This is a genomic window from Streptomyces sp. NPDC026673 (assembly GCF_040638135.1).
Lineage (GTDB): Bacteria > Actinomycetota > Actinomycetes > Streptomycetales > Streptomycetaceae > Actinacidiphila.
This window is the reverse complement of the sequence record NZ_JBEZXR010000059.1, coordinates 1-56894: the sequence shown is the minus strand read 5'-3', so window position 1 is coordinate 56894 and position 56894 is coordinate 1. Positions and strand designations below refer to the sequence as shown.

51 protein-coding genes and 2 pseudogenes are annotated in these 56894 nt (G+C 72.0%); 25 read left to right on the top strand and 28 right to left on the bottom strand.

All coding sequences use genetic code 11. From position 1 onward, the window contains the following. Positions 1-87: pseudogene (locus AB0F62_RS31155) on the bottom strand (acyltransferase); the annotation flags it as partial. A gap of 267 nt (positions 88-354) precedes the next feature. Here AB0F62_RS31155 and AB0F62_RS31150 point away from each other — a divergent pair. Further along, the gene (locus tag AB0F62_RS31150; RefSeq protein ID WP_361806738.1) at positions 355-828 is read left to right on the top strand and encodes a carboxymuconolactone decarboxylase family protein; all 474 of its coding nucleotides are present in this window, start codon (positions 355-357) and stop codon (positions 826-828) included. A 423-nt stretch (positions 829-1251) separates the two neighbouring features. On the opposite strand, the gene AB0F62_RS31145 is transcribed toward AB0F62_RS31150, so the two are convergent. Next, positions 1252-1830, bottom strand: coding sequence for a YceI family protein (locus AB0F62_RS31145; protein ID WP_361806735.1), 579 nt, complete (start codon positions 1828-1830; stop codon positions 1252-1254). 408 nt (positions 1831-2238) lie between these two features. On the opposite strand from AB0F62_RS31145, the gene AB0F62_RS31140 reads away from it, so the two are divergent. From AB0F62_RS31140 to AB0F62_RS31125, 4 genes are all read left to right on the top strand, one after another. Then, positions 2239-2862: a sigma-70 family RNA polymerase sigma factor gene (locus tag AB0F62_RS31140; protein ID WP_361806732.1), complete on the top strand. Its 624-nt coding sequence runs from the start codon at positions 2239-2241 to the stop codon at positions 2860-2862. Between the two features lie 191 nt (positions 2863-3053). After that, positions 3054-3953, top strand: coding sequence for an RNA polymerase subunit sigma (locus AB0F62_RS31135; RefSeq protein WP_361806729.1), 900 nt, complete (start codon positions 3054-3056; stop codon positions 3951-3953). A gap of 152 nt (positions 3954-4105) precedes the next feature. Then, entirely contained in the window at positions 4106-4372 is a 267-nt protein-coding gene (locus AB0F62_RS31130) for a WhiB family transcriptional regulator (protein WP_361806726.1), read from the top strand. A 171-nt stretch (positions 4373-4543) separates the two neighbouring features. Further along, positions 4544-4963, top strand: a complete 420-nt coding sequence (locus tag AB0F62_RS31125; RefSeq protein WP_361806723.1) for a universal stress protein — start codon at positions 4544-4546, stop codon at positions 4961-4963. Between the two features lie 142 nt (positions 4964-5105). Here the strand turns inward: AB0F62_RS31125 and AB0F62_RS31120 are convergent, their stop codons facing one another. After that, on the bottom strand, positions 5106-7349 hold the full coding sequence (locus AB0F62_RS31120) for a M4 family metallopeptidase (RefSeq protein ID WP_361806747.1): 2244 nt from the start codon (positions 7347-7349) through the stop codon (positions 5106-5108). A 669-nt stretch (positions 7350-8018) separates the two neighbouring features. Here AB0F62_RS31120 and AB0F62_RS31115 point away from each other — a divergent pair. The 4 genes from AB0F62_RS31115 to AB0F62_RS31100 all read left to right on the top strand — a co-directional run bounded on the left by AB0F62_RS31115 (position 8019) and on the right by AB0F62_RS31100 (position 10379). Next, positions 8019-8483, top strand: a complete 465-nt coding sequence (locus tag AB0F62_RS31115; RefSeq protein WP_361806720.1) for an Ohr family peroxiredoxin — start codon at positions 8019-8021, stop codon at positions 8481-8483. A gap of 223 nt (positions 8484-8706) precedes the next feature. After that, positions 8707-9456, top strand: coding sequence for an SDR family oxidoreductase (locus tag AB0F62_RS31110; protein ID WP_361806717.1), 750 nt, complete (start codon positions 8707-8709; stop codon positions 9454-9456). 120 nt (positions 9457-9576) lie between these two features. Further along, positions 9577-10173, top strand: coding sequence for a YceI family protein (locus AB0F62_RS31105; protein ID WP_361806714.1), 597 nt, complete (start codon positions 9577-9579; stop codon positions 10171-10173). Next, positions 10170-10379, top strand: a complete 210-nt coding sequence (locus tag AB0F62_RS31100) for a hypothetical protein (RefSeq protein WP_361806711.1) — start codon at positions 10170-10172, stop codon at positions 10377-10379. Before AB0F62_RS31105 ends, AB0F62_RS31100 begins: the two co-directional genes overlap by 4 nt. 96 nt (positions 10380-10475) lie before the next feature. Here AB0F62_RS31100 and AB0F62_RS31095 read toward each other — a convergent pair whose 3' ends face one another. The 6 genes from AB0F62_RS31095 to AB0F62_RS31070 form a co-directional block, all read right to left on the bottom strand. Beyond that, complete coding sequence (locus AB0F62_RS31095) at positions 10476-12857, bottom strand: excinuclease ABC subunit UvrA (RefSeq protein WP_361806708.1); 2382 nt, start codon at positions 12855-12857, stop codon at positions 10476-10478. 268 nt (positions 12858-13125) lie between these two features. Then, positions 13126-13536 (bottom strand): VOC family protein, encoded by a 411-nt coding sequence (locus tag AB0F62_RS31090; RefSeq protein WP_361806705.1) that lies wholly within the window; start codon positions 13534-13536, stop codon positions 13126-13128. 97 nt (positions 13537-13633) lie between these two features. Next, on the bottom strand, positions 13634-14206 hold the full coding sequence (locus AB0F62_RS31085; RefSeq protein WP_361806702.1) for a GNAT family protein: 573 nt from the start codon (positions 14204-14206) through the stop codon (positions 13634-13636). Positions 14207-14586: 380 nt separating this feature from the next. Further along, positions 14587-15435 (bottom strand): alpha/beta hydrolase, encoded by an 849-nt coding sequence (locus AB0F62_RS31080; protein WP_361806699.1) that lies wholly within the window; start codon positions 15433-15435, stop codon positions 14587-14589. 250 nt (positions 15436-15685) lie between these two features. Then, positions 15686-16636, bottom strand: a complete 951-nt coding sequence (locus tag AB0F62_RS31075) for an alpha/beta hydrolase (protein WP_361806696.1) — start codon at positions 16634-16636, stop codon at positions 15686-15688. A gap of 97 nt (positions 16637-16733) precedes the next feature. Beyond that, entirely contained in the window at positions 16734-18230 is a 1497-nt protein-coding gene (locus AB0F62_RS31070; protein ID WP_361806693.1) for a cytochrome b N-terminal domain-containing protein, read from the bottom strand. Positions 18231-18743: 513 nt separating this feature from the next. On the opposite strand from AB0F62_RS31070, the gene AB0F62_RS31065 reads away from it, so the two are divergent. Further along, positions 18744-19526 carry an RNA polymerase subunit sigma gene (locus AB0F62_RS31065; RefSeq protein ID WP_361806690.1) on the top strand — a complete coding sequence of 261 codons (783 nt, stop codon included), beginning with the start codon at positions 18744-18746 and terminating at the stop codon, positions 19524-19526. Between the two features lie 610 nt (positions 19527-20136). Next, positions 20137-20757 (top strand): annotated as a pseudogene (locus AB0F62_RS31060) (sigma-70 family RNA polymerase sigma factor); the annotation flags it as partial. A gap of 406 nt (positions 20758-21163) precedes the next feature. On the opposite strand, the gene AB0F62_RS31055 reads toward AB0F62_RS31060, so the two are convergent. Both AB0F62_RS31055 and AB0F62_RS31050 read right to left on the bottom strand, forming a co-directional pair. Next, complete coding sequence (locus tag AB0F62_RS31055) at positions 21164-21604, bottom strand: MarR family transcriptional regulator (protein ID WP_361806687.1); 441 nt, start codon at positions 21602-21604, stop codon at positions 21164-21166. A gap of 10 nt (positions 21605-21614) precedes the next feature. Beyond that, positions 21615-22970 (bottom strand): NAD(P)/FAD-dependent oxidoreductase, encoded by a 1356-nt coding sequence (locus AB0F62_RS31050; RefSeq protein ID WP_361806684.1) that lies wholly within the window; start codon positions 22968-22970, stop codon positions 21615-21617. Positions 22971-23324: 354 nt separating this feature from the next. Between AB0F62_RS31050 and AB0F62_RS31045 the strand changes: the two genes are divergently transcribed. Both AB0F62_RS31045 and AB0F62_RS31040 read left to right on the top strand, forming a co-directional pair. Next, a complete protein-coding gene (locus tag AB0F62_RS31045; protein WP_361806681.1) occupies positions 23325-23786 on the top strand; it encodes a hypothetical protein in 462 nt (153 codons plus the stop codon). A 179-nt stretch (positions 23787-23965) separates the two neighbouring features. Continuing rightward, the gene (locus tag AB0F62_RS31040; RefSeq protein WP_361806678.1) at positions 23966-24445 is read left to right on the top strand and encodes a cupin domain-containing protein; all 480 of its coding nucleotides are present in this window, start codon (positions 23966-23968) and stop codon (positions 24443-24445) included. A 72-nt stretch (positions 24446-24517) separates the two neighbouring features. Here the strand turns inward: AB0F62_RS31040 and AB0F62_RS31035 are convergent, their stop codons facing one another. After that, positions 24518-25393 carry an RNA polymerase sigma-70 factor gene (locus tag AB0F62_RS31035; RefSeq protein WP_361806675.1) on the bottom strand — a complete coding sequence of 292 codons (876 nt, stop codon included), beginning with the start codon at positions 25391-25393 and terminating at the stop codon, positions 24518-24520. 48 nt (positions 25394-25441) lie between these two features. Continuing rightward, positions 25442-26173 carry an SDR family oxidoreductase gene (locus AB0F62_RS31030; protein ID WP_361806672.1) on the bottom strand — a complete coding sequence of 244 codons (732 nt, stop codon included), beginning with the start codon at positions 26171-26173 and terminating at the stop codon, positions 25442-25444. 534 nt (positions 26174-26707) lie between these two features. On the opposite strand from AB0F62_RS31030, the gene AB0F62_RS31025 reads away from it, so the two are divergent. Both AB0F62_RS31025 and AB0F62_RS31020 read left to right on the top strand, forming a co-directional pair. After that, positions 26708-27205, top strand: a complete 498-nt coding sequence (locus tag AB0F62_RS31025; protein WP_361806669.1) for an Ohr family peroxiredoxin — start codon at positions 26708-26710, stop codon at positions 27203-27205. 468 nt (positions 27206-27673) lie between these two features. Next, positions 27674-28063 carry a hypothetical protein gene (locus AB0F62_RS31020; protein WP_361806666.1) on the top strand — a complete coding sequence of 130 codons (390 nt, stop codon included), beginning with the start codon at positions 27674-27676 and terminating at the stop codon, positions 28061-28063. 95 nt (positions 28064-28158) lie between these two features. Here AB0F62_RS31020 and AB0F62_RS31015 read toward each other — a convergent pair whose 3' ends face one another. From AB0F62_RS31015 to AB0F62_RS31005, 3 genes are all read right to left on the bottom strand, one after another. Then, positions 28159-28749: a hypothetical protein gene (locus tag AB0F62_RS31015; RefSeq protein ID WP_361806663.1), complete on the bottom strand. Its 591-nt coding sequence runs from the start codon at positions 28747-28749 to the stop codon at positions 28159-28161. Next, positions 28746-30170, bottom strand: coding sequence for a HAMP domain-containing sensor histidine kinase (locus AB0F62_RS31010; protein ID WP_361806744.1), 1425 nt, complete (start codon positions 30168-30170; stop codon positions 28746-28748). The genes AB0F62_RS31015 and AB0F62_RS31010 overlap by 4 nt, the downstream gene beginning before the upstream one ends. Before the next feature lie 203 nt (positions 30171-30373). Continuing rightward, positions 30374-31063, bottom strand: a complete 690-nt coding sequence (locus tag AB0F62_RS31005; RefSeq protein WP_361806660.1) for a response regulator transcription factor — start codon at positions 31061-31063, stop codon at positions 30374-30376. A gap of 190 nt (positions 31064-31253) precedes the next feature. Between AB0F62_RS31005 and AB0F62_RS31000 the strand changes: the two genes are divergently transcribed. Beyond that, entirely contained in the window at positions 31254-32138 is an 885-nt protein-coding gene (locus AB0F62_RS31000; protein WP_361806657.1) for a DUF3152 domain-containing protein, read from the top strand. 18 nt (positions 32139-32156) lie between these two features. On the opposite strand, the gene AB0F62_RS30995 is transcribed toward AB0F62_RS31000, so the two are convergent. The 5 genes from AB0F62_RS30995 to AB0F62_RS30975 all read right to left on the bottom strand — a co-directional run bounded on the left by AB0F62_RS30995 (position 32157) and on the right by AB0F62_RS30975 (position 35902). Then, complete coding sequence (locus tag AB0F62_RS30995) at positions 32157-32633, bottom strand: GNAT family N-acetyltransferase (protein ID WP_361806654.1); 477 nt, start codon at positions 32631-32633, stop codon at positions 32157-32159. A 257-nt stretch (positions 32634-32890) separates the two neighbouring features. Next, complete coding sequence (locus AB0F62_RS30990) at positions 32891-33271, bottom strand: helix-turn-helix domain-containing protein (RefSeq protein ID WP_361806651.1); 381 nt, start codon at positions 33269-33271, stop codon at positions 32891-32893. A 218-nt stretch (positions 33272-33489) separates the two neighbouring features. Next, positions 33490-34305 (bottom strand): hypothetical protein, encoded by an 816-nt coding sequence (locus tag AB0F62_RS30985; protein ID WP_361806648.1) that lies wholly within the window; start codon positions 34303-34305, stop codon positions 33490-33492. Beyond that, on the bottom strand, positions 34283-34816 hold the full coding sequence (locus AB0F62_RS30980) for a SigE family RNA polymerase sigma factor (protein ID WP_361806645.1): 534 nt from the start codon (positions 34814-34816) through the stop codon (positions 34283-34285). The genes AB0F62_RS30985 and AB0F62_RS30980 overlap by 23 nt, the downstream gene beginning before the upstream one ends. 534 nt (positions 34817-35350) lie before the next feature. Then, complete coding sequence (locus AB0F62_RS30975) at positions 35351-35902, bottom strand: YciI family protein (protein ID WP_361806741.1); 552 nt, start codon at positions 35900-35902, stop codon at positions 35351-35353. Between the two features lie 414 nt (positions 35903-36316). On the opposite strand from AB0F62_RS30975, the gene AB0F62_RS30970 reads away from it, so the two are divergent. Together AB0F62_RS30970 and AB0F62_RS30965 are read left to right on the top strand one after the other, a co-directional pair. Beyond that, positions 36317-37000: a hemerythrin domain-containing protein gene (locus AB0F62_RS30970; RefSeq protein ID WP_361806642.1), complete on the top strand. Its 684-nt coding sequence runs from the start codon at positions 36317-36319 to the stop codon at positions 36998-37000. A gap of 445 nt (positions 37001-37445) precedes the next feature. Beyond that, on the top strand, positions 37446-38450 hold the full coding sequence (locus tag AB0F62_RS30965) for a helix-turn-helix domain-containing protein (protein ID WP_361806638.1): 1005 nt from the start codon (positions 37446-37448) through the stop codon (positions 38448-38450). Here AB0F62_RS30965 and AB0F62_RS30960 read toward each other — a convergent pair whose 3' ends face one another. The 3 genes from AB0F62_RS30960 to AB0F62_RS30950 all read right to left on the bottom strand — a co-directional run bounded on the left by AB0F62_RS30960 (position 38451) and on the right by AB0F62_RS30950 (position 43182). Continuing rightward, the gene (locus AB0F62_RS30960; RefSeq protein ID WP_361806635.1) at positions 38451-39524 is read right to left on the bottom strand and encodes a PP2C family protein-serine/threonine phosphatase; all 1074 of its coding nucleotides are present in this window, start codon (positions 39522-39524) and stop codon (positions 38451-38453) included. A gap of 196 nt (positions 39525-39720) precedes the next feature. Continuing rightward, positions 39721-42513 carry an AAA family ATPase gene (locus tag AB0F62_RS30955; protein WP_361806632.1) on the bottom strand — a complete coding sequence of 931 codons (2793 nt, stop codon included), beginning with the start codon at positions 42511-42513 and terminating at the stop codon, positions 39721-39723. A 240-nt stretch (positions 42514-42753) separates the two neighbouring features. Further along, positions 42754-43182 carry a MerR family transcriptional regulator gene (locus AB0F62_RS30950; protein ID WP_361806629.1) on the bottom strand — a complete coding sequence of 143 codons (429 nt, stop codon included), beginning with the start codon at positions 43180-43182 and terminating at the stop codon, positions 42754-42756. A 181-nt stretch (positions 43183-43363) separates the two neighbouring features. Between AB0F62_RS30950 and AB0F62_RS30945 the strand changes: the two genes are divergently transcribed. After that, positions 43364-44320: an oxidoreductase gene (locus tag AB0F62_RS30945; protein ID WP_361806626.1), complete on the top strand. Its 957-nt coding sequence runs from the start codon at positions 43364-43366 to the stop codon at positions 44318-44320. A 24-nt stretch (positions 44321-44344) separates the two neighbouring features. Here the strand turns inward: AB0F62_RS30945 and AB0F62_RS30940 are convergent, their stop codons facing one another. Next, positions 44345-44659 (bottom strand): hypothetical protein, encoded by a 315-nt coding sequence (locus AB0F62_RS30940; protein ID WP_361806623.1) that lies wholly within the window; start codon positions 44657-44659, stop codon positions 44345-44347. Between the two features lie 464 nt (positions 44660-45123). Here AB0F62_RS30940 and AB0F62_RS30935 point away from each other — a divergent pair, with 464 nt between their 5' ends. Next, a complete protein-coding gene (locus tag AB0F62_RS30935) occupies positions 45124-45915 on the top strand; it encodes an alpha/beta hydrolase (RefSeq protein ID WP_361806620.1) in 792 nt (263 codons plus the stop codon). A gap of 116 nt (positions 45916-46031) precedes the next feature. On the opposite strand, the gene AB0F62_RS30930 is transcribed toward AB0F62_RS30935, so the two are convergent. Next, entirely contained in the window at positions 46032-47132 is a 1101-nt protein-coding gene (locus tag AB0F62_RS30930) for a PLP-dependent cysteine synthase family protein (protein WP_361806617.1), read from the bottom strand. Between the two features lie 517 nt (positions 47133-47649). Then, complete coding sequence (locus AB0F62_RS30925) at positions 47650-48009, bottom strand: metalloregulator ArsR/SmtB family transcription factor (protein WP_361806614.1); 360 nt, start codon at positions 48007-48009, stop codon at positions 47650-47652. A gap of 62 nt (positions 48010-48071) precedes the next feature. Here AB0F62_RS30925 and AB0F62_RS30920 point away from each other — a divergent pair, with 62 nt between their 5' ends. The 3 genes from AB0F62_RS30920 (at position 48072) to AB0F62_RS30910 (ending at position 53962) form a co-directional block, all read left to right on the top strand. After that, entirely contained in the window at positions 48072-49220 is a 1149-nt protein-coding gene (locus tag AB0F62_RS30920) for a cation diffusion facilitator family transporter (RefSeq protein WP_361806611.1), read from the top strand. Positions 49221-49780: 560 nt separating this feature from the next. Beyond that, positions 49781-50512, top strand: a complete 732-nt coding sequence (locus AB0F62_RS30915) for a hypothetical protein (RefSeq protein ID WP_361806608.1) — start codon at positions 49781-49783, stop codon at positions 50510-50512. Positions 50513-51427: 915 nt separating this feature from the next. Then, positions 51428-53962 (top strand): alkaline phosphatase D family protein, encoded by a 2535-nt coding sequence (locus tag AB0F62_RS30910; protein WP_361806605.1) that lies wholly within the window; start codon positions 51428-51430, stop codon positions 53960-53962. A gap of 56 nt (positions 53963-54018) precedes the next feature. On the opposite strand, the gene AB0F62_RS30905 is transcribed toward AB0F62_RS30910, so the two are convergent. Next, on the bottom strand, positions 54019-54756 hold the full coding sequence (locus AB0F62_RS30905; RefSeq protein WP_361806602.1) for an SDR family NAD(P)-dependent oxidoreductase: 738 nt from the start codon (positions 54754-54756) through the stop codon (positions 54019-54021). Positions 54757-54927: 171 nt separating this feature from the next. Between AB0F62_RS30905 and AB0F62_RS30900 the strand changes: the two genes are divergently transcribed. Beyond that, on the top strand, positions 54928-55569 hold the full coding sequence (locus AB0F62_RS30900) for a helix-turn-helix domain-containing protein (RefSeq protein WP_361806599.1): 642 nt from the start codon (positions 54928-54930) through the stop codon (positions 55567-55569). Positions 55570-56041: 472 nt separating this feature from the next. Further along, complete coding sequence (locus tag AB0F62_RS30895) at positions 56042-56794, top strand: SDR family oxidoreductase (RefSeq protein WP_361806596.1); 753 nt, start codon at positions 56042-56044, stop codon at positions 56792-56794. Positions 56795-56894: the final 100 nt, after the last annotated feature.

Genomic DNA, 56894 nt, shown 5'->3' with positions numbered 1-56894 from the left:
GCGCTCACCCTCGGCCTTGAGCCAGCGGGTGACGGTGCCCTCGGACACGCTCTCGCCGAGCGCCGGCAGGGTTACGGAAACCGCCATGGTTTCGGATGCTCCTAACTGTCCCGGGGCTTCTCGGCACGACGCGCACCTGGGCGTCCTGCTGCCCGTGGCCGGGTGACACCCCTAGGACCGGACCGTGTCCGGATATGTGACACCGCTCCGCACGCGCCGAGCGGGGTGGCACACCGAGGTCGCCCCGCGGGGCGAGTGACGCAGGTCTCAGCCGCACCTCTGTCACATCTCGCGCGGCTGTCCGGTCTGCCAGGTGGAATCACCAGCAGGCCAGAACCGTATGAGGAGATCACGATGGAACCCCGCCTCGACTACTTCAGCCACCCCCTCGCCGGGAAGATCCTCAAGCACATCAACTCGGCCACCAAGGTGGCGTCCGACGCGGCGGTGCCGGTCCTGACGCAGGAGCTGGTGAAGATCCGCGTCAGCCAGATCAACGGCTGCGGCTTCTGCACCGACATGCACACCAAGGACGCCGCCGCCGCCGGCGAGACCTCCCTCCGCCTCAACCTGGTCGCGGCCTGGCGCGAGGCCACGGTGTTCACCGACGCCGAGCGCGCCGCCATCGAGCTCGCGGAGCAGGCCACCCGCATCGCCGACGCGGCGGGCGGTGTCCCCGACGAGGTGTGGGCGAACGCCACCAAGTACTACGACGAGGACCAGCTCGTCGCGCTGGTCTCGCTCATCGCCATCATGAACACCTACAACCGGATCAACATCGCCATCCAGCAGCCCGCGGGCGGCTACCAGCCCGGCATGTTCGGCTGACCGAGGACTCCCGTCCCCCGGGACGGAGTCCGTCTCCGCGCCGTTCCCGGCGGCGCGGAGACGTCCGGCCTCGCCCTGTTCCCGTCGTCCCGCAGTGGACGACGGGAACAGGGCGAAGTCGTCGAGGGGTTCACGCAGGCGGCTGTCGCGCCGGCGGAGACGGGGAGGTCCCGGGACGGAGCAGCCCGGCCATCACTCCGCGACGGCCGGGCGAGTGCCACCCGGAAGCGGCGCGTGGGAAGGGTCGGCGGCAGTCGCCCGCTCGCTCGGGCCTCGGTTCCCCGGCGCGCACAAAGAGAAGTCGCAGTCGTGGGTCAGGCCGGCAGCAGGGGGGATGTCGGCGTGACCCACGGCTGCGACACCGTGTGACCCTAACACAGTGTTCCACTGTCCCTGTGGCGATGGCTCCGCGGTGCGGCAGCGTCAGATGGTCACCGGGGTCTCCTGCACGGCGCAGATGTCGAAATCGATCCTCACCCTGTCGCCGATCAGGACGTCACCGGACGTCCAGGTGAGCCCCCAGTCGGACCGGCACAGGGTGGCGCTCCCCTCGAAGCAAACGCGGGTCCTGCCGTCGGCGTCACGGGTGGCCCCGCTGAACTCGAGGTCCGTGACGATGGGCAGTGCCACGTTCCTGATCCTCAGGTCTCCCGACACGCGGAACCTGTCGCCTCCGGACGGCGTGATCCCGGTGGACTGGAAGACGATGAACGGGAAGGCGTCGGAGTCGAAGAAGTCCGGGCCGGTGACGAGGGCGTCCCGCTCGACGGCACCCGTGTCCAGGCTGCCCGTCCGGACGCGAACCGAGGCCCTGGATCGTGTGGGCCGCGCCCCGTCGAGTTCGAGCACTCCCTCGAAACGCCTGAACCCCCCTCGTACGGTCGTGACCATCGCACGCCGGACGGCGAAGCCGATCGCGCTGCACACGGGGTCGACGGTGTAGACCCCGGTCAGGGTGCTGCGCAGGTCGGCGCCGAGGAGGGGCGTCTTCTTGGGGTCCATGGCGGCTTTCCTGGTTGAGTGACGGCCGGCGCGGCGGATCCGGTGCACGAGTGTGCGTGCCCAAGCCGCGCCCGGGAGGGCGGCAGCAGCGATTTCGCCCACCTCATGGCAAGACCGGATAACCACTCCATATGTGACGAGCCGATGCGCCGGGCAGCCGGGGCACGGGCCTTTGTCACAGAAACGCGGCGGCTCCGGTCTCTCATGCTGATGACACAGGACCGAATCAACGTTCGGCGAACGCCGCACATGTGGCAGCCGGGACCGGGACGACACCCATAACGCACGGACTCCCCGATGCACTCCAGGTGTGCGTGCGGACAGCGGCAGCCACGGTGGCGGACCTCCACGCGACGGTCACACGACCGCGCCGCACGACCGCACAGACCTAGGAACGGAGAACGCACCGTGGGTCCCGACCCGTCCCCGCCGGCACACTCCTGCGACGACGCCCATGCGATCTTCACGCAACTCCGGCCGCGGCTCTTCGGCATCGCCTACCGAGTCCTGGGCAGTGCGGCGGACGCGGAGGACGTGGTGCGGGAGGTGTGGCTGCGCTGGCAGCGCACCGACCGGTCCGCGGTGCTGAACCCGTCGGCCCACCTGGCGAGCACGGCCACCCGGTTGGCCATCGATACCGCCCGGTCCGCACACGCGAACCGCCGGTCCTACATCGGCCCGTGGCTGCCCGAACCCATCGACACCGGCACGGATGCGGAGGCGGGGTCCCGGGAAGCGGAGACGGAGAGTCTGGAGTTGGCCCTGCTCCTTGCGCTGGAGAGGCTGACTCCCACCGAACGGGCGGCCTATGTGCTGCGTGAGGCGTTCGGCTATCCGTACCCCCAGATCGCCGAGATCCTGCAGCTCGGCCTCGGCGACGCGCACCAGATCGTACGCCGGGCCCGCGAGTACCTGCTGCTCGAGACGCGGGGAACGCCGGACCCGGCGGAACTGCGGCACCTGGTCGAATCACTTCACGGCAGCCGGCCCGAAGGGCTGCACCGCTACCTGGGAGGCCCCCCTCACCCTTGACGCCCTCGGCTTGACAGCCGGTCCGGGTACGCGTGGTCGGACGCGCGTACCCGGACCGCTCCCGATGAATCGGTGACGCGTCGATGCGCACCGCGACGGGCGACGCCCTCCCGTGGACGGCGAGCCGCCCGTCCGGCTCCGCGTCGACCGATATGAAGAACACGACGCTGCCGCACCCGAGGAGTCAACCGATGGATCACGCCTTCGCCGCCGAGCCGATCACCGAACTGGTCGACGAGCGCCGGCACCTGCTCGACGTCGCCCGCTGGCTTCTGGGCGACGGCAGCGAGGCAGAGCAGATCGTGGACGACACCTACGCCCGCTGGTACGAGCTCTCGGAGGCCGAACGCGCGGACATCCCGGAGCCCCTCCCCTGGCTGGTGAAAGTCCTGGGCGGCATGAGCGTGTCCCGTCTCATCCTGCTGGACCGTGAGATCAGGGCGGCCGCGTCGGGGCAGCCGGACGGCATGCCGCCGATCGTGTGGCCCGTTCACGACGACGCACCGGGGCGGCACAGCGGTCAGGTCCTGCTCTCCGCGCTGGACTCCCTCCCTCCGACCGCGCGTGCGGCGTTCGTGCTCAATGACGTCTTCGGCATGGCGCCCGGTACGGTCGCCGGCATCGTGGGCAGGTCGGAACTCGAGTGCGACCATCTCGCCGACAGCGCCCGGCGGTTCCTGCGCCGGAAGCGTTCGTACCCGACGAGCGCCGAGCAGCACGACGCCATGACACGTACGGTCCTGAAGGCGTGTCTCACGGAGGACGCCGCGCTCCTGGCCTCCCTGCTCTCCCCCGACGCCACCGCCTTCTTCGACGGCGGCGGCAAGATCCGAACGCTGGCGGAACCCGTCCACGGAAGCGGGCCGGTGGCCCACAGGTTGTCCACGCTGCTGGCCCGGCAGCCCGGGACGAAGCTGACGGCCCAGTCCGTCAACGGTCGCTGCGGCCTGGTGGTGCGCTACGGCAACCTGGTCGTCGGGGTCATCTCCTTCGACGTCCACCATGACCGGATCGTCCACGTCTGGGTGGTCCTCAACCCCGACAAGCTGCGCTCCTGGAACCGCACTCCCCATGCCCCCGGCGCTTCCTGATGCCCACGGGGGCCGATATCCGGTATCCGGCGTTCGGGGCGAATTGCGTCACGGATCCGGCGGTCGCGCGGTCTCCTATGCGAGACCTTGGCTCGTGCCGTTCAGCCGCTGCGCAGTGCCGGGGCGCCGGTTTCCCACACGAGGAGGTTTTCATGGATTGGCAGAAGGACGCGGCGTGCCTCGGGGAGGATCCGGAGCTCTTCTTCCCCATCGGCAACAGCGGCCCGGGGCAGCTTCAGGCGGAGGAGGCGAAATCCGTGTGCCGCCGGTGTCCGGTCATGGAGCGGTGTCTGGCATGGGCGGTGACGCTCGGCTCCGTCGAAGGGGTGTGGGGCGGCACGACGGAGGGCGAACGGCTCGCCATGAGACGGCGGGAGTACCGGGAGCGCTTCCAGAACAAGAGGAACGCGCTCATGTGATCCGGCGTGCGGCGCCTCCCGCGTCGCCGTGTTCCCTCACCCGTACCGCTTTCCCCTGAAAGGTTTCTCATGGCAGGCCATGGTTTCCCCGAACCTGTCGGCGACGGCCCTCTCCCGCGCTCGTCCGCCGCCAGGGAGCCGGCCGCCGGACGCGACAGCGATCACCGGACCGTGGACAAGTACGGTGTGCTCGTCGGCTACAGCGGCTCCGCGCCCAGCAGGCGGGCGCTCTCCTATGCGGCCGGGCTGGCGCGGCGGTCGGGCGCCGCGCTCATCATCGTGCACGTCGCCCGGCAGAACCCCGTGGCGTCGTTGCTCGGATACGAACCGCCGGGCATCGCGAAGGGCCCGCACGGCGGCGCTCACACCCTCGTACGTCAACTCGCCTGCGACGAGCATCTGTCGGGGCTGGCCTGGACCCTCGTCCGCCGCAGTGGTGTCATCGCGGAGGAGTTGGAGAAGGTCGGCCGCAGGTACAAGGCGAACGCCATCATCGTGGGCCGCACGCGCGGCACCCGGTCCGGGCTCATCCGGTCGATCTCCGACACCCTGGCCCGCCGCGCCCAGCGTCCGGTCATCGTCGTCCCCTGACCGGCGATCCGGCCGGCGGCCCCGCCACCGCGCCGGAAGGGACATCCCGCTCCGCCGTGGCGCCGCGGCCGCGCCCGGCCCCCGTGCGGCGCCCGAGGGCCGGGCACCGCACAGAGAGCCGTTGAGGGCGCCGGGAACCCGCTCAGAAGCCCAGGCTCCAGGTGTCGAGGTAGCCGGGGAGCACGATGAAGTTGCCGGGGGTGTTGTCCCTGACCCGCAGCTTCCAGGTGCCGTCGGCCGGGATCGCGGAGGCGTCCACGGTGAACGTCTGGTGGAGTTCCGGGATCGCGACGGGGCCCTGCGACCAGCCCTTCACCGGAATCACCCGGCCGTCCTCGCTGACCAGGTCGATCACGTAGAAGCCGACGTGGACGGCGTAGAGGTCGACGGTCACCTTGAGGTCGGCCGGGGCGTTGCCCTTGCGGCCGCTGACGGTGACCGGGCTCTCGATCACGGCCCAGTTGGGGATGTCGTACCGGTTGGGGTTGACGAAGGTGTCGCCGCCGGAGGCGAGGACGGTCCACTGGTAGCGGACCGTGCGGCAATTGCCCGCCGCGTCCCTGACGGTGATGGCGGGCCGGAACTCGCCGCCCTTCACCGGGATGCCGGAGACCAGGCCGGTCTTCGCGTTGATGGACAGACCGCGCGGAAGGCCCTTGGCGGAGTACCTCAGGGCGCCCGGACGGGAGCTCTGCGCCTGGATCTGCCAGGTGACCGACTGGCCGGTCGCCGTCCGCCGCGGGTTGGTGCTGTCGATCGCGAGGTGGCCGATGTAGCGGTATCCGACCTTCACGGCGGCCCAGGCGTTGCCGACCGCCTCGTACTTCTTGCTGCCCATCCCGTAGAGGTCGGCCGCGGCCCGGAGCGTGGCGGTGCGCGCACCGGCGTAGTCCGTCGTGCTGGTCATGTAGACGGTCAGCGCGCGGTACCAGATGTCCGTGGCCGACTCGCGGCCGATGCCGGCGACCTTCTTGCCGTCGAAGGTCGGGCTGTCGTAGCGGACGCCGTTGACCGTCTTCTTGCCGCTGCCCTCCGAGAGCAGGTAGAAGAAGTGGTTCGCCGGTCCCGAGCTCTGGTGCGGGTCGAGGTACTTGGTGTCCTTGGTCCAGTAGTCCTGCGACGCGCCGTAGCCCACGTCGTCCTTGGACGGCTGGTCCATGTAGCGCAGCGGCACGCCGGTGCCGTAGACGTCGACCTTCTCCGCGATCAGGTAGTCCGGCACGTCCTTGGGGCTGTTGGTGAAGAACTCCACCGCGGTGCCCATGATGTCGCTGGTGGCCTCGTTCAGGCCGCCGGACTCTCCGCTGTAGATCAGGTCCGCGGTGGCGGAGGTGATGCCGTGCGTCATCTCGTGGCCGGCGATGTCCAGGGCCGTCAGCGGCCGTGCGTTGCCCTCTCCGTCGCCGTAGTTCATGCAGAAGCAGTCGTCGTCCCAGTACGCGTTGACGTACCCGTCGCCGACGTGGACGTAGGAGCGCGCTCCGACTCCGTCGCCGGCGATGCCGTCGCGGCCGTAGCGGGAGTGGAAGAAGTCCCAGGTCTGCTGGGCGCCGTAGGCCGCGTCGACGGCGGCCGTCTGGCGGTTGGACGGCGTACCGTCGCCCCAGAGGTCGTCGTCGTCCGTCATGACCTGCCCGGTGTCGTGGTCGTACGCCGCGTTGCCGCCGCGCTCGGCGTCCACCAGCTCGAAGACGTCGCCGTCGCGGACCGTGCCGATGCTCACGCTGCCGTTGTGCTGGCCGGTCCCCGTACCGGAGTGGACCTGCTCCACGCTCGCGAGCCGCTTGCCCGTCTTCGCGTCGGTGACCACCTGCAGGCGGCTGGGGGTGCCGTCCTTCCGGACGCCGGTGACGACGGACTCCCAGGCCAGGGTCGGCTCGCCGGTCGCCATCCAGACCACCAGGCGCGGCGCCTTGTCGACCGCGGCCTTGCGGGTCTCCTCCCGGCCGGCGATGTCCAGGGCCGACGTACGCGCCTTCGCCGCCGTGAGGGCGGGCTTGGTCGTCGGCACCGTGAGCCTCGCACCGGACGCCCTGGTGACCGTACGGGTGCCGGTCCGCTCGTGCACCACGAGGTCGCCGCCGAGTACGGGAAGACCGGCGAAGGTGCGCTCGTAGCGCGTGTGGACCGTGCCGTCGGCGTCCTTGACGACGTCCCTCGGTATCAGCCTCTCCTCGTCGCCCAGCTTCAGCGCCCCGGCCGTGCCGGTACTCGCTTCGGCCGCGGCCTCGAGCAGCCGGCCGCGCTGCGCGGAGGAGAGCGCGACCGCCCGGGCACCGGACGCGGGCGACGCCGCGGTCCCCTGCGGCCTCTCCTGGGCGCCCGCGGCGGCGAGGGGCAGTACGGACGCGATGAGCGTGGCCATGGTGACGGTGGCCGTCGCCATGGCGCGTCTGCGCCCGGACGACCGGGATGCGGACGGCATGGATCGGGTGGAGCGGAAAGTGCTCGTCACTCCTGAGACTCCTTATGAGTGGCCGCGATGTGACGACGGTGGGTGCGTTGGCGGCGTCGATGCCGCCTCCTCCCCCGGAGGCGACCCGAACACTGCGCAGATGGTGTCAGCGGCCTTTCCCACTGTCACGAGTCCGGACATCAATGTCCGAAAATCGGTCAACCGTTTGCCACGGTGTTGCAATCCGCAGAGTGTGCGTCCGCCTGCGCCGTGAGGTCGCACGGGCGGTGCGCACGGTCGGTTCCGCGGGCGCGGCCGCCCGGACCGGATGTCCGCCGGGGTGGTGCGGTCGCCAACACGATGGGCACGGTGGAGCGGCGATTCCCGGCCACCTGCCGTCTGCGCCGATTTCCGCCGGTCGGCGAGGAATCGGGCTGCGGGCCGCACCTACCGCGGGTCGGTGCCCCCGAGTCGCGGGCCCGCTGTCACAAGGTGTGCTGCCGTCCGGTCAAAGTCATTGATCACGTATGGGAGCTTTTCCCGGGATGACGAAGGGCAGACGATGAAGACAGCGGTCACACGCGCCGCGCACACCTCCCCTCGTCGGTACGCCCCGGGCCGCGTTGCGTCGCCGCGCCCTCCCGCGGTCGGGGCGGCCTGGTGAGCGAGGACCCCCACGGCGCGCCCTTCTCCACCCTCTACAGCACGACCGTGACCGTCGACGGCGGTGAGGCCGGTCACGGGAGGGCCACCGGCAGGGCGCGTTCGGCCGACGGGGTACTGGACATCAGCCTGCGATTGCCCGCCGAACTGGGCGGAGACGGCGAGGGCAGCAACCCGGAGCAGCTCTTCGCGGCGGGGTTCGCGGCCTGCTTCCACGCCGCGCTCAGCCTGGTCGCCCGGCGGGCCGGAGTGAGTCCCGCGGCGATCTCGGTGGCGGCGACCGTCGCCATCGGCCGCGACCCCGCCGACGGCGGGTATCGGCTGCGTGCGGACCTGCTGGTCACATGGCCGGGGGTGGAGGCGGCGACCGCCGCCCCCCTCCTGGCGCAGGCCGACTCACTGTGTCCCTACGCCAGGATGGCGCGGCAGGGCGCACCGGCGACGATCAGGCTGGCCTCCTGAGCGCGGGGCCCGCCGGTGCCGGCACCTGACCCGGGTCGACGGCCCCTGCGCGGTGCGATCCCGCACGTCCGTACCCGGTCCCGCCCGGCCGGACGGCCGCCCGCTGTCACAAACCGAGCGGCTGCCCGGTCATCCCCGGTGAGAACGCATCGCACCCCGTGCCGGTGGGCGACTCACCGCCCTCCTGCGCGCCGCGCACGAGAACATCCGAGAGGACTCCGTTATGAAGGTCGTAGTGATCGGCGGAACCGGGCTGATCGGCTCGAAGGTCGTCGCCAAGCTCACCGAGCACGGGCACGAGGCTGTCGCCGCCTCGCCGAACACCGGGGTCAACACGCTGACGGGCGAGGGCCTCGCCGAAGCCCTGGAGGGCGCGCAGGTCGTGGTCGACGTCTCGAACTCGCCCTCCTGGGAGGACGAGGCCGTGATGAACTTCTTCCGGACCTGCACCTCCAACCTCCTGGACCTGGCGCCGAAGGCCGGTGTCCAGCACCACGTGGCCCTGTCCATCGTCGGCACCGACCGGCTCCCGAACAACGGCTACTTCCGTGCCAAGCTGGCCCAGGAAGAGCTGATCAAGGCGTCCGGCGTCCCGTACTCCATCGTCCACGCCACGCAGTTCTTCGAGTTCGTGAACGGGATCGCGGACTCGGCGACCGAGGGTGACACAGTGCGTGTCGCGCCCGTCAAGTTCCAGCCCATCTTCTCCGACGACGTGGCCGCCGCCGTGGCCCGTACCGCCGTCGGCACGCCCGTCAACGGCCTGGTGGAGATCGCCGGCCCCGACGTGTTCCAGTTCGACGAGCTGATCCGCGACGTGCTCGCCGCGCAGAACGACCCCCGCAAGGTCGTCGCGGACCCGCACGCCCAGTACTTCGGTTCCGAGCTCGAGGACTCCTCCCTCGTCCCCGGCCCCGGCGCGCAGCTCGCCGGCACCCGCTTCTCCGACTGGTTCGCGCAGCAGCAGGGGTGACACCCGCGGGTGGCCCCTGCCCCGGGCAGGGGCCACCCGCGACCGCGTTCGCCTGGGTTCCGCCGGCCTCGGACGGAATGCGGCACATCCGAGATCCCCGTACGAAGAGGTCGATCCGTCATGCTCAGAAACCGCGCGGAGACCACTGCCCCGGGCATCGGCCCGCGGGAGGAGCCGACCGGCGCGTACGTCATCGACCCGGACCACAGCGCGATCGGCTTCTCCGTCCGGCACGCCATGGTCACCAACGTACGGGGCAGATTCAGGGCGTTCGAGGGGTTTCTCAGGCTCGACGGGCTCCGGCCCGGCCGGTCCGAGGCCCATGTGAGCGTACAGACCGGCAGCCTGGACACGGGGGCGCGAGCGCGTGACTCCCACATCACCGGCCCGGACTTCCTGGACGCGGCGACGTTCCCCCTCATGGTCTTCCGCTCCACCGCGGTCGTCCCCGTGGGCGAGGACACCTTCCGGATGACGGGGAGCCTGAGGATCAAGGACGTCGAACTGCCCCTGCGCATCGACCTCGACTACGGCGGATGTGGCATCGACGCCCACGGGCAGCGACGTGTCGGCTTCGAGGGCGCGGCCACCTTGCGTCGCTCCGACTGGGGGCTCGGCTGGAACGTCCCGCTGACGGCCGGGGGCCTGCTGCTCAGCGACACCGTGCGGCTGGAACTCAGCGTCTCCGCGCTGCGGCTGGGCCGGGGGGCCGCGTGACGGCCCGGTCCTGGGACGAGGACTCCGATGTCATGGCCGCGGCCGCGGCGCTGGCCGCCCGATCCGTCGCTCTGCAACGGCGTGCCGTCGAACTGCGCCGGGAACTCGCCGAGCTCTCCGCGCGGATGACCGCCGTCGCCGAGGCCCTGCACCGGCTCGGCGGTCCCGGGCGCCTGCCGGACACCGCCACGGGCGGGGAGCGCTGAGGCCGCGGAACATCGCACACCGACGGCGTACGCGGGGCCGGGGCGTGGTCGCCCCGGCCCCGCGTGCCGTCTCCCGCGAACCGCGGCCGGCCGCGGTCAGGCGCCGACGTAGGACGCGAGGTGCCGGGCGGTGAGGGTGGAGCGGTCGGCGACGAGGTCCGCGGGCGTACCTTCGAAGACGATCCGGCCGCCATCGTGCCCGGCACCGGGGCCAAGGTCGATGATCCAGTCGGCGTGCGCCATGACCGCCTGGTGGTGCTCGACGACGATGACGGACTTGCCGGAGTCGACGAGCCGGTCGAGCAGCCCGAGCAGCTGCTCGACGTCGGCGAGGTGCAGGCCGGCCGTCGGCTCGTCGAGGACGTAGACGCCGCCCTTGTCGGCCATGTGCGTGGCAAGCTTGAGCCGCTGCCGCTCGCCGCCGGACAGCGTGGTGAGCGGCTGGCCGAGGCTGAGGTAGCCGAGCCCGACATCGGCGAGCCGGCCCAGGATGCGGTGGGCGGCCGGCGTGTGGGCCTCGCCCGCGCCGAAGAACTCCTCGGCGTCGGTGACCGACATGGCGAGCACCTCGCTGATGTCGCGCCCGCCGAGGTGGTACTCCAGCACCGACGCCTGGAACCGCTTCCCCTCGCACTCCTCGCACGTGCTGGCGACGCCGGCCATCATCGCCAGGTCCGTGTAGACGACCCCGGCGCCGTTGCACGTGGGGCAGGCGCCCTCGGAATTGGCGCTGAACAGTGCCGGCTTCACGTCGTTGGCCTTCGCGAACGCCTTGCGGATCGGGTCGAGCAGCCCGGTGTACGTCGCCGGGTTGCTGCGGCGCGAGCCGCGGATGGGGCTCTGGTCGACGGACACGACCCCCGCGCCGCCGGGGATGGACCCGTGCACGAGGGAGCTCTTGCCGGAGCCGGCGACGCCGGTGACAACGGCGAGCACCCCGAGGGGGATGTCGACGTCGACGTCGCGCAGGTTGTGCGCCGAGGCACCGCGGATCTCCAGGATGCCGGCGGGCTTGCGCACCGTTTCCTTGAGGGACGCCCGGTCGTCGAAGTGGCGGCCGGTGATGGTGCCGCTGGCGCGCAGCCCCTCGATGTCGCCCTCGAAGCAGACGGTGCCGCCCGCCGTGCCGGCGCCGGGGCCGAGGTCGACGACATGGTCGGCGATCGCGATGGTCTCCGGCTTGTGCTCCACGACGAGCACCGTGTTGCCCTTGTCGCGCAGCCGCAGCAGCAGGCCGTTCATGCGCTGGATGTCATGGGGGTGCAGGCCGGTGGTGGGCTCGTCGAAGACGTAGGTGGTGTCGGTGAGCGAGGAGCCGAGGTGGCGGATCATCTTGACGCGCTGTGCCTCGCCGCCGGAGAGGGTGCCGGACGGCCGTTCCAGGGAGAGGTAGCCGAGCCCGATCTCCACGAACGACTCGAGGGTGTGCTGCAGCTTCGTGAGCAGGGGTGCCACCGACGGCTCGTCGAGGCCGCGCACCCAGTCCACCAGGTCGCTGATCTGCGTCGCGCACGCGTCGGCGATGCTGATCCCGGCGATCTTCGACGCTCGAGCGCCCTCGCTGAGCCGCGTGCCGTCGCACTCGGGGCAGGTGGTGAAGGCGACCGCCCGGTCCACGAACTCCCGGATGTGCGGCTGCATCGCCTCCTTGTCCTTGGCGAGCATCGACTTCTGGACCCGCGGGATCAGTCCCTCATAGGTCATGTTGATGCCCGCGATCTTCATCCGGGTCGGCTCGCGGTGCAGGAAGTCGTGCAGCTCCTTCTTGGTGAACTTGCTGATCGGCTTGTCCGGGTCGAAGAAGCCGGACTCGGCGTAGAGCCGGGCGTTCCAGCCGCCGCCCTTGTAGCCGGGCACGGTGATCGCGCCCTCGTTGAGCGACTTGGAGTCGTCGAAGAGCTGGGCGAGGTCGATGTCGGAGACCGCGCCCCGGCCCTCGCAGCGCGGGCACATGCCGCCGGTGCGGGTGAAGGTGACCTTCTCGGCCTTGCTCGCGCCGCGCTCGACGGTGATCGCGCCGCTGGCCCGGACGGAGGGGACGTTGAAGGCGTACGCGCTGGGCGGCCCGATGTGCGGGGTGCCGAGCCGGCTGAAGAGGATGCGCAGCATCGCGTTCACGTCGGTCACGGTGCCGACCGTGGAGCGGGGGTCGGCGCCCAGCCGCTGCTGGTCGACGGTGATCGCGGTCGTCAGCCCGTCGAGGACGTCCACCTCGGGCCGGGCCAGCGTCGGCATGAACCCCTGCACGAAGGCGCTGTAGGTCTCGTTGATCAGCCGCTGCGACTCCGCGGCGATCGTGTTGAACACCAGGGAGCTCTTGCCCGAGCCGGAGACCCCGGTGAACACCGTCAGCCGGCGCTTCGGGATCTCGATGCTGACGTCCTTGAGGTTGTTCTCGCGCGCGCCGTGCACGCGGATCAGATCGTGGCTGTCGGCAACGTGCGGCGCAGGCGACTGCGCGTCCGCCTTCTTGGCCATGTGTGTCGTCTCTCCATCCGTCCGGGTGCGGCGGGCCGTCCTCGCGGTGCCCGTCAGTGTCGCCTGGCTCGATCCGACCGGCTCGATCCGACCGGCTTCGAACAGTATGTCGGGTTTCCCGTCACCGGCGCGGTCGCCGCAACGGTGGCCGCGGGCCGGGCCGCCCCGCTCCCGCTTCCGGCCGGTCCCGGTCGAACGGACCGGGCCGCCGGGGCGTTCCCGCCGGGTGTCGCGGGGATGCCGGGCGCGGAAGCGGGGCGGAGGGGGTTCAGCGGACCTCGTTGAAGCGGATCGTGTTGCCCGCCGGGTCGCGGAAGGCGCAGTCACGGATCCCGTAGGGCTGCTCGGCCGGCTCCTGGACGACCTCGGCGCCGCTCGCCTCGAGCCGCTCGAAGACGCCGTCCAGGTCGGGGGTGGCCAGGGTGATGCGGGCGTAGGTGCCCTTGCCCATCATCCCGGTGATCGTGCGGCGCTCGTCCTCGGTGATGCCGGGATCGGCGGCCGGCGGCTCCAGGACGATCGCCGTGCCGGGCTGGTCGGCGGGGCCGACGGTGATCCAGCGCATGTCGCCGTATCCGACGTCGTTGCGGACCTTGAAGCCGAGGGTGTCGCGGTAGAAGGCCAGCGAGGCCTCCGGGTCGGTGTGCGGGAGGAAGGTCCAGTGAATGGTGATGTCCATGCCCGTCACGCTAGCCGCGGCCCGTCGGCGGGGGCTTCTCCATTCCTGACCGATCCGATCGACCCGCGCCCGGCACGCACGGCGAGCGGACGGCCACTCAAAGCGAAGGCGTGGAGGCGGGCCGACGCCACCGGTCCGCGGTCATCCGCCAGACGACCCCGATCCCCGCCTCGCCGGGAGCGGACGGCCCCTCCGGCTCCGGCACGCGTCCGATCTCCGTGAAACCGAGGCGCCGGGGGACGGCCGCGCTGGCCGTGTTGGCGGCGTCGTGGTGGATCTCCACGCGGTCGATGCCGGCGAGCGCGAAGCCCTGGCCGGTCAGCGCCGCCGCGGCCGTCGTGGCGAGGCCCCGGCCGGTCCAGTGGGGATGGAGCCAGTAGCCGATCTCCAGCCCGCCCGGGCCGATGCGGCGGTGGAGGCCGCAGCTGCCGATCACCGTGTCACCCGAGGTGATCGCGTAGGCGAACTCCTCCCCGGCCTCCCACGCGTCGTGGCTGCGGGCCAGGAAGCCGGCGGTGTGTTCTCGTCCGTGGCCGGCGGCCCAGGGCATCCACGGCAGCAGATGCTCCAGGGATTCCCCGATCGCCCGGTCCAGGGCGTCGACGTCGTTCGTGCGCCACCGGCGCAGCTCGAGCAGGTCGGAACGGAGACTCTCCGCGGGCCTTTCCATGCCCCGGATGCTCTCGCGGCCCGCGCGGGCGGGCAACGCGATTTCGCCCGGGTGCGGGGCCGGCCCCGTGCGGCCGGGCGGCGACGCTCTGTCCCGTGGGAGGCCGCCGGGTCGCCGGCTTCCCGTTGCCGGCTTCCCGTTGCCGCCGAGGCAGCGGACCGTGCCGGTCGACGTCGGGACACTCGTGGCCGACGCCTTAACGGCGGCCGCGGATCCGGCCGCGGCCGTCGACTTCGTGGTGCTTGCCGACCGGGCGGAACGGGCAGCCGGGCCTCCGCGTCGTCAGCGGCCCGGTCCCGGGGACGGGCTCGCGCGCGACGACGAGCGGGCGGGAAGGCGCATGACGCGCCGTCCCGCCCGCGGGGTCATCGGACCGGCGCTCAGCGGACGGAACGCGCGGCCTCCTCGATGATGTGAGCGGCGTCCTTCGCGTGCGACACGCTCACCGCGTGCGACGACCGGACCTCGGTCACGTGGGCCTTGGCGCGCTTGGCCATGAAGACCTGGGCGTCACGGGGGATGTTGAGGTCCTTGGAGGCCACCAGGACCCAGGACGGGATGGTCTTCCAGGCCGGCTCGCCGGAGGGCTCGTAGAGCGCGGCACCGGACACGGGGCGCTGGGTGACCGCCATGATGTCCGTGGTGTGCTCGGGGACGTCCGCGGCGAACTGGTGGTGGAACTTGGCCTGGTCGATGTAGAGGTCGGCGCCCTTGGACCCGTCGGGCTGGGTGATCGGGACCTCGTGCAGGGCCTGACCGAGCGTGCTGCCCGGGAACTTGTCCGCCAGGTCGAAGGCGCTCTCGCCCTTGTCGGGCATGAAGGCGGCCATGTAGACCAGCGCCTTGACGTTGTCGGAGCCCTGGGCGGCGTTGGTGATCACCGCTCCGCCGTAGGAGTGGGCGGCGAGGACCACCGGACCGTCGATGCTGTCCACGAGCTCCCGGACGTAGGCGGCGTCGCTCTTCAGCCCGCGCAGCGGGTTGGCCGCGGCCACCACCGGGTAGCCCTCGTGCTTCAGCCGCTTGACGACGCCGTTCCAGCTGGTGGAGTCGGCGAACGCGCCGTGGACCAGGACCACGGTCGGCTTGCGGTGGTGCGAGGGGGCGTTCCCGCCCTTGGCGGCGCCCGCCGGGGCGACGGCCGTGGCGAGGAGACCGGCGGCGACGGTCAGCGTGGCCATGACGGTGAGCGGGGTGCGGATGTTCCCGCGACGAGCGTGACGATTCACGAGAGGCCCTTTCGAGGCAGGGGTGGGTGTACAGCCGTGTCCTGGTAGTGGGACACCGGCCGTGGATGCGGCGACGCTGCCGCACGTTCTTGGGGGGGATGGGCTCGTGGCGGCTCGGCTCGGGGGCTCGAGCGCTTCTCACGAGCGCCGGTCTGCGGGGGACGGGGACGACCGTTCCGGTTCCGGCTCGGTCACAGAACCGGAGGCGTCCATGTGAGGCCGGTCTCCCGCGATCCGGCGATGGTGGAACTCAGTTGGTGTGCAGCGCGGTGTGGAGGGCGCGGGTGGCCTGCTCCATGGCGGCGGTGGTGGCCTGCGTGGACCACAGCGGGTTGAGCATCATGAAGTCGTGCAGTGTGCCGTTGTAGCGGACGCTGGTGGTGGGGACACCGGCCTGCGTCAGCTTGCGGGCGTACGCCTCGCCCTCGTCCCGGAGCACGTCGTTCTCGTCGACGATGACCAGCGCCGGCGGAAGTCCCCGGAGCTCCTCCAGGCTCGCCCGCAGCGGCGACGCGGTGATCTCCGCGCGCTGCGCGGGGTCGGTGGTGTAGCAGTCCCAGAACCAGGCCATGGCCTTCGCCGTCAGGAACGGCCCGTCGGCGAACTGACGGTAGCTGTCGGTGTCCTGGGCCGCGTCCGTGACCGGGTAGTAGAGCGACTGGTGCACGAAGGTCACGTCACCGCGCTGCTTGGCCATGAGGGTCAGCGCCGCGGCCATGTTCCCGCCCACGGAGTCGCCGGCCACCGCCATGCGCGAGGCGTCCAGGCCCTCGTCCGCGCCCTTGGCGGTGATCCACCGGGCCGTCGCGTACGCCTGCTCGATCGCCACCGGGTACCGGGCCTCCGGCGAGCGGTCGTACTCGACGAACACCACCGCGGCGTGGGCCATCACGGCCAGCTCCCGCACCAGGCGGTCGTGCGTGCCCGCGTTGCCGAGCACCCATCCGCCGCCGTGCACGTACAGCACGACCGGCAGGGCGCCCTCCACGTCGACGGGCTTGACGATGCGCACCCGCACGTCCCCCACCTCGGCCGGGACCGTGACCCACTTCTCCCACACGTCGAACTTCTCGATCGGCGCGGCCTGGAGATCGTCGAGGACCTTCCGGGCGCCCTCGGGGCCGAGTTCGTACAGGAAAGGCGGATTGGCCGTGGCGTCCGCGATCTCCTGTGCCGCGGGCTCAAGAACGGGCTTGCTCATCTGGCGAACTCCCAGGTTCGGCACTTTCGTGCTTTTTCTTTCGTCCCTATGACAAGGGACCCGGCGAAGATGTGACAGATATCGGCGGAAACAGTTCTCACCGGTGCTCGTCGGTGTGGGCGATCTCCTCGAATTCCCGCACGGTGGGCTTGGGAATCTGCGTCCCCTCCCCGTAAAGGCCCCGGCTGAGCGCGGCGCGCACGCGCTGGACGCGGCCGGCGTCGGGATCGACGCGGATCGGCGCGTACTGCTCGTGCTGGGTCAGGACGTACAGCCGCTCCCGGCTGAGCGGTTCGTGGACCTCGAGGTACTCGCCGTTCGGCCGGCGCCTGATGATTCCGGTCTCACGGCCGTGCAGCACCTTGTCGCGGTCGCTGCGCTGGAGCGCGAGCGCCCATCGTCTGGTCACCACGTAGACGGCGAAGGGCACGACGAAGAGGCCGACGCGGACGGCCCACGTCACACCGTTGACCGAGACGTGCAGGCGGGTGGCGATCAGATCGTTCGCGGCACCGAGCAGCGCGACCGCGTACACGCTGATCCAGGCCGCGCCGAGTGCCGTGCGCACCGGCCGGTTGCGCGGCCGGTCCAGGAGGTGGTGGTCGCGCCCGCCGTCGCGGGTGACCCAGGTCTCGATGAACGGGTAGGCGCCCAGGGCCAGGAAGAGCCCGCCGCCGACCAGCAGCGGCACGAGGTTGTCGAGGGCCAGAGTGTGGCCCCAGAAGGCGACCTCCCAGCCGGGCATGACCCGCAGCAGTCCGTCGAGCACACCCATGTACCAGTCGGGTTGCGACCCCGCGGTGACCTGGTCGGGGCGGTAAGGGCCGTACAGCCAGATGGGGTTGATCTGCGCGACCGAGGCGATGATGAGGATGATCCCGGCCACCAGGAGGAAATACGCGCCGGACTTCACGGCGTACACCCGGAAGGGCAGGCCGACGACGTTCCTCTCGGTGCGCCCGGGCCCTGGATACTGCGCGCGCCTGTGACGACGTGCCAGGACCAGATGGGCGACGAGAATTCCCGCCATGAGAGCGGGGAGAACGAATACATGGAGCGTGTTGAAGCGCGCGACCAGATCCGTCCCCGGATATTCGCCCCCGAAGAGGAACATCGACAGATAGGTGCCGACGAGCGGTATGGAGAGAAGCGTTCCGTACACGACCACGAGCCCGGTCCCGGAGAGCAGATCGTCCGGGAGGTCGTATCCGGTCAGGCCCTCGAACATGCCCAGGACCAGCAGCGCGAAGCCGAGCAGCCAGGTGATCTCGCGGGGCCTGCGGAACGCGCCGGTGAAGAACACCCGCATCATGTGGGCGAACATGCTGGCGACGAAGATCAGGGCCGCCCAGTGGTGGGCCTGGCGGATCAGCAGGCCGCCGCGCACCTCGAAGGAGATGCGCATGGTCGAGGCGAATGCCTCCGACACGATCTCGCCCTGCAGCGGCGCGTAACTGCCGTGGTATTCGACCGCCTTCATCGACGGATGGAAGTACAGCGAAAGATACACACCCGTGAGCACGAGGACGATGAAACTGTAGAGGGATATCTCCCCCAACATGAAGGACCAGTGGCTGGGGAACGCCCTCCGCATCCTGGATTTGTCCCGGTCGCCGGCACCCACTCGCCGGCCGACCCATTCCGCAACCCTTGCTCCCCGGTCGGGTCGTCGCGATGTGGTGGGTTCGCTCCTGCTGCCCATGTTCCTTGTCACCATTCATCGATCAACCGCGGCGCTCACCACGCCGTCAGGGGGCAACGCACGAAGCGGGCTCCCGAGGTCGTCCCTTTCGCGCTCTGCTTCCACCTTTAGGACCGTCCAGGTGGCAAAGGTGTGACACGGACACTTCGGCAACGTCCTTCGTTCTCCGGTCGGCCACGGAAAGCGACACTGCGTCGCTCTTCGGAGATATGCGAGGGCAATGTCACAAGATCCGCACTCACCCGGTCTCAGCTGGTGAGTCGGAAAAGGGCGAGCGGACATGGACATCACGAGGATGCGGCGGTCGCCGTCGCGGCGTCCTCATCGGCGACGTCCCGTCCACGGCCCTCCGAGCCTCGACGAACTCGATGCGTACTGCCGTGGTGGGTGAGGGAGGTTGGGGGCATGGAGTCTGCCGGTGACGCGGTACCGATCGCCGAGCTGCTGGACGAGCGTCGGTACGTGCTGGATGTGGCGTCGCGCATGGTGGGGACCGCGGCGGCGGAACGCGTCGTGGATGAGGCCTACCGTCGGTGGTTCGGCCTGCCGGAGACGGCGCGCGGGCGGATCGCGTCGCCACGGTCCTGGCTGGCGGACGCGGTGGGTGAGATCGGCCCGGCGTGGCCGGCGACGGCTTCGGACGCCTTGCCGTCGGCGCGCCGGGCGGTCTTCGCGCCCGACGCCGTCGCCGGGCCAGCGTGGGGCGAGGCGGCCGGGCCGGCGGGCCGGTCGGAGCCGGAGCGGGCGGAACTCGCGGATCGCGCGCGCCGATCGCTGTCGGTGCGGCGGTCGCGTCCCGCGTCGGCGGAGGAGCACGACGCGGTGGTGCGCGCGGTACGCGAGGCGTGTGCGCACGAGGACGTGGTGCGGCTGGGTGCATTGCTGCATCCGGACGCCACGGCCTTCTTCGACGGCGGGGGGAAGGTCCGTACGCTGATGCGGCCCGTCCACGGCGGCGACCTGGTCACGCGCAGTCTGCTGACCCTGCTGGCCCGCCGTCCGCGGGTGACGTTGACCACCCAGTCGGTGAACGGCCGTACCGGGCTGGTGGCGCGCTACGACCGGCAGGTGGCCGCGGTCATCAGCCTCGACATCGCCGACCACCGAGCCGTCCAGGCCTGGATCGTTCTCAACCCGGACAAACTCCGAGCCTGGAACCATCCCCGACGCCCCGCTACCGACGTCTGACAGCCGGCACACGACGCACGGGGACGCCGCGATCTTCACTCTCTGTCAGAGTGGCACTACGTTGATCAAGTCTTCAACCACTTGTGACAACATGGCACCCTCCGTGGACACCGGGAGGGAAGTTCTGTTCGACTCTTCACAGTGTCGCCACGCAGAACGGGAGGTATATACCTTTTGTCCAAGGTATGCTGTGAACACATGGTGGGTTGCAATCCCGGAAACACACCGTGGAATCGCCCGGGACCCGCCGTTCGGAACCCCACCGATGACGCCTCCCCATCCGTTTCCGTCACATGATCGGATCGATCCCGGTCTATGGGGCGGACAAGATTGGAGCGGTCGTGACTTTGAGTGACCGAAGCCTCTGCGGGAGTCATGCGCTGGATGCATCGTGTGACACCCTTCAGCGGCGCGATCGAGGGCTGCCCTGTAAATGATCTCTGACCGGATGGATGAGCCACCCGCATCGGCATCGCCCGGCGAGGGCGGGTTCGTGCGGGCCGACGATGCCGAGCAGAGCGCCGTCGCGCGGCCGCCCCACGACGAGCCCGGACAGCCCGACCGAAGGAACGACGACCCGGGGACCGAGCGTCCCGAACCGTCCCCCGGCATCGAGACCCTCGACGAGGCGGCCTCCGTCTTCGTGGAACTCCAGCCGCGGCTCTTCGGCATCGCGTACCGCGTGCTCGGCAGCGCCGTCGAGGCCGAGGACGTGGTCCAGGAGGTGTGGCTGCGCTGGCAGAGGTGCGACCGCTCCGCGGTGCTCAGCCCGGTCGCCTTCCTGTCGACCACGACGACCCGCCTGGCCATCAACGTCGCGCAATCCGCACGCGTGCGCCGGGAGACCTACATCGGACCGTGGCTGCCCGAGCCCATCGACACGAGCTCGGACCCGGAGGCCGGCGCCCAGCAGGCGGAGTCCCTGGAACTCGCCCTGCTGCTGGTGCTGGAGAGGCTGAAACCCACCGAGCGCGCGGCCTACGTACTGCGCGAGGCCTTCGACTACGGCTATGCCGAGATCGCCGAGATCCTCCAGCTCAGCCTCGTCAACGCGCGGAAGATCGTCAGCCGTGCCCGCAAGCACCTGCTGGCCGAGCAGCGCGAGACCGTGGACACGGGGGAGCACAAGCGCCTGCTCAAAGCCTTCGTCTCGGCGGCCCGGACCGGGGATCTCGCCCAGCTGGAGGCCCTGTTCACCCCCGAACTCGTCCGCCTGCCCGACCGCGACGGCGGTCACGGCACCGTGTGCGTTCCCGTCCCCGACCATGAGTACGGGGAGGCCGGACGGCAGTCGCCGCGCAAGAGGGTCGCGGCCGACTGAGGCGGGTCCGGCGCCCGCGGGTCGCGCAGCGGTGGGAGGGAGGCGGCGGCGAGCGTTGCGGGACGACGGCGACGCAGCCGCCGGAAACGCGACCGGGCGCCGGTGCCGGAGCACGCGACACCGCGTAGATCGAACGGGGTAGCCCCAAGAGGCGGCACCGACAGACGGGATGGAACGGGGAGAGGGCCGGGCCCCTGTCACGGCGGGGAGGGCGACGCGGCGGTGGGGGCGCCTCCCGGGCCCGAAGGACTACGGGGGACCGCGGTGACCGACGACACCGCCGGGCGAGAGCCGTCGGTGCGCGACGCCGTCCCCTCTATCCGAGCGGCCTCTCAGCCGGGCCTCGGAGATAGCGGAGCAGGTCGGGGTCGGTGTCCTCGCACGCGAGACCTCGTACGGCTTCCTCGACGGCCCGCTCGAGGAGCGGGGCGCCGAGCCGCAGCACATCCTGCGCGACCAGGGTGAGGCGTACGTCGACGTCGCGCCGATCGCGGGGCGAGGCGTCCGTGGTGATCAGGCCGCGGTCCCGCAGCCGGGTCACCAGCCGGCCGGTCGCGGGCCGGGACAGCCCCATCCCGTCGGCCAGTTCGTCGAAGTGAAGGTGTCCCGCGGCGTCGGAGGCGCCCTCCTTGAGCGCGGTCAGGGCGTGGAACTCGCGAACGCCCACGCCCAGGCAGCGGTGCAGTTCCCGCTCGACGTGGTTCTCGATCCGGCGGTGGAGCCGGGTGAACGTGCTCCACCGCCTCGTCAACGTCATGTGCCCGCGCTCACACCGCGGCGCGGTCGCCCGCCCGGTCCTCGGCGGGGGGCACGGGGCCGGCACTGGTGACGAACGCGTCCCGAGGATGCTGCACGGAGGCGAGGGAGACGAGATCCCGGCCGAACAGCGCGGCGGTGAGCCACACCGTGAGCACGCGGACCTTCCGTTCCCAGGTGGGCACCGCGAGGACGTGGTAGCCGCGGTGCATCAGCCAGGCGGGGAGACCCTTGACGACGATGGCCTTGTACTGGAAGATCCCGCGCCCCAGGCCCAGGGTGGCCACGACGCCGAGGCTGCTGTGGCGGTACTCGCGGACCGTGCCCCCGCGCAGATCGGCGATGATGTTCTTGGCCAGGCGCTTGCCCTGCCGGACGGCGTGCTGGGCGTTCGGCACGGTGCGCGCGCCCGGGACCGGCGAGGCCAGGTCGGGCACGGCCGCGTCGTCTCCCGCCGCCCACACCTCGGGCACCGGCTCGCTGTCCGTGCCCACCCGGAGGTCGGGCCGCACCACGAGCAGCCCGCGCTCGTCGACCGGCAGGTCCGTGTGGTTGTGCACGACCGGGTTGGAGGCGTTGCCCGCGGTCCAGACGATCATCGCCGAATCGAACTCCTCCCCGCTGGACAGCACCACGTGTCCGTCGACGGCGGAGACGAGCTGGGTGTTCAGGTGCACGTGCCCGCCGCGGCGCTCCAGATGGCGCACGACCCAGGAGCCGGGCTTGTCGGTCACCTCGGGCAGGATGCGGCCCCTCGCCTCGACCAGGTGGAAGGAGAGCTCGTCCCGGCTCAGCTCCGGGTAGGACTTCAGCATCGCCGTGGCCAGCGACAGCAGTTCGCCGAAGCCCTCGACTCCGGAGAACCCGCCGCCCACGAAGGTGACGGTGAGCAGCTTGCGCCGCTCGGGCCCCGGCGGCAGCGACGCCGCCTGGTCGAACGCGGTCAGCAGCCGGTCGCGGATGGCGACGGCCTCCTCGACGTGCTTGAGCCCGATGGCCTGCTGCGCCAGGCCCGGAATGGGGAAGGTCCGGGTCACGGCGCCGGCGGTGATCACGAGGGTGTCGTAACGGAGGTCGTAGGAACTTCCGTCCACCGAGCGGACGGTGACCGTCCGGTCCGCGTTGCGGATCTCGGTCACGCTCCCCGCTATCAGCCGGGTCTTGTGCAGGTGCCGTCGCAGCGACACGGCTGCGTGGCGTGCCTCGACCGAACCGGCGGTCACCTCCGGCAGGAAGGGCTGGTAGGTCATGTAGGGACGCGGGTCGACGACGGTGACCCGTGCCTCTCCGGCCCGTAGCCGCTTCTCAAGGCCCCAGGCGGTGTAGAAGCCCGCGTAGCCGCCGCCGACGATCAGGATCTCGCGCATGATTCCCTCTGTTTCTTTCCGTCACCAGAGAGACAGCACAGCCCGAGCCGGTGTGACAGAGCATGTCCCGTGCGTGCCGAACACTGTGATCAAGACAGTGTGAAGCCCTCGCGTCACCCGGGCTCCGCCTCCCGAGCACGCCTCCTGAACAGGAGTTTTCATGGCCTACCACCACTCGCGGGGCGCGCGGCGCGGATGCGCCTGCCAGGTCGGGTAACACTGTCTGCTACGTTCCCTGAGAACCGACTTCAGGCCGGGACGGCCGGACGTTGGCGGCGATTCCCACCACTCACCGAGCAGACCCACCGCGTGTGGACCCCGGCCCCCTTCGCCATTCATCTCATGGAGCCCCCGGTGCGCACAGCACTCCTGTCCGCCGTACTCGCCACCACCGTCCCCCTCGGCCTGTTGGCCACGGCGTGCGCGGACGAGCCGCCACCCGACCGGAAACCGCCCGCGAAGCTCGAGCGGGGTCTGCGGGTGGGGGCCGTCTGCTCGTCGCACTTCACCTTCGCCACCGATGTCTCCTGCGGGCTCACCGACTTCGGTGACGTGCGCTTCCACTGCGCCGACCCCCACAGCGACACGTGCCCCAGGACCCGGTCCGTTACGCTGGAGAACATCGGAAGGACGCCGGTCAGACTCGTGGCCGTCAGCGGATCGGCCCCCGGCGAGAGGCACGAGACGGTCTCCGTCACCCTGGCCTCCGGGGGACGCCAGGTGCTGGCGCCCCGCGCGGGCGACACCTATCTCTACGACATCCTCCTGCGCGCGGGCACCGGCCTGGCGGCCGTGGGCGTCGTGGCCGTCTCCTGACCTCGCCGTCGGCGCGGTCCCCGCGGGGCACGCTTCCCCGGAACCGGCGGCTGTCACACGGGCCCGGGGAATCCGGTCTGTCCCCCAAGGGGCGTGGCCCCGGGCGACCGCCCGGAACGGCCGGCGAATGCCCCGCACGTGCGCCCGAGCGCACACGACGCGAGTGAGGGATGGTGGGCATGTCGTACCCGAAGCAGGTGTATTTCGGAGAAAGCGGCGAGGTCAACGCGAACTTCAGGCCGGCCGACAGCGCACCCGACGTGGGGCGGGCCGGGGACGGCATCCACTACCTGGCGACCACCGACATCACACGCGGTGAGTTCGGGCTCTACCGGGTCATGATGAAGGCGAAGGCGGGCGGCCCCAAGACGCATTTCCACCGCACCATCTCCGAATCCTTCTTCATCCTCAAGGGAACGGTTCGGCTCTTCAACGGCGAGAAGTGGATCGACGCGCAGGAGGGCGACTTCCTGCACGTCCCGCAGGGCGGACTGCACGCCTTCCGCAACGACGCCGACGTCCCGGCCGAGATGCTGCTGCTCTTCACCCCCGGCGCACCGCGCGAGGAGTACTTCGAGAAGCTGTCGCAGATGGGCGACGCCACAGAGGAGGAGCGCGCCAAGTTCCTGGACAAGCACGACTCGTACTTCGTCGACTGACCGGTGCCACCGCGTCCCGGGAGCATCGGCCCCGGGGCGCGGCGCCGGCCCGGCGCGCTCACGGTGCTGTGCTCACGCGGCCAGGGCGGCGAGTTTCGACGGGTTCATCATCCACAGCACCCGGTCGATACCGTCCGCGGTGACGCTCACCGTGAGAACGGCGACGACGGTGCCGTCGCGGGTCAGTCGCACCGCGGGCCCGCCGTTGACCTCGACCGGTTCCACGGTGACGCCGGACCAGAAACGGTCGGCGAAAGCGTGGACGTACTTCGCCACCCGCCGGCGGCCCACGACGGGGAACTTCGACGCCCGCACCGCTCCCCCGCCGTCGGAGTACGAGACGACGTCGTCCGCGAACAGCTTCTCCAGCAGCTCCACGTTGCCGGCCTGGGCGGCCGCCACGAACGCCGCCAGCAGCCGCTGGTGCTCCTCGCCCACGACGCTCGTCCGCTTCTCCGCCGCCAGGCGCTTGCGCGCCCGGCTCACCAACTGGCGGGCATTGGCGTTCGACTGGCCGATGATCTCCGCGATCTGCGCGTACGGGTAGTCGAACGCCTCCCGGAGCACATACGCCGCGCGTTCCGGCGGTGTGAGCTTCTCCAGGAGCATCAGCACCGCGACCTCCAGCGCCTCCCCGTTCACCGCGCCCAGCGCCGGATCCCCGGCGGTGTCCACCGGCTCCGGCAGCCACGGACCGACGTACGTCTCACGCCGGGCCCTCGCCGACTGCAGCACGTTGATCGAGAGCCTGGTCACCGCCGTCGCCAGGAACGCCTGGGCGTTCTCCACTTTGGAGCGGTCATAGGTCTGCCATCGGATCCACGTCTCCTGGACGACGTCCTCCGCCTCGCCGACGCTGCCGAGCATCCGGTAGGCGATCCCGAACAGGCGGCCGCGGACGTCCTGGAACACCTCCGCGGCTTCCTGGAGGTCCTCGGCGTCATCCACCGGATCGTCCTTCGGGAGCATGCTCCGTCGTGGGTGGTCGCGACTGGTTCAGGAGAGCCAGTCCCGGTAGTGGGTGGGGGCGATACGGGCATCGCCGCCGCCGGTGAGGACGTCACCGCGGACGACGGCGAACATGCCGGCGGTGTCGTCGACGACGACGGAACGCCCGTCGCCCTTGGCCGCGATGGTGATGCGGCCGATCTCGTCGAGCGGGTAGACATCGGGGCCGGCGATGTTGCGGACGCCGTTGAGCGGGGCGCCCGCGGCGACTTCGGCGACGGCGCGGGAGACGTCGGCGGCGGCGATCGGCTGAAGCGGCGTGCTCGGCAGGCGCACGGTCTCGCCCTCGGTGGTCCAGGACATCGTCGCTTCCATGAACTCCATGAACTGCGTCGCGCGGACGATGGAGTACGGGATCGGCCCGGCCTTGAGGATGTCCTCCTGGAGCACCTTGGCCCGGTAGTAGTCCAGCTCCGGAACCTCGTCCACGCCGACGATCGAGAGGATGACCATGTGACCGACGCCGGCCTTCTCGCTCGCGCCGATCAGGTTGTCCATCGACGTCTGGAAGAAGGCGGGCGAGGCGTCGTCGAAGGTCGGCGAGTTCGTCAGGTTGACCACGACGTCGGCGTCGGCGACGGCTTCCTCGACACCCTTGCCGCTCAGCAGGTCCACGCCCGTGGACAGCGAGTGGGGTACGGCCTGGTGGCCGGCCGAGTTGAGGTACTCCACGACCCGCGATCCGATGAGCCCGGTTCCGCCGATGACTGCGATCTTCATTGCTGTGCCCATCTCTCGTCGCTCATGCCCGATAGATGCCTCTACGCACTAAAAGTACCCTCGCGGGACCTGGCGCGCCTGGGCGACCGCGGGGCGCCCGGTACGGGCACGGGGCCCGCGGGCCCGATGTCCCGCCACGCCCCCCGCGCGTTGTTCGGTCTTCGGCGAACGTCCGATGGGGTGCCGACGAGCGGCCCCGCGGACGGAAGCTCGCCGAGGCGCCCCACGGCCGTCACTCCTCCGCCGGCGACGGACCCCGACCCGGACCCCGACCCCCCGACCCCGCGAAACGGCGAAGCAGGGCCCGCCCGAAGAGGCGAGAGGGCGCCGCCGCGCGGCAAACGGAGTTCCCGCTCGACGACTTCCGCCGGGAATCCGCTGCTCGTCGTGTCACACGGTGATTGACTGCTTGGTCACACTCGATGATCGGTTCCGGGCCTTCTCCCGGGAAGACGAAGGGCAGGCCATGAAGACCTCCACTGGGAGAGGGAGCCGCGGAGCGGCCCGGGGCGCGCACCGGAGAGGGGGCGTTCGATGAGCGAGCCGATCCGCTTGCCCGACCTCTCCACCGCCAAGGACTACGACGGTCCCGCCTTCTCCCCCATCTACACGACGACCGTGACCGTCAGCGGTGGCGAGGCAAGCCACGGACGGGCCTCGGGGCGGGCCCGGTCAGCCGACGGAGCCCTCGACCTCGACCTGCGGATGCCCGCCGAACTGGGTGGAGACGGCCGCGGCACGAATCCGGAGCAACTCTTCGCCGCCGGACTCGCGGCGTGCTTCCACGGCGCCCTCAGCCTGGTCGCCCGGCAGGCCGGGCTGCACCCCGCCGAGATCTCGGTGAACGCCACCGTCGGCTTCGGGCGGGACCCCCGGGACGGCGGCTACGCCCTCCATGCCGACCTGGTGGTCGCATGGCCCGAGGTGGACGCGGCTATCGCCGCTCGCCTGCTGGAGAAGGCCGATTCGCTCTGCCCCTACACCAAGATGCTCGCCCAGGGGACCCGGACGACACTGACGCTGGCGCCCTGAGCAGGCGCTCCGGGATCCCCGGTCGCCTCTGCGCGTACCGCGCGATCACCACGCCGGAGGATCCGGGGCTGCCCGGACCGGATGCGCACCACGCCCACGGTTTCGGAGGGGTCCCGCCGCAGGCTGTTCGGCGCCGCCGGACTGAAGGGCGTCCACGGCCCCGTGGGAGCCCGGCCGCGCGGTGCTCCGCGAAAAGTCCTCCGCCCGGGGCGTGGGACGGCGGATCGGGGGCAGCCGGATCCTGCGGCGAGGCAGTCACCTGGTGGGTGAACGCCCCGGGCGCCGGGCCCCCCTCCCGGCGTCCGGGGCCGGCCGGGACGTGCCGGGCTCGCGCTCCGGCAGCCCGGCGACGGCAACGGCAACGGCAACGGCAACGGCAACGGCAACGGCAACCGGATCAGAACCGGCGCCGGCCCTCATCACACCGTGGTGACCCACGGCCCGGCACACCGGCGGTAGGGTCCCGGCATGCTGCTTTTCCACTTCACGCGGCCGGAGCTGTGGCCGCTGATCCTGGCAGACGCAGAGATCAAGGCCACTTGGCCGACGGGCTCGGACGACACGCCCGAACTCGCGCGGACGGTGCACCTCACGTCCGATCCCAGCCCCGTCTCGCTCCCCGGGCCCTTCCGTGACTGCACCGTGCGCATCACGGTGGAGGTTCCCGAACCGGAGGCCCAGCGGTGGCACGCGTGGGCGGGCACGAGGCTGCCGGCCCAGACCGTGCACGTCCTGACCGCGACCCACTTCGGCGATCGCCCCGACGAGTGGTTCGTCGTCGAGCGGGCGATCCCTTCGGCGGAGTGGGTGTCCGTCGTCGACCTCGACGTGCGGACCCCGCTGTGGCCGCGACCATAGGGGTCACCACACGCCGGGACCCACGCCGCGCCGCTCGAGGAGCCGGCCCGACGGCGATCCCCCCCGCCCGCGCCGGAGCATGGCGCGGGCTCCTCCTACGACCGCGAGGAGCCGGGGCACGCACCGGCCGACTGCGACATCGTCCATCCGTCCCCGTACACACGGACGTTCTTGGGGGCGCCGAGGCGTCGGGCGCTGAACGAATCGGCCGCGGTGCCGCCGGTACCGCCCGTGTCCGCGGGCAGCGCGCCGATCGACCCGGGCACCTCCGCCGCCGTGCACGCCAACTGCAGCATGGCCGGATGGCTGAGCGGAGCGACGCCTTCGGGAAGCCGGACGGAGAGCGTGTTGTCGCCGCCGACCGTCACCTCCGGCGTCTCCGGCAGGCGCGGCAGTTCCGTGGTCGCCGTCGCCGCCTCCGTCCCGGTCGGGCCGCCGAACAGCAGGCCCACGACGGCCCGCACGTCGGCGGGGCGGTCGAGCTTGCGGGGGTACACCGTCATATCGCCGTCGCGCAGGAAGTACAGGGAGACGATCGTGGGCGCCAGGTACTGCGGACTGGGCGAGAACATGCCGCTCGCCGGTTCGCCGGCCTGGATGACGCCGGACGGCGGGACTCCGCAGGCCGCCAGAGTGAGCGCGGCGGTGAGCCCGGTCAGCAGCGCCGTCCAGCGCGAGCCCTTCACCGGGCACCCCCGGTGGCGTCGTCGGCGGCCGCGGAGTCGCGGTGCAGGGGGAGTTCGACCGTGAACACCGCGCCGCCTCCGGGCAGGTTCGCGGCGGTGACGCGTCCTCCGTGCAGGTGCACGTTCTCCGCCGTGATGGCCAGCCCCAGTCCGCTGCTCTCGCTTCTGGTCCGGGTGGTGCTCGCCTTGTAGAAGCGTTCGAAGATGTGCGGCATGGCCGCCTCGGCGATCCCCTGCCCGTTGTCGGTCACCTCGATGACGGCCCACCCCGTACCGGACCGCTCCTCCCGCACGTCCACGGTCAGCCGCACCGGCGGCGCACCGTGCCGCAGCGCGTTGCCGACCAGGTTGGCCGTCACCACGTCGAGTCGGCGCGGATCCACCCGCGTCCTCAGCACGCCGGGCGGCGGCAGGCTGGTCTCCACCCGGCCCGCCCATCCCCGGGAGGTGAGGGTGTGCCGGACGAGCTCGGCCACGTCGATCTCGTCCAGGTTGAGTTCGGCCGCGCCCGCGTCGAAGCGGGAGATCTCCATCAGGTCGTTCACCAGCGCGCTCAGCCGATTCGTCCCGTCGCTGACCAGCCGCAACGCCTCGCCGGTCTCCCGGTCCAGGCGCAGCGCGTTCTCGTCGAGAACGTCGGTGACCGCCGACATCGCCGCCAGCGGCGTCCGCAGTTCATGGGAGACGTCCGCGACGAAACGGCGTGCCTGGGCCTCCAGGCGGCGCAGCTCCGCGACCGACTTCTCCAGTGCGGCCGCCGTGTCGTTGAAGGAACGCGAGAGGTCGGCCAGTTCGTCGGAGCCGTTGAGGTCGAGGCGGACGTCGAGGTGCCCCTGGGCCATCCGCCGGGTCGCCCGGCGCAGGGCCCGCACGGGACGGAGCACGCCTCTCGCGGCCAGCAGCGCCAAGACGACCGCGAGGCAGAGCGCCACCAGGGTGGCGTGCTCGATGGCGCTGACCATCGCGTCGACATAGCCCTGTTCGGTCTCCTGCGGCACCACCAGGTACATCGCGAGTCCCGAGAGCCTGGACTCCGTTCCCTCGCCGCTGTTGTACGTGACCGGCATGCCGACGACCAGCCAGGGATGCCCGTCGTGGCGCACCCGCTGGAACACCGCGGCGCGGTTGGTTCGCACGGCCCGGCGCAGTTCCGGGCTCAGCTTGTCGAAGTCGGCACTCGGCGTCCAGGCGCGCAGGTTTTCGTACGTGGCCAGCACCCGCCAGCCTTGTGACTGGTTGGCGTGGAGCACCTCGTTCACCGCCGTCTGCAGATCCGCCCGGCCCGGCTCCAGGGGCGTGTTGGCGGCGACGGTGTCGACGCTGGTCCGGAACTGCCGGATGACGGAGTCCTGGCTCTGCTGCAGCACCCCCGTGCGTGCCTCCCGGAAGGCCAGGGCTCCGGTGCTCAGCGCACTGGCCATGGCCACCAGGGCGAAGGCCACCACCAGGCGGGAGCGCAGGCCGCGCAGGGGCAGGGGCGCCTTCGCCACGACCGCCCGGACGAACCGCAGCGGCGCGGGACCCCGCCGGGGCGCGCCGGTCCCCCGTGTCCGCGCGGCCTCGGGCGCCTGCCCGGCCTCGGGGGCCTGTGCGGCCTCGGGCGCCTGCGCGGCTCTCAGGCCGCTCACGGGGAACCGAAGCGGTAGCCGAAGCCGCGTACGGTCTGGATGTACCGGGAAGCCCCGCCCAGCTCGCCGAGTTTGCCGCGCAATCGCTTCACGCAGGCGTCCACGAGCCGTATGTCGCCGTAGTAGCTGTGCTCCCAGACCGCTTCCAGGAGTTGCTGGCGGCTGAACACCTGCCCTGGCGACGCCGACAGCGTCAGCAGCAGCCGGAGTTCGGAGGGTGCGAGGGCGACGGGTTCGCCGCGGTGTGTCACCACGAGCCCGGCCCGGTCGATGACCAGCTCGCCGTGCGACTCCGCGCGGGGGCGGACGGCGTCGGAGACCGACGCGTCCTGCCGGCGCAGCACGGCCCGTATGCGGGCGTCCAGCACCCGGGCCTGCACGGGCTTGACCACGTAGTCGTCCGCACCGGCCTCCAGCCCCACGACGATGTCGATGTCGTCCCCCTTGGCGGTCACCATGATGATCGGCACCTGGTCGCGGTCCCTGATCCGCCGGCAGACGTCGAGCCCGGACATCCCGGGCAGCATCAGATCGAGCACGATGACGTCCGGACGGAAGGGGCGGAGCTGTTCCAGTCCCTCTTCACCGGTTTCGGCGGCGAAGACGTCATGCCCCTGGTGGCGCAGTCCCAGCTGGACGGCCTTACGGACATCTGGGTCGTCTTCGACAATCAGGACTCGTGGCACTTCGACAGTCTAAACAGATCACGTTCGTCCACCTGTGCGAGAAGGAGCTCCCCGAGGAGCTGTTACAGAAGGGTCACAAGGGCGAGCCGCCCGGTGGACGGCCCCGCGGGACCGGCCGGCGGGCACTCGTTACCGCTTCGTGATGATTCGAACTCATGGCCATCATCTGGAATGACCAGGTTGGGCTGCCATGCAATCGGCACGACAGCGAAAACCCGCACCGCCCACCGGCAACGCCGCGGCCTCCCACCGCCGGCGCCGGTCCTCGCACCGCCGGCGCCGTCCGCGCCGCCGGGGCCGGAACCTGCTGGTCGCCACGCTGGCGGCCGCGGGCCTGCTCGGCTCCGCGGCGTTCTTCCTGGGCGGCGGACGGAGCGACGCGTCGAGCGATGAACCGCAGCCGAGGAAAGTGGCGCACGCCACCCCCACACCCAGCCGGACGCCGACGCCCACGCCCACGCCGACTCCGACGCCCACCCCGACGCCCACCAAGATCGACGTCCCCTCGACGGGCGACGGCACGTTCGTCACCGCGCGTGCCGGCGGCGCGAAGGTCGGCCGCGGTCCGCGTCCGCTCCGCTACGTGGTGAAGGTGGAGACCGGCCTCGACATCTCCCCCGGCCAGGCGGCGCGGGAGATCGCCGCCATACTCGGCGCCCCCCGGGGCTGGACCCACAACCCGGCCTACGCGTTCCAGTTGGTGAGCGCGGGGGAGCCGCACGACCTCACGGTGAGCATCGCGACACCAGGGACGGCGGACGCCCTGTGCTGGGCGGGCATCCACCAGAACACCCGAGGCGAGTACAACTGCGAGATTCCCGGCGGGGTGGTGGTGAACCTCAAGCGCTGGGTCGAGGGCTCGCCCACGTTCGGCGGTCCGATCCACGACTACCGGGCGCTGATCATCAACCACGAGATGGGACACTTCCTCGACTACACGCACATGACGTGCGCGGGCCCCGGGCGCCTGGCCCCCGTGATGATGCAGCAGATCAAGGGGCTGCGCGGCTGCGTCGCGAACGCCTGGCCCTACGACAGGAACGGTGACTTCGTCTCGGGGCCGCACGTGCCGTGAACCGGCCGTGGTCTCCCGTCACGCACTCCCCGCGGGCAGGGCGAGCCGCAGGACGATCTCGCCGTCGTCGATCTCCCCGGTGGGCTCGAACCCGAACTTCCGGTAGAAGGGCCACGGTTCGCCGTCGCCGGGCTCGTAGCTGGTCAGCAGCTCGGTGGCGCCGTCGGCGCGGACCACGGCGACGATCTCCGTGAGCACCTCACGGCCGATCCCGCGCTTCTGATACCGCTTGTCGACGAGCAGGCGCCAGAGGAAGTGCCGCCCTTGGTAGAGACCGGCCGGCGGCCGCCACGACAGCATCACAAAGCCGACCGGCTCGTCGCCCCGGTACACGGCGCGATACCAGGGGTTGGCCTCCGGGCTCTTCGCCGCGTCCTTCAGCGATCTCTTCACGGAGGCGACGAACTGCTTCTGGTCGCGTCGGACGCGCAGAGCACGGACGGCATCCCGGTTGTCGTCGGTGATCTCCCGCAGGTGGACGCCCGGGGACGTCATGGCACACCCCTTCCTGCCATCCGGCGCCACACCGTCCGGGGCGCGGTGAACGGCCGCCACCGGGCGGCACTCCCCTGTGCGTGCGCGTCACCAAGCGTGCCAGCTCGGGGATCTTCGCGACGTACGCGACACAGCGATCGCGAGCGGAACCGGTGCTCCGGGCGGTGACCGCGTGCGAGGCGGCGCCCGGCGGGACACACGGGCCACCGGCGCGGTGCCGGCCGGACATCGCACCGACCGGGGTCGCGGCCCGCCCGCTATCCGGCGCGGCGCACGGAGCGCCGGGCGCTCCAGTGCACCAGCGGCTGCAGGGCGGCCAACAGCGCCTGTCCGTCGGGGGCGAGCGCGTAGCGGATCTGCACCGGGGTGCTGGGGATGACGGAACGCTCGATGAGTCCTTCGGCCTCGAGCTCCTTCAGCCGCTGGGCGAGCAGCCGGTCGGAGATGCCGGCGATGACGGCGCGGTACTCACCGAAGCGGCGCGCGCCGTGGGCCGCGGCGAAGAGGATCGATCCCGTCCAGCGGCGTCCGACGAGTTCGAGGGCGCCCTGGAAGCTCGGGCAGGAGTCGTCGTGGACCGAGGCGCGCTCCAGGCGCAACGGCTGGGGGCTGTTCGTCTCTCCGGATCGGGTGCTCACCCGTCGGAGCGTAGCCCGGGCCGACCGCCCCGGTGGGCCTCCTGCCTGGTAACGCCATTACCAGGCACAGCCCGCTCCGGAAGCCGGTCCCCCGGGGCGTAGGGGCGCTGTACGCGGCACGGCTCGTTCAGCACTCCGGCCTCGGACGGCTCCGCGGCGCCGCGGAGCCGTACCCGCGGCGGACGGCGACGTCGACACCCGGCGGCGGCGGACCGCTCCTACCGGAACTCCGCCGTCGCGAGGGCCTTGGTGATCACGGCCATGGTGTTCTCCGTCGGCTCGCGGAGGCAGACGTCGACCCGGAGCATCAGGGGCCGGTCCTTCTTCGTGGGAATGCCGCCGAACGTTTGCAGTTCGACGTCGCCCTTGAGGATCCGGCAGCCCTTGCCGGCCTTCATCTCGACGGTGCCGTCGAATCCGGCTTCACCGTCGGTCTTCGTGGTCATCGTCTTGTGCACGTAGATCAGAGCCGAGTCCTTGCGCAGCTCGGTGACCGGCGGGCAGGCCGAGTAGCCCGTGTCGGCGGCGGCGTCGCACGACTTGTAGGTGTGCATCGGCTGCGGCGAGAGGAAGCCGATCATCATCGCGTCGGGGTCCAGGCCGGTGAAACCCGTCCAGCCGCGGGGCAGCCGCAGCGTCAGGCCGTACATGTCCTTGAGGTGGACCGTGGTGGCCCCGTCGGCGGCCCGGGTGGGCGACGGGCCGCCGGATCCGGACGCCTCCGGGGACGGGACCGTGGGCGCCGCGGCGGGCGGCACGGATGCCTCCCGGTGCGGATCGCCGGCTCCCGGCACGAACACGCCGCCCAGCGTGAGCAGCGCGGCGCCGACGACGGCCGCCGTGCCCGCCGTCGCCGCGGCGAGCCGGCGCTTGCGGCGCCGCTGGACCCGCCGCCTGATCTGGGACATCCGGTCGGCGGGGGCGGGCATCTGCGGCACGGCGCGCTCCAGGAGGACCCCGAGCTCGCGCTCCGCCTCCGTGTCCTCGTCCTCCGGCCGGTACCCACCGCCGTCACGCACAGGTACGTTCCCCATGTCGGTCACCCCCTTCCACCAGGCTCGGCACCGCCGCCAGCTCCGTACGCAGCATGCCCAGTGCCTTGGCCGCCTGGCTCTTGACCGTACCGGGGCGGCAGCCCAGTACGTGGGCGGTCTCCTCGACGCTCAGATCCTCGAAGTAGCGCAGCACGACCACGGCACGCTGCCGAGGTGGCAGCCGCCGTACCAGGGCCGCCAGCGACTGCTCCAGGTCGACGGAGGCGAACGGGTCGCCGGCCGCCGCCACGACCGGGACGTCGCCGTGCGGCACCTCGCCCCGCCAGCGCCGCCTCCACCACGACGCGTGCGTGTTGACCAGGGCCTTGCGCACGTACGCCTCGGGGTTCTCGCCGGCTATCGAGCGCCATCGCGGCCACACCTTCGCCAGTGTCGTCTGGAGCAGGTCCTCCGCCAGGTGCGCGTCTCCCGTCAGCAGCCAGGCGACTCTGAGCAGCCTCGGCCCGCGCGCGGTGACGAACTCCTCGAAGTCCGGTGCCGCGTCCCTCAACGTGCTGTCCTCGCCATCGCGTCCCTGTCCCTGCTTCCGCCTTCACATCCGCCTCAACCGGGTGGGGCGCCTGTTCGGTTGCCCCGGGGACGAAATCCGTTCCGTTCCGCTGTGCCATCGCACCGCCCTCGGGCGGTCGCGCGCGTCTCCCGGCGCGTGTCCGGGCCGGATGCCGACGCATCGTATCCCGATTTGTGGCGTCATCATCCGGCGTTGACGCAGTTCAGAGCGTGATCGACGTCTCGTCGGCGGATCCGCCCGATGCGCGCTCCGGGTTGCCCCGGGTCCCGCCGGGCGCCGCCCCGCCCTGACCCGGGCGGGTGCGGTGGGGCTACGGGGCGGCCGGGGCGGTTGTTCGATGGGCCCGGGAGGCGGCCGCCCACGCCGACAGGGCGGTCCAAGGGCTCGACCCGGTCCCCTGACCCGGGGCCCGAGGGCCCGCGGGCCGGCGACCGAGCGACCGGGAACAGCGCGCATACGCGCCCGGCACGCCCGGGCCTCAGTTGTCACCCGCGGCGCGGGCGCACCCTCGGCTCACGACTGCCGGCCGCCGAACTGCCACCGGTGGACCTCGACATCGGCATACGCGCCCGCGGTCAGGACGGCGCGGGCCGAGTCCTGGTCCGGCGCCCGGACGAGCGCCGCCGTACCGAGCCACAGGCTCCCGTCGTCGGACAGCAACGGGCCGTACGCGACCAGCTCGTCCCGGCCGGGCGGCACGACCAGGTCGGCACTCTGCCCCATGCCGAGGCCGAGCACCAGAAAGCGGTCGCCACCGGTACGGCCACCCGGGAAATCCCACATGGTGCGCCCCAGAAGGTTGCGCCACCGGCGCAACAGCACGTCCCGGTACACGCCCGCCTGATGGCCGGGCTCGTCGAAGGCGAACGCGCGGGCGGCCGCGGGATCCGGCAGGTCGACGATGTGCACACTGCCGGTGGGCTCGCCGCTGCCAGGGGCGAGGGTGGGACCCCGGGCGATCATCTCCTTCTCGTACCGGTCCATGTAGGACCAGTGGTCTTCCAGCAACTCCTGGCGCAGCGCCAACGAGCCCGGCCGATCGCGGTGGTAGCAGAAGAACTCCATGGCCGTACTCTCCACCACCACGCGCGGTGGTGGGCCCGCATCCGCCCTCACCGGGCGGCGGACCGGACCCCCGGTGCGAAGTTCGCGCGGGCCCGGGCTCTGCCGAGAGCGCCTGACCGGACGGGCCCGCGGCGGCGGGAGCGTCAGACGACCCAAGGGGCGGTCTCGACTCAGGGGCATGTGACGCATGCGGCGGCCACGGCACCGCCGGCACAGTGGCCATAGCGGGAGCGACGGCGCATCCGCGTTCGCCCCTGCCCCCGAAACCCGCGCGCGTTCCGCGCGAACGAGGGGCGTCCCAGGCACCGCCGGCGACGCTTCCGCATGCCGCCGGGTGTCTGCCCGCGCAGGGGCGTGCCCGACACCGGCCGCGTCCTCGTTCGCGATGCGAGGCGGCCACAGAAGGAAGAGACAATGGCTCCACTCGTCGATGAACCCATGGCCGACACACGCGACATGTTCCTGGCGCACACCGCGCTGCGCCGGGAGTTCCGGCTGCTCCCCGAGCTCATCCGCGGCGTCGCACCGGGCGACACGCGGCGCGCGGAGGTCGTCGGTGCCCACGCCGCGATGCTGTGCCGCGTCCTCCACAACCACCACGAGGGCGAGGACCTGCTGCTCTGGCCCAAGCTCGTCGAGCGCGCCGGCGCGGAGGCGGCGGCCATCGTGCCGAGGATGGAGCAGCACCACCACGCCATCGACGAGGCTCACACGGAGGCGACCGGACTGCTCGGAGCATGGCGCTCCACCGGGCAGGGCGGCGAGGAGCTCGCCGAGGCGTTCGAGCGGCTGCTGACCGTGCTCCTGGAGCACATGGCGGCGGAGGAGCGCGAGATCCTTCCGCTGGCCGAGGCACACGTCACCGCGGCGGAATGGCACCGACTCGGCGAGCACGGGATGGAGGCCACGCCGAAGCAGGACCTGCCGCTCGTCTTCGGGATGGCGATGTACGAGGGCGATCCGGAGGTCGTCAAGGCGGTCCTGGCCACGGCCCCGCTGCCCGTCCGGCTGATCGTCCCCGTTCTGGGCCGCCGCCGGTACGCCTCCCACGCCCGCCAGGTCCACGGAACGACCACGCCCCCGCGCGTCGGCCGCTGAGCCCTGCCCCCGGTCGCCCGGCCCCCGATCACCCGGCCGCCCCGCCGCCCGGTCTCCACCGACCTGCCGAGGCGGGCGGCCGGCCCCCCGGGGGTGCCACCGGGGCCCACCGAGACGCCGGGCCGCGCGACCGCGCCGTCACCGAATTCGGCGACTCGATCCCCGATTGGCGCACGTTTCCCGCTGTGACATTTCCCCCGATATTCAATTCGCGCGCATTTCACCGAATGTGACGCGCATCCCAATGCGACGATTTCATGTTTGCGGGTTTCCCCGGCAATGTCTGCGGGGATGCCGCAGTCCCCGCCGGCCGGACCCGCGGCGGCCTCGCCCGGATCCTACGGTGGCCGCGAAAGGGGTTCCCCGTATGGGCCGCACGCGGCCGGACGCGCCGCGACGCGGGCCCCGGGGACCCGGGAAACTCCTCCCAGTTCGCGAGGCCATCGTGATCGAAGCATTCTGCACAGACACCCTGCCGCCCGCCGACAGGACCGAGCTCTGGCGGGACGCCGTACGAAAGGCGTTCACCCGGCTCGAGATCCGCGCCCGGGAGAAGGACGAGCTCCGCGGGGCGATACGACACGCCTGCGTTGCCGGCGTCCCGGTCGGCGACCTCGAGGCCGGCCCGCAGCAGCTGGCGCGGACCGCGCCGCTCATCGCCGCGGACGGCGACGATGCGCTGATCCTGAGCCTGCAGCGCACCGGGGAAAGCATCGCGGCGCAGGACGGCCGGGTGACACCGGTCGCCGTCGGCGAACTCGTCATCCTCGACACCCGCAGGCCCTACGTCCTGGACTTCCCCGGCCCGGTGCGGCAGCACGTGGCCGCGGTCCCGCGCCGGATGCTGGACCTCCCCGACTCGCTGCTGCGCCAGGCCACCGGCCGGACCTACTCCACCGGCCACGGGGTCGGCGGGATCCTCGCGTCATATGTGAACGGACTCGTGACGGTGACGGACCAGTGCGTCTGCGTTCCGGACTCGAAGCTGTTCCTCCGGCAGGGGATCGTCGACGTGCTGACGGCCCTGGTCGCCCTCGAGGGCGATACGGGGGAGCAGGGCGCGGTCGAACGGGCCCTGCTGCAGCACGTGCGCGCGTACATCCGGGACAACCTGGACGATCCCGCCCTCACCCCGGCCTCGATCGCCGCCGCTCACCACATCTCCGTCCGCTACCTGTACCAGGTCTTCCAGAGCGAGCCCATGACCATCGGCCGGTGGATCCAGCGCCTCAGGCTGGAGGCCTGCCGCAGGGATCTCGTACGCCCGGAGTTCACAGGACTGACGGTCGCCGCGATCGCGCACCGCTGGGGCTTCGCCAGCCACGCGCACTTCAGCCGCACCTTCCGGTCGGTCTACGGGCTGTCGCCCGCGGAGTGGCGGCAGGCGGGGGTCCTGCAGGCGGTCCCCCGGCAGGCCACCGGCCTCCTCCACCGGCAGCCTGACAGATGATCAGCCCCGCCGCAGCGGCCCCGTGTCCCCGTGCCGGGTGTTCCCGGCCGGCCGGGGCAGCGCGGCGGCGGCCGGCTCCTCCACTCGGGTCAGCGCGACCATCGCGAGGTCGTCCTGCGGGAGCGCCCCGGCGTGGGCGACGAGGTCCCGGAGGATCTCGCCGAGCGCGTCCGGCAGCCCTTCGTGGTGGGGCGCGCCCTGCCGGATCCACCGCCACGCCGTCGCGCGCTCCAGCAGCGGATAGCAGCGCCCGGCGGCGTCGCGGGCCTCGACGAGCCCATCGGTGTAGAGCAACAGAGCGTCGCCGGGGGCCAGTTCGAAGCGCTCCTCGATGACGCCGCAGCCCCGCAGGGCGCGCAGCCCCAGTGGCGGTGACGGGCGGCCCGGTACCAGGGCGACGGTCCCGCTGCGGGCCCGCACCGGCGGCGGATGGCCGTGGTTGACGATGCGGGCGAGCCGTTCGCCGTCCCGCACCTCCAGCAGGAGCGCCGTCACGAAGCGTTCGTCCTTGTCGCATTCCGTCTCGTCGGTCTCGGCGACGTGGCGCAGGAAACTCTCCTCCAGTCGCGCGGACAGCTCGGCCAGCCCGGCGGCACGCGGGGCCCACTCACGAAAGGCCCCGAGCACCGCCGCGACGTCCCCGAACGTGGGCAGGCCCTTGCCGCAGACGTCTCCGATGATCAGGCGGGTCGCCCCGCCCGTCCGCGCCACCGCGTACAGGTCCCCGCCGACCTGCCCGCGGCCGCCGCAGGCACGGTAGACGGAGGCGAGCCCCAGTGCGCCGATGCGCCCGGGCAGCGGCCGCAGCAGGACCCGCCGCACGGTGTCCGACACGGCACACGCCCGTGCCGCCCGGTGGCGGTAGCGGTCCTTCACCCGCCCCAGCACCACCGCCACGACCCCCGCCGTGACCAGCGGCGCCAGACCGCACGCCAGACTCGGATGGGAGTACAGCGGCAGGGTCACGCAGACCGCGCAGACCAGCAGGATCCACGCCAGACCGCCCGCGAAGGCCAGGTACCGCAAGGGCTGCCCGTCGTCCGATCCCTCCTCGAACTGTTCGATCTCCGTCATCGGCGTCACTTCCTCAGGATCGTGCGCGGGGCCGGGCGCCGACGGATCCGCGAGCGGTCCCGGACCCGCGCAGTGGGGTCCCACTCGTGATGGGACACCTCGACCGTAGGCAGCGGCCCCGCCGCGCTCCTTGCCCCGTCGTGCACGGCCCCTTGCCCGACCCTGCAGTCCCCGGGTCGGTGCGGCCGGCGCCGCGCTAGCGCTCGCCCCTGCTCATCAGGGCGTCGCGGAGCGCCGCCCGTGAGGTGATGCCGAGTTTGGGGAAGACCCTGCCCAGGTGGCCCCCCACGGTGCGGGGGGACAGGTAGAGCCGCCCGGCGATCTGTTTGTTGGTGAGACCCGAGGCCGCGAGTCGGGCGATCTCGGCCTCCTGCGGAGTGAGGCTGACGGATCCCGGCCCGTCGGCGCGTCTGACCATCCAACCGGTCGCCTGGAGGGTGCGCATCGCCCGGTCCGCCCACGGCCGGGCACCGAGTTCCTCGAAGGCGGTCAGCGCTTCGGACAGCGACGCCCGGGCGTCGGTGGTCGATCGCGCCTTGCGCAGGCGCTCGCCGTAGGCCAGGGCCACGCGTGCCCGGTCGAACGGCCACTGCCGGACGCCGGGGTGCGACAGGGCTCGCTCGAACAGGCCGATCGCCTCCTCGTCCGCTTCGGCGGCCATCGCGGCGGAGGCGTCGGCGAACATGGCCCTGCGCGGGGAGAGCGCCTCGATGCCGGCGTGCCGGGCGGCGGCCACATGGGCGGCCGCCTCCGCGTGCCGCCGGGTCCGTACGGCCGCCTCCACCACGTCCAGGACCACCAGCAGCGCCACGGGGGTGTAGGGGGCCAGCTCACCGGCCGGGCTGATGGCCACCGCGTGCCGGTAGGCGCCCTCGAAGTCGCCCTCGGCCTGCGCGACCAGCACCCGGATGTGATCCGCCAGGGTCACCAGATGGCGCGCGCCGCGGGACGTCCCCCAGGAGGCCATCGCCTCCGCCGCCGCCACGGCGGTGCCGCTCTCGCCGCGCGCCGCCGCGACGACGGCCTTGTAGTAGAGGAAGTACCAGGACACGGCCTCGAAGGCGAGCTCCTTGCACAGGCGCAGACCCTCGTCGGCCAGTTCCGTCGTGTCGTCCCACCGGCCCGCGAGGAACGCGTCCGTGCACAGCAGCGGGAGGGTGACGATCCGCCTGCGCCCCTGGGGCGGGATGCGCCGGACGGCGTCGCGCACTCCGGAGAACCGGTCGGCGGCGATGCTCGCGGTGCCGATCCGGGTGATCCGCGACGGCGCCGTCTCCTGCGGCAGGTCCGCGATCAGTTCGTCGAGGTCGCCCAGCACCGCCACGGCGGTGCGCGCGGGATCGCCCTGGGTGGCGACGTTCACCGCCAGCAGGCGCGGCGCGTCGGATCCGAGCCGGTCGAGGAACCGGTGGAGGGGCGTCCACAACTCCTCCCGGCCGCCCAGGCAGCACAGCAGCAACAGCAGGTGCAGGGCCTCGTTCAGGGCCGGGTCGCAGGCCTCGTAGCGGTGGTCGCAGCTTTCGAGTGCGCCGAGGAGCACCCGGTGGGCCGTGTCGATGTGCCCCTCGCCGTTGAGCATCCGGTGGACCGCGACAGCCGCCGAGTAGAGGGAGGCCCGGTCGTCTGAGCCGAAGCGCCGGGCGTCGTCGAGAAGCCGGGAGGCCACGGTGAGTTCACCCGAGGCGTCCGCCCGTACGTAGGCGGCAGCGGACAGCCGGCGGGCACGGTCGGCCGCGCCGGGACTCAGGTGGGCGGCCTTGGTGAGCGACCGGATCGCCGCCATGGCGTCGCCGCGCCGCAGGACCCGGTGGGCGGTGCCCTCCAGCAACGCCGCGACGTCCTCGTCCTGTTCCACGCACGCCTCCCCCAGGTGCCACGCGCGCTGCTCGGGCCGCTCGTGCAGCACCTCGGCGAGTTCGCGGTGCACGGCGCGGCGCTCCGAGGCGGTGGACGCCTCGATCACCGCGGCGCGGAGCAAGGGGTGCCGGAAGCTCAACCGGTGGTCGAGCTCCTCGAACCGCACGAGTCCGTCGCGCTCGGCGGGCTCGATGTCCGCCAGATCGGCCCCGGCACCGAGCCGTTGTGCGGCTGATCGCAGGACGCCCAGGTCCCCCGTCCCCTCCAGCGCGGACACCAGCAGCAGCCGGCGCGTGGCCGCGGGCAGGCCCGCCACTTGCGAGCCGAACACCTCGCGGAGGCGCGGGCTGAGCGGCAGCACGGCGGGCAGCCGCTCCGCACCGGCACGCTGCGGACCGCTCAGGACGGCCGGCAGGTCGACCAGGGCCAGCGGATTGCCCTGCGCCGCGGCGATGACGCAGTCCACGACGGACACCGCGAGGTCCGGATGGCACGAGCCGACCAGGACCCGGGACGCCTCCTCGTCCAACGGCGGCACCTCGTGTTCGGTGCGTACGCCGTCCTCGACGTGGCCACGGCACCCCCTGGGGGCCGCGGCCAGGAACCTGATGCGGCTTCCCCGCAGCCGGCGTGCCGCGAAACCCAGCACGGCGGCGCTCGCCGGGTCCAACCGCTGGAGGTCGTCGACGATCAGCAGAATCGGCGTGGCGGCGGCCGCGCGGCGGAGCAGTGCCAGCGCGGCGTTGGAGACGAGGAACCGCTCGGGCGGCGCTCCGGTGCCGAAGCCCAGCGCCACGCGCAACGCCTCGCGGTGCGCGTCTTCCAGCGTCTGCGGATCGCTCTCCTCCCAGAGCGGGAGCAGCAGCTGGTTGAGTCCCGCGTACGCCACGTCGCTCTCGGACTCCGCACCCGCCGCGCGCAGCACCCTGGCACCCGCCGCGGACCCCCTGCGGGCGAGCTCGTTCAGCAGCGCCGTCTTGCCCACACCGGGCTCACCCGACAGCAGCACCGCGCCCGCGGCGTCACCCGCGCCGAGCAGACCCTCGACCCGGTCCACGTCCGCCGCGCGGCCGACCAGCCCCCGGGGGCTGCCGTCGCCGACGTCGTCGGCCGTGTACACCGAGATGTGCATCGGGATCTTCTTGCTCTCTGCGTGAGGTGGCGCTCGGCCGGAAAATTGTCACATGGCACGGAAAGCACGCCCGGGCGGACCAGGGGTGATATCCACCTCACGGCGGTCGGACACCGCGTCACGGCGGAACGAATTCACTTGCGATTTCCCTTGTGGATACGCCTCGGATCCCTTTCCTTCACCTCGATTTCCCGTGGCGTTCCGCGGATTCGTCCGGCGTACGGTTTCGGCTCGCCTCCGTCACCGCAGGACCGGGCGGGCGGCTCCCTCGGCGGCCGCGGATGTGGCGGGCGCGGCGGGCGCGGCGTCATCACAGGCGCGCAGGAACGTCTCGATCGCCTGCCGGTTGCGCTGCAGCACGTCGATGCGGCGTTCGATGCTGCCGAGTTGACGCCGCAGGCCGTCCAGATCCGCTGCCGCGGGGCACTCCCGGGGCTCCCTCTTCTCCTCCTCCGCGGCGTCGAGGCAGGGCAGGACCTCCCGGATCATCGCCGTCGTCAGACCGGCTTCGAGGAGTTCACGAATCTGCAGCACCCGGTCGACGGCGGGCTCGCCGTACGTGCGGTATCCGTTGCCGCTCCGGAACGGGTGCAGGATGCCGACCTCTTCGTAGTAGCGCAGCAGCCGCGGTGCGACACCCGTCTTCGCGGCCAGGTCCCCGATCTTCACATCGCTCTCCGTAACCAGACGTCCGTGCGGACGGCGCGCGGCTCACCGCCGCACCGGCCGGCGACCTCACCGACGGCCGCTTGACCTTCACACTAATGGAAAGGTTTAGCGTCTTCCACGGCCCCAGACCCGCAGGAGCGGGTTGATCGAGACCATGCCGACAGGAATGTGAGATCACGAGATGACGACGGGTTCCAGGGGGAACGCAAGCCGGCCGGGCGGTGGCGGATGGACCGCGGACCGGATGGGCGAACAGCACGGCCGCACGTTCGTCGTGACGGGTGCGACCAGCGGTCTCGGCCTGGTGACGGCGCGCGAGCTCGCGGCGCACGGCGGTCGGGTGCTGCTCGCTGTCCGCGACGCGGCACGGGGAGAGGCGGTGGCCTCCTCACTGCGCAGGGCGTATCACGGGGCGGAGGTGGAGGTGCGTCGGGTCGATCTGCTGGACGCGGACTCGATCCGCCGCGCGGCGGAGGAGATCGGCGCGGAGGATTCCGTCGACGTACTGGTCAACAACGCGGGCATCTCCATGGTCGAGCACGCCGTGACCGCCCAGGGCGCGGAGCGCCATCTGGCCGCGAACCACCTCGGCCACTTCGCGCTCACGGCGCTGCTGGAACCGGCGCTGCGCCGGTCGGAGGCGCCGCGGGTGGTCACCGTGACCTCGTACATGCACGAGAAGGGCGAACTCGACCTGGACGACGTCGCGTGGTCGCGGAAGTACACGCCTCTCGCCGCCTACTCGGCCTCGAAGCTGGCCAACGCGGTCTTCGGCGTGGAGCTCGCCCGCCGCGAGCGGTCCTCGTCGTCGCCGATCACCAGCGTCCTGGCGCACCCGGGCTACAGCAACACGCCGATGCAGAGCAAGGGCACCGGGATCACGGGCGTCGCGATGCGCGTCTCCGGCAGGCTCTTCGCGCAGAGTCCGGAGCGGGGAGCGCTGCCCCAGCTCTTCGCGGCGACCGAGCCCGGTCTCGCCGGCGGCTCGTACATCGGGCCTGACGGCCGGGGCGGACGATCCGGGTATCCCGCACTCGTGGAGCTGTCGGCGGCGGCCCGGGATCCCGAGCTCGGCCGTCGTCTGTGGGAACGGTCGCAGCAGCTGACCGGCGTCCGCTGGCACACCGCGGGCGTCTGACCGCACCGCGGGCGGACGAGGCGGTCAGCGATCCGGCAGCCACCGGCTGAGGGCGTCGATCAGCCGGTCCAGCGCGGGCTCCCTGTGCGAGCGGTCCGTCATGACCGTGCGACCGTCGAACGTCAGCGTGTACTGGAACATGTCCTTCGCGCTCATGTCCATCGTGAAGTCGGCGACTTCGTCCAGCGCCGGGTCGCCGAGCAGCGTGCGCACCTTCAGGAACTGGGCGGCACCGATGCGACGCACGACCGGCCGGCCCTTCTCGCCGGTGTAGACCGTGCCGTCACCCCGGAGGATCAGCTGCCGGTGGACGCCCGCGAAGCCACCGCTGACCGTCATGATCACCAGCTTGTGGTCCGGTCCGCGCACGGGTACCGGCGACGGCCCGCGGCCGGCCGACGCGGAGGCGGATGCCGAGGCGGGGGCCGAAGCCGAGGCGGAGGCGGAAGCCGAGGCGGAGGCCGAGGGAAGACCGGAGGGCGAGCCGGACGGCGCGGGCGCGGCGGACTCGCTCGGGGTGGCCGCCACGCCGTACGACGGTGCCGCCGAATCGCCACCTTCGCTGAACGTACAGCCCGCCAACGCCAGCACCGCAGCCGCCGCCACGACCTCCGCCCGTATGACCCCGCGCCTGCCGCCCACCGCGCCCCCCGCCGGTCGATCGCCTCAACTGAGGCCTGGATACCACGGAACCGCGACGTCCGGCCCCGCCCGGCGCACTCGCACCGCCGTGCGGCGAAGAGGAGGATGCCGCGCCCCCATATGCACTGGCACGAGCGCAGCCCCCCTGCGAAGATCCACGGATGCTCACTCTCGCCGATGATCTCGGGCACCTCTCCTATGTCGTCGCCGGCGACGGACCACCCGTCGTACTCGTGCATGCCGGCGTCGCCGACCACCGCATGTGGGACGCGGTCGTGCCCGAGCTGGCACGACGGCACACCGTCATCCGGTACGACCTGCGCGGCTTCGGTGAATCCGCGCCACCGACCGGGCCGTTCAGTGAGACCGACGATCTGGAGCGTCTGCTGGACCATCTCGGCCACGAGCGCGTCGGGCTCGTCGGCGCGTCCTGGGGAGGCCGCGTCGCGGTGGACTTCGCTCTCACCCACCCCGGCCGGGTGCACTCCCTGGCACTGCTCGCCCCGCCATGGCCGGGATACCACTGGTCCGCGGCGATGGTCGCTTACGACGAGGCGGAAACGGCGGCCCTGGCCTCGGGCGACCTGGACGCCGCCACCCGCATCAACCTGGACATGTGGCTGCGCGGGCCGGCTCGCGGATGGGAGGACGTCGCCGCCGGACTGGCCGACCGGCTCAGCGGCCCGGTACGGACGTCGCTGGTGAACCAGGACACCGTCGCGACGCACTCGCAGGGCACCGCGACCGGTGACATCGCGGCCCTCTCCGTCCCCACACTGGTCGGAATCGGCAAGCTGGACGTCGCCGACTTCCAGGACATCGCCCGGCGCTACGCCTCCGAGATCCCCGACGCCACCCTGGTCGAGTTCCCCACGGCGGCGCACCTCATCGCACTGGACGCACCCGCCGAACTCGCCGCGCTGCTCGGCCCGTTCCTCGCCCGCCGAAGCTGAGCCGGAGGGCGCCCAAGGCGCGCGCCGGCGGGGGCCGCGAGGAGCCTGCCGCTCCCGCGGTCCCCCACCGGCGCCGCTGCCGTGGCACCCCCCGGGGTGAGGTATCCGGGCCGACGTCACACCACTTCGGACGCGTCCACGGGGACGGCCGGAGGGGCGATCCGGGCCGTCAACGGAGCCGTCACCTTGCGGCAGCGGGTCCAGCGGACGACCTCCGCCTCGGTGGGTGAGCCGATCTCCGCTGGCTCAGCCGCGGGGACCACGCCGAGCAGCCCGTGATCCCGGCAGTAGTCGTCGTCGTAGACGGTGGAGAGGTAGCGGTGCGGACCGTCCGGGAAGACGGCCACGACACGCGCGTCCGCGGGGTGGGTGCGGGCGGCCCATCCGGCGACGAGGGCGACGGCACCGACGCTCCAGCCTCCCGACGCGTAGTGGGAGCGGGCCAGCGCGCGGCAGGTGTGGACGGCCTCGCCGGGGGCGACCCAGTGCACCTCCGCGAACTGGTCGTAGGCCACGTTGCGGGAGTGGACGCTGCTGCCGAGGCCCGTCATCAGCCGGGGCCGGACGGGCTGGCCGAACGTGCTCGAACCGACGGCGTCCACTCCGATGACGTGCAGGTCGGGGTTGCCGGCGCGCAGGGCGCGGCTGACGCCCGCGGAGTGACCGCCGGTGCCGACGCAGGTGACCAGGACGTCGATCCGCCCGAGTTGCCCGACGAGTTCCGCGGCCAGAGGCGTGTAGGCGTCCGCGGCGTCGGGGTTGTCGTAGGGGTCGGGGCACCACGCCCCGGGTTCGGCCGCGAGGAGTTCGGCCACGCGACGGCGCCGGGCCTCCTGCCAGCCCTCGTGGGGATGGGCGTCGCGGACGACGTCGAGGCGGGCGCCGCGTGCGCGCAGCAGGCGCTTGGTGTCCCGCTCGACGTCCGGGTCGGTCACGAGCGTGACGGGATGGCCGAAGACCTGTGCGGCGAGCAGCAGTCCGAGGCCGAAGGCGCCACTGGTGGACGCGACGATCGTCGCGCCGGACAGGAGATCGCCGCGCTCGCGGGCGCGCCCGACCATGTGGAGGGCGGGGCGGTCCTTGATGCCGCCGGGGTTGGCGCCCTCCAGCTTCGCCCAGAATCCGCGGTCGGGGGCGGTGACGGGGTGGGAGATCCGCAGCAGGGGCGTGTTGCCGACCGCGGAGGCGAGATCGCGGCCGATGGTGGGGTCGTTCATGGCGTCTGCTTTCTGGAATCGGGAAGAGTGCCGTGCGCGGCTCACCGGCCCGGGTGCGGGCGGGCGGGGGTGAGGGACCGTCAGCCGGTCCGGGCGGCGGTCCTCTAGATGCGCCAGAGGCAGAGAACGGACTGCGCCGCGGAGGCTATGCGCGCGTCGGGGGCGGGGTCGCTCCGCAGCGCGCGGCGCGCGCCCGGCATCGGACCGGGCACCGGTCCGGCGGCCCCGGTCTGCGCGGGGCCGGCTCCGTGCTCGCGCGGTCCGGTGCGCGATCCCGGCAGCTCGGAGCTTCCCGGGGAGCAGTCCTCGCCAGGATGGTGGGGCGCGAGGGGATGCGGCCTCTCCTCCGCGCCCGTCAGGTGCACATGTGCGGTGAGGCCTCTGTGGACGTGCGCGGATGAGCCGGCCACGGTGAAGAGGAATGCGGCCAGCAGCGCAGCGAGGAACGTCGGGCACGTTCCGCGGTGGCGGCCTCGCACACGGCGCACATTACGCCATGAAACATGCCGGAACGGCCTCAGCCGTGCGGTGGTTTGCCGCTCGGATGGTGATCCGCGAGGTTGAGCACCTCGTCGACGAGCCTGCGCAGGTGCCCGTCGGAGAGTCCGTAGATCACCCGGCGACCCTCCTTGCGCGAGGAGACCAGCCCGGCGAGCCGGAGTTTGGCCAGGTGCTGGCTGACGGCGGGGCGTGCGGCGCCGACCCTCGCGGTCAGGGTGGAGACGTCCGCCTCGCCGGCGCTCAGCGTGTGCAGCACGGCGAGGCGGGTGCGGTCCGCCAGCAGGCTCAGGATCTCGGCCCCGCGGGCGTACGGCTCGGTGCCCGGTTCTCGCGGATGCGCACCATGCGCAGGTGACACGTGCATGCGTGCGTTCATGTGCACATAATGAAGGGAAGGCTCATCCCCTGTCCACCCACGACTCCCCGGAAGGCGGTCCGATGAACGGCCGGCAGACGCACCCCCAGCGCGACCACGGCCATGGGCGCGGACACGGGCACACCCACGAGCACGGCCACGCCGAAGGTCACGAGCACGAGCACGGCCACGCCGAAGGCCACGAGCACGAGCACGGCCACGCCGAAGGCCACGGCCCCCGGAACCGGGCGGGCCTGCGCCACCGGCTGGGGCACCTGCTGCGCCCGCACTCGCACGAGTCCGCCGACAAGGTGGACCGGGCCATGGAGTCCTCGGCCGAGGGCATGCGGGCCCTGTGGATCTCGCTGGCCGTTCTCGGCGTCACCGCGATCGCCCAGGCCGCGGTCGTCGCCCTGTCCGGCTCGGTCGCCCTCCTGGGCGACACCGTGCACAACGCGGCCGACGCCCTCACCGCGCTCCCGCTCGGCGTCGCGTTCCTCCTCGGGCGGCGGGCCGCCACGCGGCGCTTCACCTACGGCTACGGCCGGGCCGAGGACCTCGCCGGGATCGCCATCGTCCTGACCATCACCGCGTCGGCGGGCTTCGCCGCCTGGACCGCCGTGGACCGGCTCCTGCATCCGCAGGACGTCGGCTATCTGCCCGCCGTGGCGGTCGCGGCGGTCGTCGGATTCGTCGGCAACGAAGGGGTGGCCCGCTACCGCATCCGCGTCGGGCGGAGGATCGGCTCGGCCGCGCTCGTCGCCGACGGCCTCCACGCCCGCACCGACGGCTTCACTTCCCTGGCCGTCCTGCTCGGCGCCGCGGGCGCCGCGCTGGGCTGGCGGACGGCCGACCCGATCGTGGGCCTCGCGATCACCGCGGCCATGCTGCTGGTACTCCGTGACGCCGCGCGCGAGGTCTTCCGCCGCGTCATGGACGCCGTCGACCCGGCACTCGTCGACGACGCCGAGCGCGCCCTGCGCGATGTGCCGGGGGTCCGGGAGGTGAGCGAGCTGCGCCTGCGGTGGATCGGGCACCGGCTGCGCGCCGAGGTCGCCGTGGTCGTCGACGGGGACCTCACCGTACGCCAGGCCCATCGTGTCGCCGTCGCGGCCGAGCACGCCCTGCTGCACGCGGTGCCCCGGTTGACCGCGGCCCTGGTGCACGCCGATCCGGCCCCCGTCCCGGGCATGGCCGACCCGCACGCGGAACTCGCCCACCACGCCGCGTGAGTGCGGCCGCGTGCCACGTCCTCGGCGCGTCCGGAGCCCCGAGCGATCGACCGGCCGGGCCCGTCACCGCGTAACGGGCCCGGCCGCGCCGGGTCGGGAACCGACGCGGGCGGGGTCGGCGTGCCGTACACGCGCAGAAGACCACGGGCACCCGTGTCTCCCGCATCCTGGCCGAACTCGGCGCCTGCGGCCGCACCGAGGCGGCGGCCATGGCGCACCGCCACGGCCTCACGTCCGCTCCGTGACGAACGGCCAACGTCCGCGCCGCAGCGGGCAGCCGGGGCGAGGACCCCGCCGAGCAGGCCCCTGCGGAAGTCGTCGATCCCGCCTCAAGGCTCAACGGCGTCACCGGCCGGGGGCGGTCATCGGGCCGATCAATAGGAGCATATACTCGCAAGTGGAACGAGGCGCCTCGCGCACCGGCGACGACCCCGCGAGCCGGAGGACTTCACGGCCGACCGCTGCCGCACCTTACGAGCATATGCTCGCGGCCTTCATCGTCACGCCCCTCGGGAACGAGGAACGCGCAGCGCCAACGACCCGATCCAGAAAGGGAACCGATGACGAACCCACTCGCCCGCTACTTCCAGATCGTGGACTCCGCCGGCGGCGATCCGTCCGCACTCGACGACCTTCACGACCTCTTCGCGGAGAACATGCTACTGCTGCACTGCGGAGAGTTCGTCCAGGGCCGTGAGCGGGCCCTCGCCTTCCACCGGACGAAGGCGGGCAAGCGCAGGGAGATCAAGCATTCCTGGACCGCCTCGGCGGAATCCGGCGAGGCGGTCACCGCCCACTGGAGTGAGGCCGGGGTGGACCTGCACGGCAAGGAGTTCTCTGCGAGCGGCGACGCCGCGGTCGTCCTGGACGGGGACGGGCGGATCTCCCAGCTCAGCCTGACCCTGACCGACGCCTCGGACCGCGCCAGGCTGCTCACGGCCAGGCACCTGCAGGTCTGGATGATCCCGGATCCGGTCGCGCGCGCCAAGGCGATGGAGGGCATCTACACAGAGGACTTCGTCTTCATGGAGCCCGAGCCCGACAACGTCTTCGTCGGCCGCGACGCCCTCAACGACTACATCGGCGTCGTGCAGCAGAAGGCGCCGCCCGTGAGCATCGTGGTCGAGAGCCACCACAAGAACAGGGAATTCATCATGTTCCGCTGGGACGTGGAGTTCCCCGGCGACAAGACGTCCGTGGGCTGGGAGGTCCTTCACACCAGGGGGGACTTGCTGGAGAGGATCGTCATCTTCAGCCCCAACCACGAGGTCGTCACCGAGAACCTCCCGTAGGCGCCGTCGGGCCGGGTGGGATCCGGCTCCGCCGGCTCGTACCCGGCCCGTTCGCCTGTCGCGGCTGCGATGCCGCGGTGATCGACGTGAACGGCCTCGCGCCCTTCGGGCGCAAAAGACGCGGGCTGCGGACGGGAGGGTGGCGGCCTGGGGCGGGTCGGCAGAGCGCGGGCCGGTTCGTGGCGGGTGTTCAGGCGCCGGAGCGGGTTGCCTTGGGGGCGGCGCGGGTCTCGTTGCCGTCCGCGCGTATAGATGGCTGGTTGCCACGCCCACCCTCCGTGGGTGGCGCGCCCGCCGTAACCGGCGTCTGCGGGTGATTCCCCGGCAGGAAGCGGGCTCGGCGGGTGGTCTACCGAGATCGGGCTCTGTTTCGCCGACATAGTCGGTGAAAGCGGGCCCGATCTTCCCTGGCTTCAAGATCGGGCTCTGTTTCACCGACTATGTCGGCGAAAGCGAGCCCGATGTCCCGCCCACCCCTCAACAGCACCTCGAATCAGCCGCAGACGCCGGTCACGGCGGGCGCGCCCACCACCCAGCGAAGGCGTGGAAGCGGCCATCTCTACGCGCGGACGGAAACGAGACCCCCGCCACCGGAAGGGCACCCCGCTCCGGAGCCTGAACCCCAACCACGCACCCACCCGCACACGCCGGACGAGAGTCGCCCCCACCCTCCCCTCCGCAGCCCGCCGCTGTGCGACCGAAGGGAGCGAGACGGCGGGACAGCCGAACCACCCACCCACCCACCCATCCACCACCCACCCAACTCAACCTGCGGCGGCAGGCGAACCGGACCGTGGAGGCCGGGAACCCACCGGTGCCGTGAGGACGGGGCCGGGCGTGTCGCCATGAGGTGGACACCCTGCGTTCCCTGCGCCGACACCCCATCAGGTGCGCGGCCTTGCACGATCTTGGGGCGTGACTACCAGCTCCCCCTTGCGCACCCTCGACCGCCGCCGCTTCCTGGCCCTCGCGGGCGGCACCTTCGGCGTCATCGCCACGGGCCAGCTCACCGAGGCGCTCTCCGCGCGCGCCGCGGAACTGGACCCCGCTCCCTTCACGCTCGGCGTGGCCTCCGGCGACCCGGACCACCACAGTGTCGTCCTGTGGACGCGCCTGGCCCCCGACCCCCTCGACGCGGAGACCGGCGGCATGCCGGCGACGCCGGTCGAGGTGCGGTGGGAAGTGGCACGCGACGAGTCCTTCCGGCACGTCGTCGCGAGCGGGGCGGTGACCGCGCTGCCCGAGTCCGCGCACACCGTGCACGTCGTCGTCGACGACCTGGCCCCCGACCGCTGGTACTGGTACCGCTTCCGCCAGGACGGGACCGTCAGCCGCACCGGCCGCACCCGCACGATGCCCCCGCCGGGGGCGAAGGCCGACCGCCTGCGGTTCGCGTTCGTCTCCTGCCAGTCGTGGACGGGCGGCGCCTACCCCGCCTACCGCGACCTGGCCGAGCAGGAGCTGGACTTCGTCCTCCACCTCGGCGACTACATCTACGAGACGACGAACGGCAGCCTCACCGAGTTCCGCCGGCTGCACGCCCTTTACAAGACCTCACCCGAACTGCGCGCCGCCCACGCGCGCTTCCCGTTCTTCGTCACCTGGGACGACCACGAGGTCCAGAACAACTACGCGGCCGACGTGCCCGGCGGCACCGGCGACGGCCGCCCCTTCCTGGAGCGCCGGGCCAACGGCTACCAGGCCTACTACGAACACCTGCCGCTCCGTCCGGAGCAGCGTCCCACCGGCCCCGACGCCCAGATGTACCGTCAGGTGCGCTTCGGCCGGCTCGCCGAGTTCAGCGTGCTCGACACCCGCCAGTACCGCACCGACCAGGCCTACGGGGACGGACGCAAGGAGCCGGGCCCCGAGGTCTGGAACCCGGAACGCACGATGACCGGTCCCGCGCAGGAGAAGTGGCTGCTCGACAACCTGGACCGGTCGAAGGCCCGCTGGAACGTCATAGCCCAGCAGACCATCATGGCCGCCTTCGACTACGACCTCGGGCCGGGGAAGATCGTCAACCTCGACCAGTGGGACGGCTATGCCGGTGCCCGCGCCCGCATCCTCGACTTCGTCGCCGACCGCGACGTGACCAACCCCGTCGTGCTCAGCGGCGACTGGCACACCCATTGGGTCAACGATCTCAAGACGGACTTCGATGACCCGCGCTCCCCCGTCGTCGCCACCGAGTTCGTGGGCACGTCGATCTCCTCGGGAGCCGGCTGGGACGCGGATGTCCGGGCGGGTCTCGTCGCCAACCCGCATGTGAAGTTCTACAACGGCACCTACCGCGGCTATGTGATCTGCGACGTCACCCGCGACCGTTGGCGCGCCGACCTGCGCATCGTCCTCAAGGGCGACGACGCGGCCTCCCCGGCCTTCACCATCGCCGCCTTCGAGGTGCGGGACGGCAGGCCCGGGGCGCGTCGGATCGACGCCGGGGACGGGCTGGTCGGACGGATCACCGACCGGGTGACCGGCAAGCCCGTGGCCAACGTCCAGGTGACGGTCACCGCGGCGGACGGCACCCGGTTCGCCGCCGTCACCACCGACGCCACCGGCGAGTACCTCGCCTTCGCGCCGCCCGGACAGTACACGGTCGCCGTGGGCGGCGTCGGCTACGAACCGGAGGCCGCCACGGCCATCGTGCGCGCGGGTGCACAGACCCGGGGCGACGTGGCCCTGACGCGCGCCGCCGTACGGGCCGGCACCGGCCGACCGGTGCCCGGTCCGCAGGCGCAGGCGGCGGCCACGGACGTCACGCTGTCCAACTCCATGCTGTCGCTCGCCGTGTCGGCGGGCTCCCAGGACCCCCAACTGCCCGGGGTCACCCTGGGCAAGCCGCTGGACCTGGCGGCCGTCGGCCACCTCGACCAGCTGGACTGGATGAACCTGCCGTACGCGTCGACGGCCCGGCCGCGCGGAAGCAACGCATGGCAGCAGCTGACCGTGCGGTCGACCGCGCTGGAGGTGCTCTCCGCCGGCGGCCCGGTAGCCTCCGCGCGGGCCACCGGGGCGAGCACCCAGGTGCCGGACATCGAGGTGATCACGACCTTCGCCCTGCGCGACGCCGAGCCCTGGGTCACCGCCGAGAGCGTCTTCACCAACCGCGGCACCGAGGCCCGTACCTTCTGGCTGGGTGACGTCCTGGACCACGACGGCGCCGGCCAGCGCAGCGGCGTCGCGGGCCACGGCACCGTGACCGCCTCCGCGCCGGCCGACTTCACGCCGACCGCGCCATGGGTGGGCATGACCGGGTCGGACGGCCAGACCTACGGGCTCCTCTACGACGATCCGGGATTCACCGCCTACGCCTGCGGGATCTGGGTGATGACCCAGCGGGAGGTGACGCTCGACCCTGGCGCCGCCTTCGTCCTGAGGCGCAGGATCGCCGCCGTCGACAACGGGGGCGCGGCCGACCCGTTCGCGGTGCTCGCCGGCCTCTGATCCGGCGGGCCGACTGCGCCAGGCGGCCCCGGGCCGGGGCCGCCTGGCGTACCGCGTCAGCGGGTCTGGTCGGTCGGCCTGATCAGGATCTCGTTGACGGCGACGTGCTCGGGCTGGGCGAGCGCGTACAGCACGGCCTCCGCGATGTCCTGGGGCTGGAGCGTCCGCATGGACTCGGCCATGCTCTTCGCCATGGCCTGGATGGCCGGGTCGGTGATGTGCGTGGTCAACTCGGTCGCGACGAATCCGGGCTCGACGACGATGACCCGCACGCCCTGCGCGGTGACCTCCTGCCGCAACGCCTCCGAGAAGGCGGTGATGCCGAACTTGGTGGCCGCGTACACGGCGCTCGCCGCCGAGGCGGTGCGCCCCGAGGTCGAGGAGATCTGCACCACGGCACCCTTGTGCCGCAGCAGGTGCGGCAGGGCGGCGTGGACCGCGTACATCGATCCGAGCAGGTTGGTCTCGACCATGCGCGTCCACTCCGTGGTGTCCGCGCCCAGGATCTGGCCGCTGAGCATGACGCCCGCGTTGTTCACCAGGACGTCGAGGGCCCCGAAGCGCTCGACGGTCGCCGCGACCGCGTCGTTCACCGACTGGCGGTCGGTGACGTCCAACTCCAAGGCGAGGATCTCGCCGGGGGCGTCCTGGGCGAGGGACTTCAGCCGGTCGGCCCGCCGGGCGCCGACCGCGACCCGGGCGCCCGCCTTCGACAAGGCCAGCGCGGTGGCCTGGCCGATGCCCGAGGACGCGCCGGTGACGAGGACGACCTTCCCTTCCATGGTGTCGCTCACGTTTTCCTCCAAGAGTCCGTGTTGTGTCGTGCGAGTTCCGCCGGGCGCCCTGACAACGGCCGGCGGCCGGCGCGCCAGAAGGTGACCGCCGGGTCATGTTGAGCGTAACAGCTAATCTGACCGTCCGGTCATCTTGGTGGTAGGCTCCTGACGGGACGGGAGGAGGCACGCATGACCGAGAGGACGGCCGCTCCGGGCCAGCGGGCGGACATGGTGCGCAATCGCCGTCTGCTGCTCGAGGCCGCGACCGCGGCGTTCGCCGAGCAGGGGGTGGACGTGCCGATCGGTGAGATCGCCCAGCGTGCCGGCCTCGCCAAGGGCACGGTGTTCCGCCATTTCGCCTCCAAGGAGGACCTGCTCGCGGCGATCATGCTCCAGATGCTCGACCAGCTCATCCACAGCGCCGACCGTCTCGCCCAGGCCGACGACGCGGCAGCGGCGCTACGGGAGTTCATGGCCGACGGCGTCGAGGTGCTCGCCGCCGACCGCGCGTTCTGCGAAGTGATCGGCCGCCCCTCGCTGCAGCACGCCGGGGTACGGGACGCGATCAACCGCCTCTGCGTCGCCGCCGAGGCGCTCACGGCCCGGGCGCGCGAACAAGGCGCCGTCCGCGGTGACATCACGGGTACGGACGTCGTGCTGCTGCTCGGCGGAATCCACCAGACGGCGGCGCCCCTGCTGGCCGCGGAGCCGCAGGCCTGGCGCCGCTACCTCGAACTGGCCCTCGACGGGCTGCGCGTCACCGACGCCCGCCCGCTGCCGCATCGGCCGCCCGACCGCCTCGACCTGGCGGATCCCCCCGCTCTCGGCTGAGCCGCCCCACGGGTTCCGGCCGCGCCCACCGCGATCCCCACCGCACCCGCAGCGCCGGGTCGGGTCACGCCGGCGGCGGTCGGCCGCCGGCCGCGGTCCGAGCCGTCCGCTGGTGGCGGAAACCCGGGGGATATACGTTCGAGGAGGGACGCCCGGGGCTGCCGCGTCGCGGCGGGACCGCCCGTCCTCGGCCTTCCGCCCCTCCACCGGGGAGGTGCCCCATGGACGTCCCAGGGCCTGCCGCGTTCGCCGCCGATGCCCACCGCGGGCTCCGCGGCGGTTCGGTGCGGACGCTGCCCGGCACCGGAGCGGCCGGGGCGCACCGGGCGTTCACCGGCACCGTCGGCACCCTCCGCACCGTCGCCAGGCGGGCACGGACGGTTCCCGGCGGGCTGCCACGGCCCCGATCGTCCCGGACGGCCCGGCCCTCGCACACCGCCGCGGTACCGCTCACCGACGACCGGAGGTGCCGATGACGGGTGGCGACACGCACCACGACCGGCACGACCTCACCGGCCAGACCGTCGTCGTGATCGGTGCCGGCGCGGGCATCGGCCTGGACACGGCCCGGCGCGTACGCGCCGGCGGCGGCGAGGTCGTGCTGGCCGGCCGCAACCCCGAACGGCTGCGGCGCGCCGCGCTCGAACTCCGGCCGGTGAGCACCGCGGCCTTCGACGCCACCGACACCGACCGCCTCGAGCGGTTCTTCCGCGATCTGCCCGGCACCGTCGACCACGTGTTACTCACGGCCGGCGGCCCCTTCTACATGCCCCTGGCCGACATCGACGTCGCGGAGGCGAGCCGCCATTTCGGCGAGCGTCTGGCCATGCCCCTCGGGGTCGCCCTGCACAGCCGTGGCAGGGTCCGGCCCGGGGGCACCCTGCTGTTCATCGGCGGCACGGGCGCGCGACGACCCGGAGTCGGCCTGGCCGTCGCGACCGCGCTCACCGCGGCCCTGCCCGCCCTGACCGCCAACCTGGCGCTCGAACTCGCGCCGATCCGGGTGAACCTCATCGCCGCCGGCTTCGTCGACACGCCTCTGTCGGCCTCGCTCCTCGGCGACCGGCTCGAGGCCCGGCGCGAGGAACTGCGTGCCACGCTTCCCATCCGGCGGGTGGTGGGCCCGGAGGACGTCGCCGCCCTGGCGACGCACATCATGTGCAACGACGCGCTCACCGGCGGGACGTACGACATCGACGGCGGCCAGGGGCTCCTCCCGCACTGACCCGCCCTCATCGGTTCCACCGAGGCCACAACGCCCGTCATGCTGCCCGTCGAGGGCGCGCCGGACGCGATCACCGCGGACCTGGCGGACCGCGCGGCCC

Coding starts and splice junctions, on each gene's coding strand:
- AB0F62_RS31150 (WP_361806738.1), top strand. CDS start 355: ATGGAACCCCGCCTCGACTACTTCAGCCACCCCCTCGCCGGGAAGATC.
- AB0F62_RS31145 (WP_361806735.1), bottom strand. CDS start 1,830: ATGGACCCCAAGAAGACGCCCCTCCTCGGCGCCGACCTGCGCAGCACC.
- AB0F62_RS31135 (WP_361806729.1), top strand. CDS start 3,054: ATGGATCACGCCTTCGCCGCCGAGCCGATCACCGAACTGGTCGACGAG.
- AB0F62_RS31130 (WP_361806726.1), top strand. CDS start 4,106: ATGGATTGGCAGAAGGACGCGGCGTGCCTCGGGGAGGATCCGGAGCTC.
- AB0F62_RS31120 (WP_361806747.1), bottom strand. CDS start 7,349: ATGGCGACGGCCACCGTCACCATGGCCACGCTCATCGCGTCCGTACTG.
- AB0F62_RS31110 (WP_361806717.1), top strand. CDS start 8,707: ATGAAGGTCGTAGTGATCGGCGGAACCGGGCTGATCGGCTCGAAGGTC.
- AB0F62_RS31105 (WP_361806714.1), top strand. CDS start 9,577: ATGCTCAGAAACCGCGCGGAGACCACTGCCCCGGGCATCGGCCCGCGG.
- AB0F62_RS31095 (WP_361806708.1), bottom strand. CDS start 12,857: ATGGCCAAGAAGGCGGACGCGCAGTCGCCTGCGCCGCACGTTGCCGAC.
- AB0F62_RS31090 (WP_361806705.1), bottom strand. CDS start 13,536: ATGGACATCACCATTCACTGGACCTTCCTCCCGCACACCGACCCGGAG.
- AB0F62_RS31085 (WP_361806702.1), bottom strand. CDS start 14,206: ATGGAAAGGCCCGCGGAGAGTCTCCGTTCCGACCTGCTCGAGCTGCGC.
- AB0F62_RS31075 (WP_361806696.1), bottom strand. CDS start 16,636: ATGAGCAAGCCCGTTCTTGAGCCCGCGGCACAGGAGATCGCGGACGCC.
- AB0F62_RS31070 (WP_361806693.1), bottom strand. CDS start 18,230: ATGCGGAGGGCGTTCCCCAGCCACTGGTCCTTCATGTTGGGGGAGATA.
- AB0F62_RS31065 (WP_361806690.1), top strand. CDS start 18,744: ATGGAGTCTGCCGGTGACGCGGTACCGATCGCCGAGCTGCTGGACGAG.
- AB0F62_RS31055 (WP_361806687.1), bottom strand. CDS start 21,604: ATGACGTTGACGAGGCGGTGGAGCACGTTCACCCGGCTCCACCGCCGG.
- AB0F62_RS31050 (WP_361806684.1), bottom strand. CDS start 22,970: ATGCGCGAGATCCTGATCGTCGGCGGCGGCTACGCGGGCTTCTACACC.
- AB0F62_RS31040 (WP_361806678.1), top strand. CDS start 23,966: ATGTCGTACCCGAAGCAGGTGTATTTCGGAGAAAGCGGCGAGGTCAAC.
- AB0F62_RS31030 (WP_361806672.1), bottom strand. CDS start 26,173: ATGAAGATCGCAGTCATCGGCGGAACCGGGCTCATCGGATCGCGGGTC.
- AB0F62_RS31025 (WP_361806669.1), top strand. CDS start 26,708: ATGAGCGAGCCGATCCGCTTGCCCGACCTCTCCACCGCCAAGGACTAC.
- AB0F62_RS31020 (WP_361806666.1), top strand. CDS start 27,674: ATGCTGCTTTTCCACTTCACGCGGCCGGAGCTGTGGCCGCTGATCCTG.
- AB0F62_RS31010 (WP_361806744.1), bottom strand. CDS start 30,170: ATGGCCAGTGCGCTGAGCACCGGAGCCCTGGCCTTCCGGGAGGCACGC.
- AB0F62_RS31000 (WP_361806657.1), top strand. CDS start 31,254: ATGCAATCGGCACGACAGCGAAAACCCGCACCGCCCACCGGCAACGCC.
- AB0F62_RS30995 (WP_361806654.1), bottom strand. CDS start 32,633: ATGACGTCCCCGGGCGTCCACCTGCGGGAGATCACCGACGACAACCGG.
- AB0F62_RS30985 (WP_361806648.1), bottom strand. CDS start 34,305: ATGGGGAACGTACCTGTGCGTGACGGCGGTGGGTACCGGCCGGAGGAC.
- AB0F62_RS30975 (WP_361806741.1), bottom strand. CDS start 35,902: ATGGAGTTCTTCTGCTACCACCGCGATCGGCCGGGCTCGTTGGCGCTG.
- AB0F62_RS30970 (WP_361806642.1), top strand. CDS start 36,317: ATGGCTCCACTCGTCGATGAACCCATGGCCGACACACGCGACATGTTC.
- AB0F62_RS30960 (WP_361806635.1), bottom strand. CDS start 39,524: ATGACGGAGATCGAACAGTTCGAGGAGGGATCGGACGACGGGCAGCCC.
- AB0F62_RS30955 (WP_361806632.1), bottom strand. CDS start 42,513: ATGCACATCTCGGTGTACACGGCCGACGACGTCGGCGACGGCAGCCCC.
- AB0F62_RS30945 (WP_361806626.1), top strand. CDS start 43,364: ATGACGACGGGTTCCAGGGGGAACGCAAGCCGGCCGGGCGGTGGCGGA.
- AB0F62_RS30940 (WP_361806623.1), bottom strand. CDS start 44,659: ATGACGGTCAGCGGTGGCTTCGCGGGCGTCCACCGGCAGCTGATCCTC.
- AB0F62_RS30935 (WP_361806620.1), top strand. CDS start 45,124: ATGCTCACTCTCGCCGATGATCTCGGGCACCTCTCCTATGTCGTCGCC.
- AB0F62_RS30930 (WP_361806617.1), bottom strand. CDS start 47,132: ATGAACGACCCCACCATCGGCCGCGATCTCGCCTCCGCGGTCGGCAAC.
- AB0F62_RS30925 (WP_361806614.1), bottom strand. CDS start 48,009: ATGAACGCACGCATGCACGTGTCACCTGCGCATGGTGCGCATCCGCGA.
- AB0F62_RS30920 (WP_361806611.1), top strand. CDS start 48,072: ATGAACGGCCGGCAGACGCACCCCCAGCGCGACCACGGCCATGGGCGC.
- AB0F62_RS30915 (WP_361806608.1), top strand. CDS start 49,781: ATGACGAACCCACTCGCCCGCTACTTCCAGATCGTGGACTCCGCCGGC.
- AB0F62_RS30900 (WP_361806599.1), top strand. CDS start 54,928: ATGACCGAGAGGACGGCCGCTCCGGGCCAGCGGGCGGACATGGTGCGC.
- AB0F62_RS30895 (WP_361806596.1), top strand. CDS start 56,042: ATGACGGGTGGCGACACGCACCACGACCGGCACGACCTCACCGGCCAG.